Genomic DNA, 57,671 nt, shown 5'->3' on the forward strand with positions numbered 1-57,671 from the left:
CAGCGGACGTGGTGGCGCCGATGCCGGTCAGGCGCGGTAGACCTCCAACTCGTACACCCGGGTCGCGGTGTTGCCGTCGCTGGTCGGTGCGAGCACGTTCAGCCGGACGTACCGGGCGGTGACCGGGGCGACCGTGTGGGTGCTGACGTCGGCGGTGTTGCCGCGTACGGCCGCCACCGTCGTCCAGGTGGTCCCGTCGGTGCTGGTCTGCAGGTCGAAGTCCCGGGTGTTCCAGGCCGGGTTCTCCCCGCCCGCACCGGAGTGCCGCAGGACGAACCGGCCGACCTGGGTGTTCGACTGGAGGTCGACCCGGAGCCAGCGGGTGTTGCCGAGCACGCACCACTTGTCGGACAGCCCACCCGACCAGGTGCCGTTGACCGCCTTGCCCGGCGCCTCGCTGGCGGCGCACTGGCCGCTGGCGGTCGCCGGGCGGTTCAGCGCCAGGTTGCCCTCCGGGACGCCGGTGCCCGGGTCGAACCGGTTCACCCAGTAGGCGGTCCGGTCGAGGTAGGCGGTCTCGGCGGCGGCACCGGTACGTCCGTAGGCGCCGTTGTAGGTCAGGTAGCCGTGCCCGGCCGGCGGGTTGGCCCTGGCCGGTTCGATGCTGGACCCCTCGTGCCACTCGTTGAACGAGGTGACCGAGACCCAGCTGGGCGGACCACCGGTGGCCGGGTTCAGGGCGTTGTTCCACTGCTGGTCGTACATCGCGCCGTTGGCGCGGTCCACCGTCGGCGTGGTGTTGCCCGGAACCGCACGGTCGTCCAGGTAGCCGGGCGCGACCGACGGAGCCCAGACCAGCCCGTTCGCCTTCGCGTACGCGGCGGCCTGCTGCCAGCCCGGTGCGGTGGCGCCGGCGATGCCGTCGTAGGTGTATATCCCGCCGAAGTCGCCGACCAGCGACGTGTTGGTGGTCTGCGCCAGGATGATGTTGTTCGCCTTCAACGGTGCGATCGGCGACCAGTCGGTGATCCGTACGCTCTCGAAGACGTAGAACGCCGGGCGGTTACCGTGCTCGGGGTCGCGAAAGAAGGCCGGACTGCTTCCGTACCGCTGGTTGATGTAGTTGACGTCGGCGACGGTCGAGGCGGCGGTACGCCCCTGGTAGGGCTCCAGATGCCAGGCGACCTTCACGCCCTGCCGGGCGGCGGCCTCGAGCACCCCGGCCGCGAGGTTGTCCTCGAAGGAACCCTGACCCCACCAGCTGTAGACGATGACGCCCGCGCCGGACTGCCGTACCCAGGCCATGTGCTGGGCCACGGCCCCGGCGTAGTCGCCGGAGTCGTACGCACCGAGCGAGGGGTAGAAGTCGGCGCCGATGTCGTCCGGCGGCGTGTGCCCGCCCTGCTGCCAGTGTCGCCACTGACCGTAGGTGGCCGGGTTGCCGTACCAGGAGTAGTAGAAGAGGTGGACCTTGTTCGACAGGCCGGCCGCCGCGACGGCCGGAGCCGACCCGGTGGCGCCGGTCGCCTCCGTCGTGCCGGACGATCCGGTCTCGGCGCTCGCCCGGCCGGGCGTCGGCCCGATGGCGGCGGCGAACAGGCCGAGCAGCAGCAGTGGTGTGGCGAGCAGGCGGATGGTGCGTGGGGACGGTGACATGCGTGCTCCTTCTTCCTGAGCTGGAGAGGGGCAGCCAGGCAAGGCGCGCGCCGCCGCGCTTGAGGCCGGTGTGCGGTGGTCACCGGGTGCCGTGCCCGGTGGCGTTCGGACGTCTCGGTGCTGGTACCGATGGCTACGAGCGGATTGTCCGACGTGCTAGAGAATTAACCACAGACCGCGACGCTAATCAATAGGAAACATCCGAGGTCATCGGTGGCCGTTAATCGACGGGCGGGTGTCAGGGGGTGCCGACCGGGGCGCAGTCGACGACATCAGCACTGTTCATGGCCGTGTCCTTGTCGTACCCGCGCGGAGCGCATCGCCGTCCACGTCCGAGGAAACATTGGACGTCATGGCACGGAGGGTCAGCCGGACAACACCGAGATCGCCGCGGCCAGGTAGAGGCAGCCACCGAGGCTGACCGCCACCCCGGCGATCGCCGGGGTCCAGGCTGTCGCGGTCGCCGCGATAGGCCAGCGTCGGGTGCCGCCGCTCAGCAGCGCGAATCCGCGGATGGCGACCAGACCGACGGCGGTGAGCGTGGCCGCCATGCCGACCCCGAAGGCGAGCACGAGGAGCAACGCGTCGATCGCGCGGCCGGTCAGTAGGCCGCTGACCAGCACCAGGAACGCGGATGGCGAGGGCAGCAGGCCACCGGAGACCGCGAGTACGGTCAGCCCGCGCCGGGACCACGGATCCGTCGGCGCCGCGACGTGATGCGTGTGTTCTGGTTCGGCGGCACCGACGTGGCCGTGTCCGTGCTCGTGGTGGTGGTCGTGCCCGTGTCCGTGGGTGTGTCCGTGTCCGTGGTCGTGGTCGTGGGCGTGTCCGTGACCGTGGTGGTGTCGATGGCCGCCCCGCAACTGCCGCCAGGTGAGCTGGGCACCCACACCGATGACGAGCAACCCGGCCGCCACCTGCATCCACGCGGTCACCGTCCTGGTGCCGAGGCTCGCCGCGCCGCTCAGTCCGACCCAGGCGAGCGCCAGCACCAGGACCGAGAAGGTGTGCATCACCGCCACGATCACCCCGAGTCGGATCGCGTCGCGGTACCGACCCCGGGTGCCGAGCAGGTAGGCCGCGGTGATGCTCTTGCCGTGGCCCGGCGCGACCGCATGCGCGGCCCCGACCCCCAGCGCCACCAGCAGGGCCAGCCAGAAGACCGCTCGGCCGTCGAAGAGCGACACCAGCCGGCCGTCGAGGCCGTTCACGACCGGCCCCGGGTGCGTCGACGCAGCCGTACCGCGACCAGCACGGCCACGGCCGCGACCACGGCCGTACCGGTGCCGATCGCAGTCCGGAGCGTCGTACCGGACAGGCCACCCGTACCCGGCGCGAACCGCACCCGATGGGTCGGCTCGGTGGCGGTGAACAGCGTCCGGTCCGGCGTGGCCGGGGTCTCGCTGGTGAGCATCGTCCGGTACGCCTCGTTCAGGTCGGTCAGCGCGCCCACGGTGACGTCGAGATCGACCACCTCGACCGGGCAGTCGAAGTCGAGCCGGGCGCCCCGGCTGAGCAGCCGGTCCAGGGCGGCGAGCCGTCCGGGACACGGGGAGCCGTCCTGCCGGACCGTGATCCGCTCCAGCAGGTAGTCGTGTACCCGGGTGGACCGCTGGAGCTTCTGCTCCCCGGTGAGTTCGGTCGCCACCGCGCCGGATGTCGGGTCCTCGAAGGCCCCGAGGGACTGGCCGAGGGCCACCCAGTCGTCCTCGGCGGCGAGCCAGGTGATCGCGACGCCGGAGCCGTCGACGCTGATCCGCGCGGTGGACGGTGGGCCGAACGGATGTGCGGCGGCCGGAGTCGCCGGGGCCGCGAGGGCCACCACGACGGCGGCCAGGGCGGCCGCGCCGGTGACGCGGGCCGCGACCAGCGGCGGGATGCGGAGGGGCACTGGGAAAGTCTCCTGAGGTACGGACCGGGCGCGGAGCATTCGCGGCCGCGAATGCTCCGCGCCCGGCGGGAACTACTTCGTCACGGTGATGACCGGACTGGTGATCTTCTGGTTCTCACTGGTCAGGTACACCACGTGGGTGGTGTTCTTCTTCGCCGACGGGGGCAGCGCGAAGGTGTATTCGAGCCGGCCCAGTTCGTCGGCCTTCTTGTAGCCGATGAAGACGCCGTTCTTGCCCGCGCCGTCCTTGGAGTTGCGCAGGTAGACCGTCACCTCCTCGCCCGGGTCGTAGCCGTACGCGGAGACCTTGACCTTGCCCTTGGCCTCGACGATGGTCTTGTTGACCTTGGCCTGCTCACCGACGGTGTTCTCCGGGGTACGGAGTTCGTTGACGGTGCGCTCGCCGTCCGCGTTCTTCCGGATGACGACGCCGTCGTGGTGCTGGCCGTTGGCGTAGCGGGCCTCGTACCGGATGCTGTCGGCGGTGACGTCGATCAGCTGGTAGAGCTGCTTGTCCTCGCCCTTGCTCATGATGTCCGCGCCGTTGTCGGTCCAGACCGAGCCGTCGACGTCGTACATCTTGCCGCCGGACACCGACACCGCGTAAACGGTGCTGTCGTGTACGGACAGCGACTGCCGGGACGAGCTGACGCTGCCCCGGCCGTAGGTGTGGTCGTGGCCCTGGAGGACGAGGTCCACGCCGTACTTCTCGAACAGCGGGCCCCACTGCGCCCGGACCACGGGGTTGTTGCGGCCCTCGGCGGTCGAGTAGACCGGGTGGTGGAAGGTCACCACGGTCCACTTGTTGGGGTTGTTCTTGAGCACACCCTCCAACCACGCGGTCTGCGCGGCCATGATGTCGGGGATGCCCTGCACGTTGGTGTTCAGGCCGATGAACCGCACGCCCTGGTAGTCCACCGTGTAGGCGGTCCGGTCCAGCTCCGCCGGCCAGTCGGCCGGACCGTTGTCCGGGAACGGGAACTGCGGCGCCCAGAACGAGGACAGCGCACTGCCGCTGTACTCGTGGTTACCGGGGATCGAGATGTTGTTGATCTGGCCGTCGATGAAGCCGCCAGCCTGGTACCACTGGCCCCACTGCTCCTCGCTGTTCGCGGAGTCGATGAGGTCACCGGCGTTGACGATCACCTTGGCCTGCGGCCGGTCCGCGAACGCCTGCCGGAACACCCGGGGCACCGCGGAGTCGATGTAGTTCTGGGCGTCGCCGTAGTAGATGAACGAGAACGGCTCGGCGTCGGCGGTGGCCGTGGTGAAGTCGGTCCAGGCGCTCCAGTTGGTGCCGTCGCCGACCCGGTAGGAGTAGCGGGTCCCCGGCTTGAGGCCGAGGAACTCCGCGGTGTGGTAGGTCGACGCGTACCCGAGGGAGGTGTTGACCGAGGTGGTCGACATCGCCTTGACCGCCGAGACGGCGCCCGCGGGGGGAGCCACTCCGCCGAGCGCGGCGGGGGCCTCGAGGATCTCGGCCTGGGCCCACTCCGGGGTGGCCTCGGCACGCCAGGTCACCCGCTGCGAGGTGGAGGGCGTGGTGGTGGGGGTGAGGATGATGCGGTCCGGCATCGGCGACGGCCGGTGGATCTCCGCCGCCGGGTACTTGCCCGGTGCGGCGTCACCGAACGCCACCGGGCTCAACGCGAAGCCACCGACGAGCATAGCCGCGGCACCGATCGCCGTCAGCTTCGCCCGCCGGGAACCCACGATCCAGGGTCTCTTGACGTTACTCAACGAGAGTCACCTTTCAGGTGAAAGTGAACTGCGCTCCCGGTCGTCGGCCGACCGGTGAGCAAGCGCATTCACCCAGAGATGATCAAAAAGTGATCGGCGGTTTCCTGACCAGAAGGTGAACTGCTGGTCGCTGCCCGGTCATCCGCGCAGGATTCACGGCGTGGCGGTCGACCAGCCATCCGGTGGTGCCCGGTCGTTCACCCCGGACCACCTAGCATGCCGACGTCGGGTCCCTCCACAGAGTTCGGAGCATGATGAACCTGCCGTCGCGCCGCTGGGCGGTGGCCGCCACCGTCGGCGCCCTCGCGGCGATATCCGCCATCGACCCGACGGTCTCGCCGCCGCAGGCCAAGGACGACACGTTCATCAGTGCGCAGACGAGCGGCATCCTCAACATCGAGGGTGGCGAGTGCTTCGCCGATCCGGCGTACTCGCGGCAGGCCGCCGAGGTGATCGTCCGGTACGAGCCCTGTGAGGAGGGTGCGGACAACCAGTCGTACGGCTTCCTGCGTGCCGCCGACGGGCCGTGGCAACGTCCGGAACTGGCGGCCTTCGCCTGGGAGGGTTGTGGAAACTTCTTCGAGCGGCGCTGGCCGGACCGGTCCGGCGGAAGACTGGACTTCTATCCGATCCTGCCGACCGAGCAGACCTGGGCCGACGGCGACCGGACGGTGATGTGCGTCGTCTACCGTCCACACGGCCGACTCACCGACTCGGTGCTACCGCAGATCCGGTGAGCACCCCCTCGTCAGGCGCGTAGGCCACCGTCGACCGGCAGGCAGACGCCGGTGACGAAGGAGGCACGGTCGCTGAGCAGCCAGGCGGCGGCCTCGGCGATCTCGTCCGGTTCGGCGGCCCGACGCAGCGGGGTGAGCGAGTTGAGCCGGTCGACGGCGGCGGGTTCCTCCTCCGCCCACCTGCGGATCACTCCGGTCATCGTGGTGCCGGGCGCGATCGCGTTCACCCGGATACCCTCCGGGCCGTGTTCGGCCGCCGCGGTCTCGGTGAGGCTGTTGACCGCCCGTTTCGTCGCGGCGTACGGCCCGAGTCCCGGCGAGCCCCGGAAACTGCCGACACTGCTGTTGTTGACGATCGCCCCGGTCCCGGCGGTCGCCCGGATCGCCCGGATCTCGGCGGTCATGGAGAGGAAGACACCCTTGTAGTTGACGGTGGTGACCAGGTCGAAGTTCTGCTCCGTGGCATTCACCATCGGGGTGTGCGGGACGGAAACGCCGGCGTTGTTGAAGGCCACGTCCAACCGGTTGTGCAGCCGGATGACGGTGTCGACGGCGGCCTGGATGCTGGCCGCGTCGGTCAGGTCGGTGAGTACGTAGTCGGCCGTGCCGCCGTCGTCCCGGATCTGGTCGACGACGTCGGCGAGTTGGGACTCCGTCCGTGCCGCCAGCACTACCGCGGCGCCCTCCCGGGCGAACAGCCGGGCCGCCGTCGCGCCGATGCCCCGGCCGGCGCCGGTGATGAACGCGACCTTGTCACTGAGCATGCCGGGCCGGGTGCCGAGGGCCTTCGTTCCTGTCATGAACTTCTTCCTCATCGCGCGATGACGATCCGCGGCTACGACGGGTATCCGCGGGTACCGGTCAGGTCGAGAGCCGTACGTGCCCCTGGGTGCCGGTTGCCTCCAGGTCCCAACGCTTGCCGAAGGCCTGCAACCGGAGGAGCTTGACCCGGCCGAAGTCCCGTGGCAGGCAGGGGTTCAGGGTGAGCTGACCGTTCCGGGCCTCCAGACCGAGCAGGGTCCGGAGGAAGAGCATCGGTGCGGCGCTCGCCCAGGCCTGTGGCGTACAGGCGGTCGGATACGGCACCGGCTTGCGTCCGTACGACCGGTCGTATCCGGCGAACGCCTCGGGCAACCGGTGTTCGGAGAAGTCGGCGGCCTCCAGCATCCCGACGATGATCCGGGTGGCTTCCGCCTGGAACCCGTAGCGGTTCAGCCCGTGCGCGATCAGCGAGTTGTCGTGCGGCCAGACCGTGCCGCTGTGGTACCCGATCGGGTTGTAGCAGGTGTTGCCGGTGGAGGTGGTCCGGACGCCCCAGCCGGAGAACATGTGATCGGCCAGGAGTTGGTCGGCGATGATTTTGGCGCGTTCCGGCGGGACGATGCCGCTCCAGAGGAGCTGCCCCATGTTGGAGGTCATCGAGTCGATCTGGCGCTTGTCGCCGTCGAGCCCCACGGCGTAGTAGCCGCCCCGCTTGTCGATCCAGAAGTCCTCGTTGAAGCGCTGCCGGAGCCGGTGCGCCTCGTCGCGCAGCCGCTCCGCGAGTTCCGGATCCCCCAGGGGCCCGTCGGCGAGTTCGGCGACCCGTAGCTTCGCGTCGTAGGTGTAGCCCTGGATCTCGCAGGTCGCGATCGGCAGCACCGGGATGGCTCCGTCGGAGTAGGCAATTCCGTCGGCCGAGTCCCGCCAGCAGTGGTTCCCGAGCCCCTGTGGAGAGCGGGTGGCGTACTCGACGTATCCGTCCTTGTCCAGGTCACCGTAGTTGTCGATCCAGCGCAGCGCGGCGTACACGTTGTCGCGGTACTGCCGGACGAGGCCGTCGTCGAGCGTCCAGCGCCAGTACTCGGAGAGGAGGATCAGCCAGAGCTGGGTCGCGTCGGAGGTGCCGTAGTACGGGTTGTGCGGCTTCTCACCGGTCCGGGTCAGCTCGCCGCTGCGTACCTCGTGGAGGATCTTGCCGGGTTCCTCGTCCCGGAAGTCGTCCAGTTTCGTGCCCTGGTAGTTCGCGAGCATCCGGATGGTGCCGTGGGCGAGGCGCGGTCCGAAGCAGACCGTCTGGTAAGCGGTGACCAACGAGTCCCGGCCGAAGATGGTGAGGAACCAGGGCAGCCCGGCGGCTGGCAGCACGATAGTCTCGTCGCCCACCTTCTGCGCGATCCGGAGTGCGACCAGGTCCAGTTTGGACTTTCGCAGCACCCGGTTGATCAGATCGGAGTCGAACTCCTGTACCGGACAGTCGTCGTGCCAGATCTCGGTGGGGTCCTCGCCGACCAGGTCGAATCCCTTGCCGAACTGGCGGTGCAGCGACGGCATCTCGCTGGGCCTGCGGGGCAGTGCGACGGTCAGTTCGGCCTCCCATTTGGTTCCGGGCTCCAGCCGGAGGTCCCAGATCAGGTCGTTCTCCTCCACCCGGTCCGCCGGGGGCGAGGACTTGAGGGCGGTGACGGCCTCGAAACCGGCGTTGCGGTAGGTGAAGCTGAGACCGGAGCCGTCGGTGGGGTGGTCCCGGGTGATGTTGGCCGAGCGGTCCCGTACGCATTGTTTGATCTCGAAAAGGTCCGCGAAGTCGGTGCCCACCCGCAGGCGTAGCTGCACCGACTGCACCTCGTTCGCGAAGCACTCCAGCTCGATGCGCTCCTGCATGGCCTCGCTGATGAAGCGCTGCCGGCGGACTCCGACGCTGTTCGTCGGAACGTGTGGCAGGTCCGCGTTGGTGAGGAAGAACGCCGCGGAGTCGTCGTCGATGGTGCCGGAGCTGAGCAGGAGCAACGATGCGCCGCCGAGGGTCAGTTCCCACTGGCTGAGCAGCCGGGTGTCGTCGTGCACCAGGCCGCCGATCGTGCCGACCGGTACGTCTCCGGTGGCGTTGCTCACCATGAACGAGCGGCCCTCCACCACCGCGACGGCGTCCGGTCCCAACTCGGGTGGCTGGGTACGTTGGACCGAACTCGGCGTTTCGGCGCCGGCCGCCAGACCCGGAGTCGGGTCGGCCGGCGTGGGACGTCGGACAACATTCGTCACGGCAGCCTCTTTACCGGACGAGAAGCATGGCCATCCTGTCGTTCGTCAGCCTAGGCAGGTCCGGACCGGCGGCGGTGCCGAACGCGAGAACCGGCCCCGAAAGCGGGCCTGGCAGGCGGCGGGTCGGCACGGGACCGGGGTTCCTCGGCCGGGGCAGGCATGGGCAGGGCGACGGCGGGCAGGAGAGAGCACGGAGGGTGCGGAGGACCCGAGGGTGAGGAGGACCGGATGCGGGACGTCGAACTGGCGGGCGATGGCCGGCGGGTCGTGGTGATCGCGGTGGAGCGGGGCGAGGAGGCGGTGGCCACCGTCAACGAGGTGGCCCGACGCCGGGGGATCCGCGCGGCACAGGTCACCGCCGTGGGCGGCTTCGAGAACGCCGAGGTCGGCTACTTCGACCGGGAGGCCCGGGACTACCTCCCGATCCCGGTGTCGGAACAGGTCGAGGTCCTCTCCCTGCTCGGCGACATCGCCGAGGTGGACGGGGAGCCAGCGCTGCACGTGCACGCCGTACTAGGTCGCCGGGACGGCAGCACGGTCGGCGGCCACCTACGCCGTGGCCAGGTGTGGCCCACCCTGGAGGTGGTCGTCACCGAGGTCGCGGCGGAGCTGGCCAAACGGGTCGATCCGGAGACCGGGGTGGCGCTGTTGACCGGATCCGCCCGGACCTGACCGCCGGTCGCTCCCGGGCGCCGTCCCCGGTGGACGCCATACGTCGATGATCCACGATATGGTTGCCGGCTCGAACGCTGGAGCCACATGTCATCGACGGAGGGATGTCCGTGCGACAGTCCGAAGTAGAACCCGTACCGGTCCGCAGGGCCGGCAGTGGAGCCCTGTCCCGGCGGAACATGCTGCGTACCGGGGCGGTGGCCACCGGTGGTGCGCTGCTGGTCGGCGCGGCCGGCACGGGGGCGGAGGCGGCGCCGCGGCGCGGCGTGACGCCGCTGCGCGCCCGGGCGCTGGTGCCCGGCGACCGGGTCCGGGTCGTGTCGCCGGGCGGCACCCCGGACCCGGTCCTGATGAACCGGGGGATGGAGATCCTGCGGAGCTGGGGCCTGGAGGTGGAACTCGGCCAGCACGTCTTCGCCAGGTACGGCTACCTGGCGGGCACCGACGCCCAGCGGCTGGCCGACCTGAACGACGCGCTGAACGACCCCGATGTCCGTGCCGTCTTCGCGGCCCGGGGCGGCTACGGCACCCAGCGGATCGTCGACCAGATCAAGGTCGCCGGTGTCCGCCGCCACCCGAAGGTGGTCGTCGGGTTCAGCGACATCACCAGCATCCACGGCAAGCTGTGGCGGGACACCGGCCTGGTGACGTTCTACGGCCCGATGGTCAACTGGAACGACAGCCGGACCGGGCCGGACTCGGCCGAGGCGCTGCGCCGGGCGGTGATGACCACCGCCCCGGTCGTGGTCAACCGGGATCCGGCCGAGACCGCCGCTCCGGTCATGGTGCCGGGCCGGGCCTCCGGTCGGCTGCTGGGCGGCTGCCTGACGCTGCTCTCCACGTCGTACGGCGCGGGGGACTCGCCGGACTTCGACGACGCCATCCTGTTCTTCGAGGACGTGGACGAGGCGCCGTACAGCCTCGACAGGATGCTGACGGAGTTGCGTCGGGTGGGCGTACTGCGCCGGGTCGCCGGAGTGGTGGTCGGGCAGATCACCAACAGCGTCGGCGGGCCCGGCGAGTGGGACGCGGTGGCGATGCTCAGGGACCGGCTCTACGACCTCGGGGTGCCGGTGCTGGGCGGGCTCCGCCTCGGGCACGGCAACGGGCAGCTCACCATCCCGCTCGGAGCCCGGGCCACCATCGATGCCCAGGCCGGGACCCTGACGGTGGAGCCCGGCGTCAGGTAACCGGCGGCGCCGCGCCGACTAGAGCCGGCCGTCGGGGTAGCGGGTCAGGTAACCCCCCATGGTCCGGAAGTAGTCGGTCGCGGCGTGGTCCTGGCCGTCGTCGGTACGTACCCGGGTGATGGCCAGGCCGTGCTCGCGGCCGGAGCGCGCCTCGGGCCCGGCCACGATCACCACGCCGTCGCCCTCCCGGTAGAAGATCCGGCCCGGGGTGCCGCCGTACCGGCCCTGCGAGACCCGGGCGGAGAGGATCCGCACCCGCTGGCCGTCGTGGTGGGTGAAGGCGTTCGGGTACGGGTCGGACTGCGCCCGGACCAGTCGCTCGATCTCGTCCACCGGCCGGGTCCAGTCGATCCGGATGTCCTCCTCCGACCGCTTGTGGAAGAAGCTGGCCCTGGAACGGTCCTGCTTGCGCCAGTCGGTCCGGCCGGAGGCGATCAGGGCCAGCCCGTCCACGGTGATCGGGCCGAACAGTTCCAGCGTGCGGTGGAACAGGTCGGTGGCGGTGTCGGTGGGGCCGACTGGTACGGCGCGTTGCAGCACGATGTCGCCCGCGTCGAGGGTGTCGTCCATCAGATGGGCGGTGACCCCGACCTCGCGCTCGCCGTTGAGCAGCGCCCAGATCAGCGGCGAGAAGCCGGCGTACGCGGGGAGCAGCGAGTCGTGCACGTTCAGCGTGCCGTGCGGCGGCAGGTTGAAGATCTCCGGCGGGATCCAGGTACGCCAGTTGGTGGCCACGATGACGTCGGGCTCGGCCTGCCGGAGTCGGTCCATCAGCTCGGCGTCACCGGGACGCTTGCGGATCAGCACGGGTACGTCGTGCTTCTCGGCCAGCTCGGCCACCGAGTCGTCCCAGATCTTCTCGTACGCGTGTTCGCTCCTGGGATGCGTGACGACGAGGCTGACCTCGTGCTCGGAGTTCAGCAGCGCCTCCAGGGTGCGGTGCCCCCAGGTCTGATAGCCGAACATGACAACCCGCATCGACGCTCTCCTCTTCGCCTCGCCCTCGGTCGTTCCCGCTTGCCGCGAGAGCAACTGCCAGGCGGTCCATATTGTCCTTGACCAGGGTGTAGGTTAGCCTAACCTAAATGCCACGGATGGTCGACCGTCCGCGCCAGCCGCACCGGGTCCGTACGGATCCAGTCCTCCACCAAGCCGGCCGACCGGCCCGGCAGACTGATGGGACAGGTATGTCACCAAGCAATCGCAGCGACGACGATCCCCAGGTCCACGACCTCGTCGGCATCGGATTCGGCCCGTCGAACCTCGCCCTGGCCATCGCCATCCGCGAGGCCAACGCGGAGTCCCGCGCGGGACACGCCGGCAGCGCGGTCTTCCTGGAACGCCAGCCCCGGTTCGGGTGGCACCGGGGGATGCTGCTCGACGACACCACCATGCAGGTGTCGTTCCTGAAGGATCTGGTGACGCTGCGCAATCCGGCCAGCGAGTTCAGTTTTCTCTGCTACCTGCAGAGCCGGGGGCGCTTGATCGACTTCATCAACCACAAGAACCTGTTCCCGTCCCGGGTCGAGTTCCACGACTACCTGGAGTGGGCGGCGGCGCAGGTCGACGGCCTGGTCCGGTACGGCCACGAGGTCGTCGACGTGCGGCCGGTGTGGCGGGACGGCGAACTGACCCACTTCGACGTGGCCGCCCGGACCGGCGCGTGTTCCACCCCGCCGGTCGTGCACCGGGCCCGCAACCTGGTGCTGGGCGCCGGTCTGCGGCCCCATCTGCCCGAGGGCGTCACCCTCGACACCCGGATCTGGCACAACCGTGACCTGCTGCCGAACCTCCGAAGCCTGGTGCCGTCGGCGCCGGCCCGCTTCGTCGTGGTCGGCGCCGGGCAGAGCGCGGCCGAGGCCGTCGACCACCTGCACCGCGAATTCCCCCGGGCCGAGGTCTGCGCCGTCTTCTCCCGGTACGGCTACAGCCCCGCCGACGACAGCTCGTTCGCCAACCGGATCTTCGACCCGGCGGCCGTGGAGGAGTACTTCGAGGCGCCGCGAGGGGTCAAGGAGATGATGCTCGCCTACCACGGCAACACCAACTACTCCGTGGTCGACCAGGAACTGATCGACGCGCTGTACCGGCGCGTGTACCAGGAGAAGGTACGCGGAGTCGAGCGACTGCGGATGTTCAACCTGTCCCGGGTGGTGGAGACGGTCCGTACCCCCGAAGGGGTCCGGACGGTGGTCGAGTCGCTGGTGACCAACGAGAAGACGGTGCTCGACGCCGACGTGGTGGTCTTCGCCACCGGCTACCGGCCGGTCGACCCCTTCGACCTGCTCGGCGAGGCGGCGCAGGTGTGCCAGCGGGACGAGTCCGGACGGGCGCTGGTGGAGCGCGACTACCGGCTGCGTACCGGGCCGGAGGTCCGGGCCGGGATCTACCTCCAGGGCGGCACCGAACACACCCACGGGATCTCCTCGTCGCTGCTGTCCAACACCGCCGTCCGGGCCGCCGAGATCCTCGCCTCGATCTCCGCCCGGGCTGTCGTGCCGGACCCGGCGCCCGACCGGCAGCCCGAGTACGCCTGCGCCCCGGGCACGGCGTAACGGCTATCCGCGCGGCGTGTGCCGAGGCCGGAACCGGTACCGGCGGCTTCGCCAACCAACCGGCGTCGCCCGGACTCTCGGACGGTTCGACGATGTTCGTCCGCAGGTAGCGCGGAGCGGGGGCGGCATTCACCTGTGCTGGCCACGATGCGCGCATGCAGGGCTCGTACTCGCCGAATCGGCTGCGGTGGCTGGGCCTGGCCTGCTCGGTGGCCATGGCCGCGAGCGCCTACCTCGCCGGGGCGCCAGCGCAGCATGGCCCCGGGTGGGGCGTCGGCGTCGCACTCTGGGCGGTCGGCGCCGCCGGACTCGTGGCCGTCTGGTGGCGGCTGCGCACCGTCGCCGCGCCGGGATGGCTGCTGGCCACCGGGGCGCTCTGGGCCCTGCCGCTGCTGCTGGCACCACCGCTGGGCAGCCACGACGTCTACGCGTACGCCTGTCAGGGCGAACTCGTCGCGGCCGGACTCGACCCGTACGTCGCCGGGCCGGACGCGTTGCCGTGTCGATGGCTCGACTGGGTCTCGCCGACCTGGCGGGGCACCCCGGCGCCGTACGGTGCGCTCTGGCTGCTGGTCGAACGGTTCGCCGCCGTCGTCGCGGCCGGGAGCCTGCCGGTCGCAGTGACGCTGCTCCGGCTGGCGGCGATCGGCGGCGTCCTGCTGGCCACCGTCGCCGGTGCCCGGCTGGCCCGCCGCTGCGGCGCGGAACCGGCCCGGGTGGTCTGGCTCGGGGCGCTCGGCCCGCTGACCCTGGTGCACGCCGTGTCCGGCGCGCACAACGACGCGCTGCTCGCCGGACTGGTCGTGGCCGGACTGCTGGCCGCCGCGGGGCCGCTGGCCGTCGCCGGATCGTTCGCCGCCACGGCACCGCTGGCCGGCACCGACCGGCGAACCGTGGTCGCCCGGCTCGTCCTCGCCGGGGTCGCGTTCGGGGCCGCCGCCTCGATCAAGGCCACCGCCCTGGTGGTCGTGCCGTTCGCGCTCGCCGTCGTGCCGTGGGCCCGGACCGGTCGCCGCCGGATCGGGGCCGGCGGGGTCCTGGCCGGCGCGACCGTCGGCACCATCGTGCTGCTCGCCGGCCTGACCGGGCACGGCTTCGGCTTCGTGCAGAGTTGGCCGGCGACCGCCGGTAACGTCCAGTGGTCGTCGATCCCGACCGGCGTCGGCATGGCGGTCGGGTACGGGCTGCGGATGGCGGGCCGGCCGGAGGCGTTCGCCAACGCGGTCGAGGTGGCCCGGCTGGCCGGACTGTGCGGACTGGCCGTCGTCCTGGTGGTGCTGTGGCGCCGGGCGGTACGCGGGCCGGTGGCCGAGGCGGTCTCCGCCGCCGGGCTGGCCCTGCTCGCCACCGCCCTGCTCGGGCCGGTGTTCTACGCCTGGTACGCCCTCGCCGGAGTCGCCGTGCTGGCGGCCACCGCACCCCGGGGACGGGCGGCGACGCTGCTGTACGCCGGAGCCGCCGCGCTGATCTTCCTCACCCTGCCGGACAGCCTCGGCCTGGTGACGAAGACCAAGGTCCCGGGAGCGCTGCTCGACCTGCTCCTGGTCTGCTGGGGGCTCGCCCGGTGGGCGGGCGGGGTCCGTCGGGTCAACCCGCACCGGTCACCGACGCCCGGTCCGGCGCGGCCCTCGGCGCTGGCCGGCGCGCGGATGCTGCCGGGGCGGCCCCGGTTCCGGCGGGCGCGGCGAGGACACGCCGAGGCGTTCCGTCCGGAGCGGTCGCCGGGGTAGCGGTGGCCCGGCGGGGCCGTTCGGCTCGGTCGGATGCGGCACGATGGGCCGGTGCACGTCGACGTGGCCAACCGCGCCGCCCGGATCGCCGGAGCGGTCCTGCTCGTCACGGTGCTCGCCGGCTGCCCGGGACGGCCGGGGGAGAGCAAGGTCGACCAGGAACGGGTCGACCTGCTGCGCAGTGATCCGGTCCTCGCCGGCGCTCTCGAACCGCCCGACGCGTACCCCGGCTGGGAGATCAACGACGGGAGCTGGAACCGTTCCGAGGTGAGCGCGCCGCTGGGGCTGTGGCGCTCCCCGGCGCCGGGCGGTATCGCGGTCACCGAAGCCGAGGGCCGGATCGCCGAGATCCTGGCGACGGTACGGGACACCGGTTGGACCGTGCTGCACACCCGTTGCGTGAGCGGGTCGGACGGTTGGCGGTGGGCCGTCGTCGGCTACAAGGTGGTGTCCGGGGTGGGGGTCTGGTTCCATCTCGTCGCCGAGATCTGGCCCGACGGCAAGGGCAGTTCCTCCATCCTCTTGCGGGCGCCGAACCGGCGTGACGACGCCAATCCGTTCGCCGACGCCCCGGCCGGGCTGGCGGCCGGACAATCCTGCATCGAACGCCCCGGTGCTCCGGCACCGTCCGAGGAGGACGGCGTCTACCTGGAGTTGGCGTCGTCGTACACCGAGGGCGCGAGCCCCGATCCGTCGCACCGCTGAGGTCGGCGGCGGAGCACGGTCATCCGGGCAGGGCCACCCCGTTGGCGTGGGCGAAGCCGGCCGCCGATCCCAGGTTGCCGTTGCGGAAGTCGTTCTCGTCGACTCGGCCCACGACACCGCTCCCCGGGTTGTAGATGACCAGGTCCGACCCATCGTGCCCGACCAGCAGCACATAGTGGGCCGGGTACGAGTCGCCGGCCAGCACCGGCACGGTGTGCCCGGCGTCGACGGCGGCCACGGCATCGCGCAGGGCCGGGTTGACGCTGCCGGCGTCGGTGTCGTCGACGAGCCGGAACTCGTACCCGGTGCCGAGGGTGCCGGCGTGGTTGTTGAGTTCGCCGACCAGCCCCCAGGGCGGGGTGCCGAGCTGGTCCGGCCAGTTGCGGCTGGACCGCTCGTAGATGGCCTGTTGTTCGTCGGCGAGCCGTTGCAGCACCGCGTCGCGATCGACGGCCTTCGGGTCGTCCGGGTTGCCGCCGGTGGTCAGGTGGAGCGCGTACAGCGGGTCGGCGATCGAGCGCAGCATGATCGTGGTCATCGACCCGCAGGTCACGTCGTTGTACTGACGCAGCCGTCCACCGTCGTACGTCGCCGAACCGGTCTGGCCCGGGTTGACCAGGCTGAGGTGCCTGTGCAGCCAGGCTTCTTCCCGGCCGTTGATCGTCCGGCCGAATGCCACCACGTTGTCGAGCGGATGTCCGGCGGCCAGCGCCTTGAGCAGGTACGCCCGGTGAGCCTGGCTCGGCGCCTGGGCGAGCAGTTCGTCGAAGCGTCGGCGGTCCTGCGGACCGAGTTGGTCGTACCGGTCGGCGGCCCGGCTGGACTGGGCACCGGCGAGGATGGCGTTGTCGCCGGTCAGGTTCCCGTCGATGCCGACGCCGGTGGTGAGCACGATTCCGGCCGGCGGGAGGGTCGAGTCGGCCATCGCGCCGGCCCGGGCCTTTCCGGTGACGTCACCCAGCACGATGGCGAGGGCGTCGGCGGCGACGATGCTGCGGTCGTACACCTCGATGCATCCGGTGACGAGCCGGGTCAGGCCGCGGACCAGGTCGTCCAGGGCCGTCGGGTCGGGGAAGGGGAGCCCGGCGACGTGTGTCGCGTCGTGCCAGGCGTCGCGGAGTGCCCCGTGCAACTCCTCGTGCCGGCTGCGTAGCGCCCGAACCTCGGCCGCGTACGTGTCGAGGGCGCCGCGTACCCGGGTGAACTGCGGGCCGGTCGCCTCGATCAGGCCACCGGTCGCGGTGACCAGTTCGGCGGCGGTCGCTCCGGCGACCCCCTGCCAGATCTCTGGCAACTGCCCGGTGCCGAGCCGTCGGACGTCGGCGGCGATCGGCCCGACGTCGCCGGCCGCCACCCCGAACGCCACGGCCAGTTCCTCGATCCGGTCGGGGTCGCCGGGCGGCGGTTCGGAGATCATCCCCAGCACCGTGCTGACGGTGCTGACCGCGTTGGCCGGGTTGACCGCCGACAGCAGCTGCCGCAGCCGATTGATCAGCGTGCTGAGCTGGGCGTAGTCGGTGGAGGTCATGAGTGGTCAGCCCGCTTTCACCGGGCCGTCACCGCCGAGCCGGGTCGCCGCCGTCGCGTCGCTGGTCGCGTACCCGTCGGCGGACAGCACCACTCCCCGGCACAGTTCCGCCAGCAGTCGGACATGGACGGAGAGCTCGCCGTGCCACCGGTCCTGGAGCTTGGCGAAGGCGGCCGTGACCTCGGCGACGCCGAGCGCGTCACCCGGGTCGGCGGTGACTCCGTCCCACCGGTCACGCAGGCCACGCAGTTCGGTGGCGAGTTCACACGGCACCTGACCGGCCTGCCGTAGTGCATCGGGTTCGACTCGTAGCGACTCCGTCATCGCGACCCCCAGCGTCCGAGTGCCTGCACGGTAACAATGTGTTGCCAGCGGCGAGGTACCCGAAGGAGGAGTTTTCGCGGTCCCGTACGGTGGCGGAGCCGCTCGGGTCGGCTGTGGACGGCCGGGCTACCGGGGATGCCGGTCGCCCAGGCCGAACCGCTCGGCGAAGGCGGACATCTCGTCGCGTTGCTCGTCGGGCTCGCTGGCGCTGGTGCTCACGACGATCCGGGTCACCCCCTCCGCGGCGAGTGCCTCGACCCGTTCGCCGGTCATGTCGATCGATCCCCAGCGGGTGTATTCGAGGACTTCGGGACTGCGACCGGCCGCGACGGCGGTCGACCTGGCCAGGTCGAGCTGGGCGGCGCGTTCGGCGGGACCGAGGGCACCGCCGGGAAAGTACCCGTCGCCGCGCCGTCCGGCGCGGCGCGCGGCAGCCCGACTCGATCCGCCGACGTGGATCGGCAGGTGGGTGCTTTCGTAGGGCTTCGGGAAGCTGCACAGGTTGTCGAAGCTGAAGAACTCCCCGCCGAAGCTGACCCCTTCCTCGCCGCCGCTCCAGAGCAGCCGCAGGACGTCGATCGCCTCGTCGGTACGCCGGCCACGGGTGCTGAAGTCCACCCCGACCGCGCGCGCCTCGCCCGGCAGGGTGCCGAGCCCCACGGTCAGCAGCCGCATCCGGCCCTTGGACAGCACGTCGATGGTGGCCAGTCGCTTCGCGAGGACCACCGGATGGTGGTACGGCAGCAGCAGAACGCCCGTGCCGAGCAGGATCCGGCGGGTGGCCGCGGCGACGAAGCTCAGGGTGTCGAGCGGATCGGCGTAGGGCAGCGACGGTGGGATCTCCCAACTTCCGAGCGTCGCACCCGGATACAGCGCGATGTGCTCCGGCAGGTACAGCGCCTCGAAGCCGTGGTCCTCGGCGTGTCGGGCATAGGCGATTATCTTGTCCGGGTCGACGCCGTAGTAGGGGGTGCTGTAGCTGATCGCGAACTTCATGTCATTCTCTCGGTCGGCCCGGCGGGGTCGCGCTGGCTGGTCAGCGAGGTGACCGTTGCGCGATCGCCTGGGTGAGCTGGTTCTGCAACTGCCGCCGTACCGCGCCGAGCCGGTCGATCCCGGCGTCGACCTCGGCGAGCTTGCGGCGCAGTACGGTCACGGAGTCCGGGCAGACCTCTCCGGACGTGTTGCCCGCGCGTAGGCAGGCGACGAACGGGCGGATGTCGTCGAGGTTGAATCCCACGGCGAGCCGGGCCCGGATCTCGTGGACGACCCGCAGCTCCGCCTCGTTGTACTGGCGGTAGCCGTTCGCGGAACGCTCGGCGCGTACCAGGCCGTTCGCCTCGTAGTACCGCAGCGTGCGGGTGGTCGTGGCGGCGCGTTCCGCCAGTTCTCCGATCAGCATTCGTCCTCCCCGCACCGCGTCCGTTCGTGGCAAACGTAAACCTTGTCGCCAGCGTCAAGGCAACGTGCGCCCGGTCACGCGTGCCGGCCGGGGGCGGTGGCGATGGGGTCGGGCCGGTGCGCGTCCGGACCGGATCTTGTCGGGCGTCGATACCATCGGGCTCCACCTCGGGACGGGAGGATCGGCCGATGTCCAACCTGACTCCGTCGGACGTGCGGAACATCGCCTTCAAGAAGCCGGCGCTCGGCCGGCGCGGGTACGACGAGCAGGAGGTCGACGAGTTCCTGGAGGAGGTCGAGAGCACCATCGCCGCCCTGACCGAGGAGGTCGCGACGCTGCGGGCGCAGGCCGGCGCCACCGGCACTCCACGGTCGGCGGTCACCGCGTCACTCGACCCGCAGGGCGTGGTGCTCGCCCACCTGGAGGAGATCAAGGCCCGGCTCGGACGGATCGAGTCCGCCGTCGGGGGTGGCGGCCCGAGGTATCCGTTCGGCGATCCGATGTTCCGGAGCTGACCGACGGCGCCGGGGCGGCCGGGCGGGAAGTGTCGCACCCGACGGTCACACTGGGGCTACCCCTCGTAACAGGAGTGTCGATGCCGCGAGTCAGTTCGTACCGACGCCGGGACGGCACCCGGGTCAGGGGCCATTACCGGTCCCGGCGTCCAGGCGGTGGCCGGTCCCGGCGGCCGTACGCCCGACGGCGCTCGTCCCGGCCGGCCGCGCCGGACCGGTCCGGTTGGTGGTTCGCCGGAATCGTCGGTGCCCTGGCCGCCGCCTGGATGATCACCGAGTTCGTCCAGCGGCACCCGGTCTGGGCGACCCTCATCGCGGTCGGGCTGGTGGCCGTCGGGATCGGCGTGCTGACCGTGCTGTTCAAGGCACGCGCCCGGCGGGCGGCACAGGACCGCGAACGGGCCCGACACGTCGAGGCCACGGACACGATGACCGGGCCGGAGTTCGAGGACTGGGTGGCCGGCGTGCTCCGCCGGTCCGGGTTCACCGGCGTCCAGGTGTGCGGAGGCGCGGCGGACCGCGGGGCGGACATCATGGCGACCGCACCGGACGGCCGGCACGTCGTCGTGCAGTGCAAGCGGCACGGCCCGACGAACCGGGTCGGCAGCGCGGCGATCCAGAAGTTCGCCGGGACCTGCCGCAGCATCCACGGTGGCGAGATCTGCGTGATCGTGACCAACGGGCTCTTCGCGGCCGGTGACGGGCTCCGACTCGCCCACGAGCTGGGTATCGGGCTGGTCGACCGCTCGGCGCTGGCGACCTGGGCGTACACCGGCTCGGTCCCGGCGACGATCATTCGGTACTGACGATCAGCCCCGATACCGACGATCGGCCGATACCGAGATAGAGCTCTCGGGTTCGCGAATTCTGAAGCCCCGATGGGCGGGAACTGACGTGTCCACCTTCAGTATGGCCACCGTTGAGCGCTCGGGTTCGCGAACTGGCGTGTCGGTTTGGGTTGCGCGGCGAGCCTGGAGGGGTTCCGTCAGTTTGCTGTCTGCTCGAGGCGAGGACCGAGCGCGGATCGGGAGTCGATCCGAGTCACGGCGTCTTGTGCGCGATTGCGAGCCGGGTCCTGTATTGCCTGGTGATTTCTCCGTTGTAGACGTTTTCGATCAGGTGGCTGATGCACGCAAACAGGTCTCTGCGTGCCTGGGCTGCCATGGCTCGGTGGCCGGAGTAGGTCATGAGCAGGTTCAGGTACTCGTGGGCCGTGTAGCTCTGTTGCCACTCGTAGCGGCGGAACTCGACTGGCCCAAAGCGTGCCGATCGCTCGAACTCTGCTGTCTCTTCGGGGGTCTCGTCATCGTTAGTCAGGCGTATGCCGGGCGGTGTTGTGGGGTCGAAGCGTTCGTAGCATCGTTGTGCGTCGGCGAAGAAGGCGTTCGTCCCGCCGGCGATGTGGTGGGTCGAGACGATGCCGAGGGCTCCGCCGGGACGCAACAGGTCGGCCGCCTTGATCATCCGCACGTCGGGGTCAAGCCAGTGGAACGCGGTCGCGGAGAGAACCGCGTCGAAAGTTCCGTTCGAAGGCTGCCAGTCCTCGAACGCCGACGCGACGACGGTGACGTTCGGGAACTGTGCGAGATTGCGTCGGGCGATGGCGGCCATGTCGGGGCTGAGGTCCATCGCGACGACGGTGCATCCGAGTTGTGCCAGCGGCAGTGTCGCTTGGCCGGTGCCGCATCCGATCTCCAGCACCCGAGCGTGTGGGCCGAGACCGGCGAGCGTGGCGAGGTCGGTGAACAGCGGGGGTGGATAGCTGGGACGGCATTGGTCGTAGAGTTCGGCGTCCTGGCCGAACGTGGTGCGCAGCATTTCTCGCTTGGTGTCGGTCATGGTGCATGGTTATCCCTTCAAGTCGCGCAGGCCGTTCGACCGCCGCCTTGTCGAAGTACTCGCCCCGGGTGGTCCCCGGATACTCGCTGCCGGCGGCGATCCCGGGCAGCGCGTAGTCGTGCGCGGTGTAGACCGTGTCGGGGAAGGGCTCGGTGAACATCGAAAAGTCGGTCGAGTAGCGGTTGCCGTCCAGGAACCAGCACGTGCCGGGAATCGACCTCACGGATCGCCCCGACGAGGCGTTCGTAGAAGGGCCCGATAACCTCGCCGGACGGATCGGCGGGCTCGTTGACCGGGTTGTATCCGGCCACGGCGGGGTTGTCCCGGTACCGCTGCGCAATCGCCTCCCAGAGGTGGACCACCCGATCCTGGAAGTGCCGGTGGGTCCAGAAGTGCGCCCAGTGGGTGGGGTTGTCGCTGTGCCAGTTCTGGTTCTGGTGTCCGGGCACGGCGTGCAGGTCGAGGATGGTGTAGAGGCCGGCGTCGGCGCACTGCTCGACGACCCGGTCCAGCCAGTGGAACCCCTCGGGCTTGAGTACGAACGGACGGTCGTCGTCCTCGAAGTGCCGGTAGCTGAAGGGCACGCGTACCGAGTTGAAGCCCAGCGAGGCGAGGTAGCCGGCGTCCTCGGCGGCGAAGAAGTCGGTCAGAAACCGGGTGAAGAACCTCTGGTAGCCCTCGTCGCCGAGCGCCGCGTGCAGGGCCCGGCGCTGCTGGGACTCGGTACCCGGATAGCCGGTGATGAAGTTCTCCATGTTCAGCCAGCCGCCGAGCCCGACCCCGGCGAGGGTCACGACCGTTCCGGTGGCGTCGACGAGCCGGTCACCGTCGACCCGGATCCAGGGCAGCTTCTCCATGGCTCCTCCTAACTGCGTTCCGCCGGATCCGGGCCGTCCGCCGGAACCGGGCCGGTGCTCTCCCGGACCAGCAGGCGGGGCTGGAACGCGACGTTGTGCCCGGCCGACCCGCCGTTCATCAGCGTCCAGAGCCGGTCCCAGGCCTGCCGCCCCAACTCGTTGCGGGGGATCGACGCCGTGGTCAGCGGCGGGGTGGTGTAGCGGGCGAAGGGGATGTCGTCGAAGCCGGTGACGGAGACGTCCCTCGGCACGACGACGCCCAGCTCGTGCAGCCCGCTCAGCGCGCCGAAGGCCACCATGTCGTTGAACGCCACCACCGCGGTCGCGTCGGTGTCGCGTACCGTGCGGGCGGCCGCGTGCCCGTCCTCGAAGGTGGCGCCGCAGGCGAGTTCGGCGAGCGTACAGACTGGTTCCGTGGCGCAGGCCGCGTGCAGTGCGGCCCGGCGGTCCCGGTTCGACGTGCTGGCCGCCGGGCCGGCGAGGTAGAGCAGCCGCCGGTGGCCGAGGGACCGCAGATGGGCCACGATCGCGGCGATCCCGGCGGAGTAGTCGACCGACAGCGACGGCACGGTGCTGCCCGGCAGGTCCCGGTTGAGCAGTACGAGCGGCGCGAGCCGTTCGCTGAGGGCCCGAAGTTCGGCCTCGGGCACCCGGGGGGAGGCGAGTACCAGGCCGTCGGAGCGGCGCCGGGCCTCCACCGCCAGGATCGCCTCCTCGGCGACGTTCTCGTTGGACTCGGCGACCAGCAGCCGGTGCCCGTGCGTGGCGGCGGCGTTACTGAGTCCCCGGAGCACGTCCTGGAACATCGGATTGGCCAGGTCCGGCACGATCAGCGACACCGTGCTGGTACGGCCGAGGGCGAGACTGCGGGCGACCAGGCTGGGCTCGTACTGCAACGCCTCGGCGGCGGCGCGGACCCGGGCGGCGAGTTCGGGGGCGACGGTCGGACTGCCGTTCATCACCCGCGACACGGTCGCCCGGGACACTCCGGCAGCCTCGGCGACCCGGCCGATGGTGGCGGCGGGACGGTCCGAGCGGCCACCGCCGCGTCGACCGCGCCGGACGGGCGGCGCGACCGGCTCCGCCCCGGTCCCGCGTTCTGCGGGTCGTGCCGGCTCGGTGCGGTGGTCTCCGGTCAGGCTCATCTCGACTCTCCCTGCGCGGCCGACCGTGCTTGCCCGTCCGATCAGGACGATCCAGCTCGCGGGTGGGCCGGACGCGTCCGCCGGGACCCGATCGGCGCCCATCGGGTGGCGCCGGCCGTCGCGGACGCCCGGGACCGCACCGTAACCGCTCGTTGACGTCCTGCTGACCGCCTTCGCGGGCCTCGAAGATACCGGTTACCCGATCTTGATAGCAACCGGTTTCTTCGATCTTCCCCTCGACCTGCGCCGGAACGTTTCCACAGGTAGTCGGCGTACGTTCGACTCGTTGACAGTTGATGTTGGCTTTGTTAGAAACTGGTTACTCAGCCCCGATCCGGGCCCTGCGGGCATGATGGGCATGACGGGCATGGCCGACGCTCCACTCGCGACGTTTCCGGCGAAGGGTGCTCCGATGAGCGATCGAACGGGCACACGTCCACGACGGTCAGGTCGCCGCCGTCGTGACAACCGGGTGGCGTACGGCTTCCTGGCGCCGTGGATCGTCGGGATGCTGGTCTTCACCGTCGGGCCGATCCTGGCGTCGCTGTATCTCTCCTTCACCGACTACACACTGCTCAGTCCGCCGGAGTGGTTGGGGATGGAGAACTACCAGCGGATGCTGGAGGACTCCCGGCTGCACAAGTCGCTGCTGGTCACCTTCCAGTACGTCTTCGTGTCGGTGCCTCTCCAACTGGTCCTGGCCCTCGCGCTGGCGCTGTTGCTCAATCGTGGGGTGCGCGGGCTGGCCATCTACCGGTCGGTGTACTACCTGCCGTCACTGCTGGCCGGAAGCGTCTCCATCGCGATCCTGTGGCGGCAGATCTTCGGCAGCGAGGGACTGATCAACCAGTTGCTCGCCCGGGTCGGCATCGAGGGCGTGAGCTGGGTGTCCCATCCCGACTTCGCGCTCGGCACGCTGGTCGTGCTGAACGCCTGGACGTTCGGGGCACCGATGGTCATCTTCCTGGCCGGGCTGCGCCAGATACCCGTCACCTACTACGAGGCGGCCTCGGTCGACGGAGCCGGTCGGGTGTCGCAGTTCTTCCGGATCACGATCCCGCTGCTGACCCCGATCATCTTCTTCAACCTGATCCTCCAGATGATCGGTGCCTTCCAGAGCTTCACCCAGGCCTTCGTGGTCAGCGGCGGATCGGGTGGCCCGGCCGACTCCACCCTGCTGTACACGCTCTACCTCTACGAGCGGGGCTTCGGGTCGTTCGAGATGGGGTACGCGTCCGCGATGGCCTGGACGCTGCTGGTCATCATCGCCGTGCTGACCGGCGTCAACTTCCTCTTCGCCAAGCGATGGGTGTTCTACGGTGACTGATCCGACGACCACGGCCGGGGTCCGTCCGGCGTCCCGGGCCGATCCGCCGGCCCGACGGATCTCCAAACACGCCCTGCTGATCATCTTCGGCGTGGTGATGATCTACCCACTGCTCTGGATGGTGTCGAGTTCGGTCAAGCCGACCGAGGTCATCTTCCGGGACCCGTCGATCTGGCCCCGGCAGTTCGATCTGGGCAACTACACCGACGGCTGGACGGCGCTGGCCCAGCCGTTCCACCACTACCTGTGGAACTCCGCGGTGATCGCGGTCGCCTCGATCGTCGGCAACCTGCTCTCCTGCTCACTGGCGGCGTACGCGTTCGCCCGGCTGGAGTTCCGGGGGCGTCGGACCCTCTTCGCCGCGATGCTCGCCACGATGATGCTGCCGATCCACGTGCTGATCGTGCCGCAGTACGTACTCTTCTCACAGCTCGACTGGATCAACACCAGCCTGCCGCTGATCGTCCCGAAGTTCCTCGCCACGGACGCCTTCTTCATCTTTCTGATGGTGCAGTTCATCCGGTCCCTGCCCCGGGAACTGGACGAGGCGGCCCGGATGGACGGCTGCGGACACGTCCGGATCTACTGGCGGATCATCATGCCGCTGTCCGTACCGGCGCTCGCGACCTCGGCACTGTTCACCTTCATCTGGACCTGGAACGATTTCTTCAGCCAGCTCATCTTCCTGACCAACCCCGACCTCTACACCGTGCCGGTGGCCCTGCGGTCGTTCATGGACGGCCAGGGTGAAACGGCCTGGGGCCAACTGTTCGCGATGTCCATCGTCGGGTTGGCGCCGATCTTCGGCTTCTTCCTGGCCGGGCAGCGCTACCTGACCCAGGGGCTCGCCACCACCGGCCTCAAGTGATCTCCGTTGGCCGTCCGTCGACATCGGCAACCGTAAGTGAACCGTTTCAAAACCTCCTTCCGACAACCCACCGTCTGACAAGGAGTTCCGATGCGAGCCAGATCTTCCCGACACCGCCTAACGGCGGTCGCTGTCTCGGCCGTCGCGCTGCTGGCCGTCTCCGCCTGCGGAGACTCCGGTGGCGACGACGGTCCCGTCCAGTTGCGTTTCTCCTGGTGGGGAAATAACGACCGGGCGGCGGCCACCCAGCGGGTCATCGACGCGTTCCAGACGCAGAACCCGGACATCAAGGTCACCGGTTCGTCGGCCGACTTCAACGCCTACTTCGACCGGCTCGCCACCGAGGTCGCGGCCGGCGACGCGCCGGACGTCATCACCCTGGGCGGGGCCTACCCCCGGGAGTACGGCGACCGGGGCGCACTGCTCGACCTGGCCCGGGTCTCCGCCGAGCTGAAGACCGACAAGATCGACCCGGCGGCCCTGGGCAACGGGCGCTTCGAGGACAAGCAGTTCGGGGTGCCGACCGGGGTCAACACCTTCGCGATGGTGGTCAACCCGACGGTGTTCCAGAAGGCCGGTGTGCCGCTGCCCGACGACAGCAAGTGGACCTGGGACGACTTCAGCCGGATCGCCCGGGAGATCTCGGCGAAGTCCCCGAAGGGCACCTACGGGGTGGCCGACCCGACCAGCGCCGACATGTTCGACCTCTACTCGCGGCAGCGCGGCGAGGGGCTCTACACCCCCGACGGCAAGGTGGCGATCAGCCGGCAGACCGTCACGGACTGGTGGACGATGACCACCGCGCTGCGGGACTCCGGTGCCACCCCGCCCGCCTCGGTGACCACGGAACTGGAGGGCCAGCCGGCGCCGGAGCAGACCCTGATGGGTCGCGGCCTGGCCGGAATGCAGTTCGACTGGAGCAACCAGCTCGGCGCGCTGCGCAAGGCGTCCGGGCAGCCGCTGGAACTGCTGCGCGCACCGGGGGAGAGCACCCAGAAGCCCGGCATGTGGCTCCAGGCCTCGCAGATCTACACCATCAACGCCCGGAGCGAGCACCCCAAGGAGGCGGCCAAGTTCGTCGCCTTCCTGGTGAACAGCCCGGAGGCGGGGAAGATCATCCTGACCGACCGGGGCATCCCGGCGAACTCCGAGGTCCTGAGCGCCATCCTGCCGGGACTGAACCCGGACCAGTCCGCCCAGGCGAAGTTCATCGAGGGGGTGACGCCGCAGGCCGGGCCGCCGCTGGTGATCGGGCCGACCGGCTCCACCGACACCCGGCTCATCGTGCAGCGGCTCAACGCCGAGGTGCTGTTCAACCGCAAGTCCCCGGCCGATGGCGCGGACGAGTTCGTCAAGCAGGTCGAGGCGGCGATCGGGAAGTGACGGTTGCGGGCGGCGGTCCGGTCCCGGGTCGGAACGGAAACGGATCCGGGATCGACCGCCGCGGGCTCGTCGACCGGCACGCGGTCGAACTCACCGGGATCCTGCCGACGTCTCCGCTGTCGGTGGGCAACGGCGAGTTCTGCTACACCGTCGACGTCACCGGGTTGCAGACCTTTCCGGACCGCTACCCGGTCGAGAACCCGGGAGGTGGCGGAACGCCAGGAACGCTGCTGGGCACCCAGTCCCAGTGGGGCTGGCACAGTGTGCCGGCCGAGCGGCCGTACGACCTGGCCGCCACGAGCCGGACGTACCGGACCCCACGGGGCCCGGTCGAGTACGTCGACATGCGCGGGGAACTCTCCGGCACCGGGGAGACACCGGAGTCGGCCGCCGAATCCTGGCTGCGGAACAATCCGCACCGGCTCGACCTCGGCCGGATCGGTCTGGTGCGCTCGGCTCGGTCGGCCACGGCCGGAATCGTCGCCCGGCCGCCCGACCCGGCGGAGCTGGGCGACCCGCACCAGCGGCTCGACCTGTGGACCGGGACCATCGCCAGCCGGTTCCGGCTCTCCGGTACGCCCGTGCGGGTCAGCACCGTGTGCCATCCCGAGCGCGACGTCCTGGCCGTACGGGTCGAGTCGACGCTGCTGACCGAGGGGCTCGCCGTACGGCTCGCGTTTCCGTACGGGTCGGAGGCGTGGAGCAACGCGGCGGACTGGTCCCGGCCGGAGGCCCACTCGTCGAGCGTACGGCCGGCCGCCCACGGCGCCACGGTGCTCCGGGTGCTCGACGACACGACGTACTCGGTCGGGATCGGGGTGACCGACGGCGCCCGGATCCTCCACATCGGACGGCACGAGATCCTCGTCACCAGCGAGCGGGCCGTTGTCGAGGTGGTCGTCGGGTTCGCGCCCGGTGCCGTGCCGCTCGGCCGGTCCGGCGGGCTCGGGCTGCCCGCCGCCGGCCGGACCGACCCGCCGAGCGTGGCCGACCTGCCGAGCGTGGCCGACCCGCCGAGCGTGGCCGACCTGCCGTCGTTCGCCGAGGTCGCGGCAGCCTCCGGCCGGCACTGGCCCCGGTTCTGGGAGAGCGGCGCCGCGGTGGAACTGGCCGACAGCCGTGACGACCGGGCGATGGAGCTGGAACGGCGGATCGTGCTGTCCCAGTACCTCACCGCGGTGCACTGCGCCGGTTCACTTCCGCCGCAGGAGACCGGCCTGATGGCGAACAGTTGGCGGGGCCGGTTCCATCTGGAGATGCACTGGTGGCACGGGGCGCACTTCCCGCTCTGGGGTCGGGCCGGACTGCTGGAACGGAGCCTCGGCTGGTACGCCGGCATCCTGCCGAGGGCACGGGAGACCGCCCGGCGCCAGGGCTGTGCCGGCGCCCGGTGGCCGAAGCAGGTCGGCCCGGACGGTCGGGAGAGTCCCAGCCCGATCGGGCCGTTCCTGGTCTGGCAGCAGCCGCATCCGATCTTCCTCGCCGAACTGGTCCGCCGGACCACCGACTCCGACGCCGCGCTGCACCGGTACGCGGACGTGGTGCTCTCCTCGGCCGCGTTCATGGCAGACTTCGTGTCCGGCGGCGACGGTGGCTACCAGCTCGGACCGCCGCTGGTGCCGGCGCAGGAGTCGTACGCGTCGGTGCGGGCGACGGTCACCAACCCCACCTTCGAACTGGCCTACTGGTCCTGGGGACTGCGCATCGCGCAACGCTGGCGGGCCCTGCTCGGACTGGCCCCCGAACCGTCCTGGGCGAAGGTGGCCGCCAACCTGATCCGCCCGCCGGTCCGGGACGGGGTCTACCCGGCGATCGACGTCCCGCCGTACACCTTGGCGGAGGACCATCCGTCGATGCTGTACGCGTGGGGATTCGTCCCGCCCACCGACCTGATCGATCCGGACGTGATGCGGGCAACCCTGCGCGAGGTGCTGGAAACCTGGGACTGGGCCTCCACCTGGGGCTGGGACTACCCGGCCATCGCGATGACCGCGACCCGGCTGGGGGAGCGGCAGACCGCCGTCGACGCGCTGCTGTTGCCCTCCCCGAAGAACGGGTACCTGCCGAACGGGCACAACTGGCAGACCCCGTCGCTGCCGGTCTACCTGCCCGGCAACGGTGGGTTGCTGGCCGCCGTCGCGCTGATGGCCCGGGGCTCGGACGCCGACGCCGACGCCGGCCGCCCGACACCGGGCTTCCCCGACGACGGGACCTGGACGGTGCGCCACGAGGGCCTGCACCCGATGCCGTGACGGTCCGGCGGAGGGACCATCCCGGGAAACCGGGCGCCGGACGCCGTCAACCGAGCCGGTGCCGCGTCGCGTAACCGGCCGCCTCGGTGCGGTTGCGGGCGCCGATCTTGGCGAACACGTTGTTGACGTGGGTCTTGACGGTCGTCTCGGCGACGAACAGGGCGGCCGCGATCTCGGCGTTGGTCCGCCCCTGGGCTATCTGGCCGAGCACCTCGGCCTCACGCTGGGTCAGCCCGTCCGGCAGGCGGTCCCGAGTCGGCGTCCGCGCCGGCCGGTTCATCGCCTCGGCGAGCCGGGCGGAAACCACCGGGTCGAACAGGGAGTGGCCGGTGACCGCCGCCCGCAGCGCCATGCCGATCTCGGCACGCCCGGCGTCCTTGGTCAGGTAGCCGCGGGCTCCGGCCGCGAGCGCACCCGCGATCGACTCCTCGTCGGCGTACGTGGTCAGCACCACCACCGCGACGTCCGGGAACCGGTCCCGGACCTGACCGGTCGCGGTGACCCCGTCGAGCACGGGCATCCGCAGGTCCATCAGGACCACGTCCGGCTTCCGGTCGGCGATCAGGTCGAGCGCCTGCGCGCCGTCGCCGGCCGCCCCGACGACGGTGACCCCGTCGGTGAGTTCCAGCAGGGCGGTCAGCCCCTCCCGGACGAGTTGCTGGTCGTCGACGACCAGCACCCGCAGCGGCTGGTCGGTCATCGCGGCACCTCCGCGGTGAAGGTCATCATCCCGGCACCTCCGCAGTGACTCGCCACGCGCCGTCGACGACACCCGCCTCCAGTGTGCCGGCGACGAGCGCGATCCGCTCCCGGGCCCCCGTCAGCCCGTGCCCACCCACGCCGTCGCCGACCTGCGACCCGTTCCCGGCCGGGGCCGGTGCCGGGTTGTCCACGGTGAGCCGGACCACCGGTCCGCGATAGTCGAGGGTGACCGCGACCGGAGCACCCGGGGCGTGCTTGGCCGCGTTGGTCAGCGCCTCGCGGGCGGTACGCAGCAGTGACACCTCGGGTCCGGACGGCAGGCCGCGAGGTCTGCCCTCGGTGCGCAGGGTGACCGTGGCCGCGTGGTCTGCCCGGTGGCCGGCGACGAGGTCGCCGAGCGCGCGGGACAGCGGCGGTACGTCGGCGCGCAGGGCCGCGACCGCGGAGCGGGCCTCGGTCAGGCCGTCGCTGGCCAGCCGGCGGGCCCGCCGGATCCGGGCGGCGGCGGCCGCGACGTCGCCCTGCTCGGTCAGTTGGACCTCGGCGACCTCCAACTGCACGCCGAGCGCGCCCAGCGAGTGGGCCAGCACGTCGTGCAGTTCCCGGGCGATCCGGGCCCGCTCGTCCAGTGCCGCCGCCCGGGCCTGGGCCCGTTGCGTACGCGAGGTCTGCTCCAGCAGCAGCGCGGTCTGCTCGGCCCGCAGCCGGTACTCGCGCCGGTGCAGGCTGAACAGCACCAGGATGACGATCAGCGCGGGCTGGGCCAGTATCGCCGTCGGCCCGCGACCGGCGAGCCAGAGGCTGGTCAGCAGGACCCCGATGACCGCGGCGGTGAGGGCCAGGATGGCCCACATCGGGGTCCGCGGCAGCAGCACGAAGGTGAACAGCGCGGCGTAGAGGTACAGCAGTGCCGAGGAGTTGTCCGGCACGGCCACGACGGTGGCCGGCAACAGTGTCGCGAGGGCCAGGCCCGCGCGGGCGAGCCGGGGCCACCGGCTGTCGGCGACCACGAAGAAACCCCAGCCGACGAGGCTGGCGGCGAGCACCGGCCACACGCCGGGGCCCATCGGAGTCAGGTACAGCAGCGCCCAGACCAGCAGCGCGCTGAGCACGATCCGAACCAGCCAGCCGGTCTCCGGATCGTCGGCCTTCAACAGCCGTACGCCCCTGCGGGTGAGCCGGAGCAGCCCCGTGACCACGGTCAACCGCGTTCCCGTACCAGGGTCAGGATCAGGTCCAGCACCAGCAGACGGTAGCCGACGAAGGCGAGCCCTGCCACGCCGAGCACCACCAGGATCGCGACAACCACCCGGCCGGTCATCCTGCCACCCTCCCGATCGAGTACCCGGTCGATGACGGCGCCGGCCAGCCGGGTGCTCCGGCTGCCGTCGCGGTCGCCGGTCAGCAGATAGTTAGCGGCACGTACGACGGGGACGCGACGATCTGTCCGGGGTCCGCTCTTCGGGCTGTGGTTCCGCTCGTTCATGACATGCACGCTATGAGCGGGGCCGGGTGGACCGGCACCATCGGAGGGTGGAGATCAGGGTGGAGCCCCGTACGTCCGGCTGTTCCCGGCAGGCGTTCAGGCCGGCTTCCACCCGGTACGGCCGTTTCCCGAGTGTGGTGCGGTCATTGGTCGAAGGACTGTTGGCCGAGCACCCGGAGGAAGTCGAAGCTGTCGGCGGTGGTGGAGCCGGGTTGGGGCCGGAAGATGACCAGACGCTGACCGGTGGTGGAGCTCAGGACGATGTCGCACTGTACGTCGAGTCGTCCGGCCTGGGGGTGGACCAGGCTCTTGCGGGTGGCCTGCAAGGGGCTGACCTGCATCTCGGCCCAGTAGTGGCGGAATTCGGCGCTGGCGGCCCGAAGGTCGGCGACCAGTCGCTCGGCAGCCGGGTCGCGGCCGCGCCGGGCGGCCGCGGCGCGCAGGTCGGCGGCGTAGCCGCGGCCGATCGCCTCGTGCTCCTCCGTCACGTTGAGCGCCCGGGATTCCGGGTCGGTGAACCAGCGCCAGGTGACGTTCGCGTCCCGTTCGTCGCCGTCGGTCCAGGGGCCGACGAGCGCGCGGCTCAGGGTGTTCTGGGCGAGGATCGTGGTGAGGTCGTCGATGACGTGTGCGGGCACGCTGGTGAGCGCGTCGAGGAGGAACATCAGCGCGGGTTCGACGTAGCTGCTGGCCACGTGGGTCGGGGGCGGGGGGTACCCGGCGAGACGGTAGAGGTAGTCGCGTTCGTCGACGGAGAGCCGTAGCGCGCGGGCCAGACCGGCGAGGAGGCCCTCCGAGGGGTTGGCGCCGCGGGACTGCTCGAGCCGTTCGTAGTAGTCCACCGAAACGTTGGCCAGCAACGCGACCTCCTCGCGGCGCAGCCCAGGGGTACGCCGCCGGCCGCCCGGCGCCAGCCCGACGTCGGCCGGTCGTAACGCCTGACGGCGGGTTCGCAGGAAGTTGCCGAGTTCGCTGTGTGCCACGAGGTGCCTTTCGCTGATGGCGGCGCCGTCAGCACACCTGGGATCGGTGCGCTGACGGCGCCGTGGTAGATCCGCCGAACGTCTGTGGTTATTGCTCGATCGCGCCCATCGCCACCGGGGTGTAGCGGGCTCCGACGGCGGCGCCGACCGGTACGGTCGCGCTGAGCTCCTCGAACACGGCGGCGCCCAGGTCGAGTTGGGCGGCGGCGACGTTCTCCTCAAGGTAGCTCCGGCGCTTGGTGCCCGGGATCGCGGTGACGTGATCACCCTGCGCCAGAACCCAGGCCAGCGCGAGCTGGCCCGCGGTAACACCCTGCTGCTCCGCGATGCCCCGGATGCGGTCCACCAGGAGCAGGTTCTGCCGCAGGTTCTCCTCGGCGAACCGTGGCCAGGTGCGACGCCAGTCGTTCTCGGGCAGGTCCTCGAGGGCGCGGACGCCGCCGGTGAGGAAACCACGACCCAGCGGCGCGTACGCCACGAATCCGATCCCCAGCTCGCGCACCGTGTCCAGCACGCCGTTGGCCTCGACATCCCGGGTGAACAGCGAGTACTCGGTCTGCACCGCAGTCAGCGGTGCGGCGGCGTGCGCGGCGCGGATGCTCGCCGGCGACGCCTCACTGATTCCGAGGTAGCGGATTTTGCCTTCGGAGACGAGCTGGCCGAGGGCGGCGAACGTCTCCTGGACCGGTACGGTCGGGTCGACCCGGTGCTGGTAGTACAGGTCGATGTGGTCGGTGCCGAGCCGGCGCAGCGATCCTTCGACCGCCCTGCGCAGGTAGTCAGGCTGCCCGTTCGGGCCGCCGACGATCCTGCCGGAGTCGTCGAGCGTCACGCCGCCGAACTTCGTGGCGATGACCGCCTCGTCGCGGCGTCCCCTCAGAGCCCGGCCGAGCAACTCCTCCCCGGTGAACGGGCCGTACATGTCGGCCGTGTCGAACATCGTCACGCCCAGTTCGAGGGCGCGGTGCACGGTAGCCACGGATTCCGCGTCGTCGGGTGTGCCGTACAACGCGGTCATGCCCATGGTGCCGAGTCCTTCGACGGAGGCCACCAGACCCTGGCTGCCGACTGCGTGCTTCAAGATCATTGTGTTCCTGTTCCCCGATGTCGCCGAGGGGCACCGAATGTGGTCGCCCGAAGACCAGTCTGCGGCGCATCCGGTCCGTTGCGGGCGTCCTGCCTATCCCCGACCCGGCAGGGCGACGATACGTGCGTCCTGGCCGCCCCGGCTGTGCACGAAGGCGAGCGGCCGGCGAGCGGCCACACCCAACCCTAGGTCGGCTCGACGGGCCTGACCTGCGGTTCGGTGGAACGGACCGGCGATGACGGCGCACCGCACGGCGGCGCGAACGGCTCGACCCCGGTGGTCGGGGTCGGGGCGGTCACTCGGGCCGGGGGTGGTGCCGACTGGTCGGGATGACCAGTGGGGTGCCGGTCAGCGGGTCGACGGTCACCTCGCACCGGACGTCGAAGACCTCGTCGACGAGGTCGGCGGTGATCACGCTCGCCGGCTCGCCCTGGGCGACGATCCGGCCGGCCTTCAGCGCGATCACGTGGTCGGCGTACCGGCACGCCTGGTTGAGGTCGTGCAGCACCATCACCACGGTCCGGCCGTCCCGGCGGTTCAGGTCGACCACCAGGTCCAGCACGTCGATCTGGTGGGACAGGTCGAGGAAGGTGGTGGGCTCGTCCAGCAGCAGCACCGGGGTCTGCTGGGCGACCGCCATCGCGATCCAGGCCCGCTGCCGCTGCCCGCCGGAAAGTTCGTCGACCGGGCGGTCGGCCAGGTCCGTGACGCCGGTCGCGGCGAGCGCCTCGGCCACCGCCCGTTCGTCGGCCGGCGACCACTGCCGCCACCAGGTCTGGTGCGGGGATCGACCCCGGCCGACCAGGTCGATCACGGTCAGCCCCTCGGGCGCGACCGGCGCCTGCGGCAGGATGCCGACCTGCCGGGCGACCTGCCGGGTGGGCAGGGAGTGGATCGCCCGGCCGTCGAGCTGGACGCTGCCCGCCTCCGGGTTGAGCAGCCGGGCCAGCGCCCGGAGCAGTGTGGACTTGCCGCAGGCGTTCGCGCCGACGATCACGCTGATCCGCCCCGGCGGAACCACCAGGTCCAGGTCGTCGACGACGACCCGGTCGCCGTACGCCAGCCGGAGACGTTCGGCCCGCAGTTCCGGGTGGACGGCGTCCGGAGTCGGGGTGGGCGGCGGGACTCCGATCTCGGAATCGGCGATGGTCAGGGTCGGATTCGCGGTCATGTCAGCCTCCAGAACCGGCGCGGTTGGCCCGGACGAGTAGCCAGAGCAGGAACGCCGCGCCGAGTGCCCCGGTGACCACTCCGACCGGCAGGTCGACATCCGGGATGAGCCAGCGCGCCACCAGGTCGCTGGCCGAGACCATCAGCGCCCCGGTCAGCGCGGAGGCCAGTATCGGCGGCGCGGGCAGCCCGGCCAGCCGCTGGGCGATCTGTGGTGCGGCGAGCGCCACGAAGAGGATCGGTCCGGTGCCCGCGGTGGCGAACGCGACGAACGCGACGCCCACCACCACCAGGCAGAGCCGGGCCGCCTGGACCGGAGTGCCGAGGCCACGGGCCACCTCGTCGCCGAGTTGCAGGGTACGGGTCCAGCGCCCGAGCAGCAGGGTCACCGGAAGCAGTACGGCGACCGCGACGGCCAACGGCCCCACCGTCTCCCAGCCGCGCCCGTTGAGGTTGCCGACCAGCCAGCCGACCGCCGCCTGCGCCTCGGCCAGTTGGGCCTGGGTCAGCAGGTAGTCGGTGGCGCTGGAGCACATCCAGGAGACCGCGATACCGACCAGCACGATCCGGTATCCGGTCGCGCCCCGGCGCCAGGCCAGCAGGTAGATGACCGCGGCGGTGGCGAGCCCGCCGGCCAGCCCGAGCGTCGGCAGGCTGAGCCCACTGCCGCCGATCACGATCCCGGCGACCACGGCGGTGGTGGCGCCGGCGTTGATGCCGATCATGTCGGGGCTGGCCAGCGGGTTGCGGGTGATGGTCTGGAACACCGCTCCGGAGACGGCGAACGCCGCACCGGCCAGTACGGCGGTCAGCGCCCGGGGCAGCCGGAGTTCCCGCACGATGAAGACCTGGCCGGCGTCCCCGGAGCTCCAGAGCGCCGGCACCACCCGCAGCGGGTTCATCGGGTAGTCCCCGGTCGCGATGCCGATGCAGAAGACCACGAACAGCGCGACGGTGAGCCCGAGGCAGCAGAGCAGCAGCCGGGGCCGCAGCACGCCGGAGACCGGTGTCCTGGTGATCCGGAAGGCGGTCCGTCGGCCGGTCCGGTTCAGTTCGACGAGAGACACCGGATCAGAGCTCCGCGAGCCGGCGTCGGCGTACCAGCGCGATGAAGAACGGGCCGCCGATGAAGGCGGAGATGATGCCGACCCCGACCTCGCTGGGCCGGGCGATGACCCGGCCGACGACGTCGGCCAGCAGCAGCAGGCTCGGCGCGAGGACCATGGTGAACGGCAGCAGCCAGCGGTGGTTCGGGCCGGCGATCAGGCGGGCCACGTGCGGGACCACGAGGCCGACGAAGACGATGGAGCCGGCGACCGCGACCGCCGCGCCGGCGAGCAGGGTCACCGCCAGGGTGCCCTGTAGGCGTACCAGTCCGACCCGGCGGCCCAGGGCGGCGGCGACGTCGTCACCGAGGGCGAGGCTGTTCAGCGCCGGTGCGGTGGCGAGTGCCAGTACGACGCCGACGGCCAGGAACGGCAGCAACTGCGTCACGGTGTCGATGCCGGGTCCGGAGAGCGAGCCGGCCGCCCAGAACCGGTAGCGGTTCAGCGCCTCCGGGTCACGCAGCACGATGGCGCTGGTCACCGAGTTGAGCAGGAAGGTGATCGCCACTCCGGCGAGCGCGACCTTGACCGGGGTGGAGCCACCTCTGCCGAGACCGCCCAGCAGGTACACGACGATGCTGGCGACGAGTGCGCCGACGAAGGCGAACCAGATGTAGCCGTAGAGCGTGGCGATGCCGAACCAGGCGATGGCGACGACGATCCCGAGCGCGGCTCCGGCGCTGACGCCGAGCAGGCCCGGGTCGGCGAGGGGATTGCGGGTCAGCCCCTGCATCAGCGCGCCGGAGAGGCCCAGCGCCATTCCGACGAGCAGTCCGAGGATCGTTCGGGGCAGGCGTACGCCCCAGACGATCGCCTCGACCTGCGGATCGGTTCCGCGCATACCGGACCGGTCGAGTAGGGCCTGCACCACCTGGTCGAGCGGGATCTGCCGGCTACCGACCGCGATCGACACCAGCGACAGAACGATCAGGACGGTCGTGGCGACCAGGAACAGCCCGACCGGCCTGCTGGTTCGGAACCGCGTTGCCCGGCCCGGTCGGGGCTGGGCGCCGCGCGCCGGGGATGCCTGGTCCGTCGTCACGCGTCCTCACGTTCTCCTGCTCTGGGCGGTAAGGGCAGCTCCCGGCGCTGGTACCGAGGAAGCGAAGATTTTTCTTAGGATAGGTATACCTTAGTTCAGATCTTCGATGGTGTGGACCCTCAGACCCGGTAATGGTTGAGGTTAGGTAAGGATTACCTTACTATCACCGCACGGGACCGAACCCAGCCGACAGCCCGGAATCCGCAGCCCGGACCCGGAAAGCATCTCGAAGAGGAGCCGATGTCCACCACACCTGCCCGCGCGACCCGCTTCCGGCCCGTCGCCCGAATGGCGGCGGCCCTGGTCGTCCTCGTGCTCGGCCTCGCCGCGTGCGGCGACACCGGCAGCGACGACCCGGCACCCGCGGCCACCTCCGGTGCCTTCCCAGTCCGGGTCGACCACAAGTACGGCACCACCGAGATCACGAAGCAGCCGACCCGGGTCGTCACGCTCGGGCTCAGCGACCAGGATCCGGTGCTCGCGCTCGGGACCGTGCCGGTGGGTGCCATCGACTGGTTCCTGGAGCGGCCGTACGGCAAGTGGCCCTGGGCCCAGCCGCTGTGGGGCAGCACCCCGCCCGAGATCGTCGGTGAGCGCGACGACTACAACATGGAGAAGATCGCCGCGCTCAAGCCGGACCTGATCATCGGCCTCTACTCCGGGATGACCCAGGAGCAGTACGGGCAGTTGTCCAAGCTCGCGCCGACCGTCGCCCAGCCCAAGGGCTTCGAGGACTACGCCGCCCCCTGGCAGGACATGACCCGGCTGGCCGGTCAGGCGCTCGGCAGGCCCGAGCAGGCCGACAAGCTGATCGCCGACGTCGACGCCCGGTTCGCCAAGGCCCGGCAGGAGCACCCCGGGTTCGCCGGCAGGACCGTGGCGGTGGTCGACCCGTACGAGGCCGGCAAGTATGCGGTGTTCGCGCCGAGCGACCCGAAGGTCGTCTTCATGACCCAGCTCGGCTTCAAGGTGCCGGACACCATCGTGCAGGCGGTCGGCAAGGAGTACGCCGCCGAGATCGGCTCCGAACGGCTCGACCTGGTCAACGTCGACAAGCTGCTGTTCCTGACCTCGGACGCCAGCGCCGAGCCCCGGGTGAAGGCGGACAAGGTCTACGCCACCCTCGACGTGGCCAAGCAGAACCGGGCGGTCTTCCTGCCGTACGAGAACCCGCCGCTCGGCGGTGCGCTCTCGTTCAGCACGGTGCTGAGCGTCCCGTACGCGCTGGACCAGATCCTGCCGCTGCTCGGCGACGGCTGACCGTCCGCCACCGGTAACTCCCGACTCCGACCGCCCCCGCGCCACCGCTCCTTCCACCCGCTTCGAGAGGCGGTATTTCGTCGTGCCCAAAAGTGACCTGAACAGCGCGGACGGCGAGCTGAACACGGTGGAGCGGCAACGGATCCTCGTCGAGTGGAACGAGACCGTCCGCCCGGCGGCCCCGGCGACCTGGCCGGACCTATTCGCGCAGCAGGTCCGGCGGGCGCCCGGAGCGGTGGCGGTGGTCTGCGAGGACGTCGAGCTGACGTACGCCGAGTTGGACGCCCGGGCCAACCGGCTGGCGTACGCGCTGCTCGCCTGGGGAGTCGGGCCGGAGCGGGTCGTCGCGCTCTGCCTGCCCCGCTCGGTGGAGATGATCGTGGCCGAGGTGGCGGTCCTCAAGGCCGGCGGCGCCTACCTGCCGGTGGACCAGGACTACCCGGCCGAGCGGATCGGCTTCATGCTGGCCGACGCCCGGCCGGTCTGCCTGGTCACCACCGCCGCGCTGGCCGGAAGCCTGCCGGACACCCCGGACCTGCCCCGGCTGCTGCTCGACGAGATGTCCGACAACGATCGGCCCGACGAGACGTCCGACAATGCTCGGCCCGGCGAGACGTCCGACAATGCTCGGCTCGACCGTGATCCGACCGACGCCGACCGGGGCACCCCGCTCACGCCGGAGAACGCGGCATACGTCATCTACACCTCTGGGTCGACCGGCCGCCCGAAGGGCGTGGTCGTCTCGCACGCCGGGGTGGCCAAACTGGTGGCCACCCAGGTGGCCCGGCTCGGCGTGGGGCCGGACAGCCGGGTCCTCCAGTTCGCCTCGCCCAGCTTCGACGTGGCGTTCTGGGACCTCTGCCTCGGCCTGCTCTCCGGGGGCCGGCTGGTGGTCGTGCCGGCCGACCACCGGGTGCCCGGCCCGGCGCTGACCGAGTATGCCCATCGGCACGCCGTGACCTTCATGATCCTGCCGCCTGCGCTGCTGGCCGCGATACCGAGGGAGCTGACCCTGCCGGCCGGCGCGACCCTGCTGGCCGGCACCGAGCGGGTCTCCCCGGAACTGGTCGCCCGGTGGGCCCGGGACCGGCCGATGTTCAACGCGTACGGGCCGACCGAGGCGACGGTGAACTCGACCCTCGGCGAGTGCGACCCCGACACGCCGCCCGGGGGCGTGGTGCCGATCGGCCGCCCCGATCCGGGTACCCGCTGCTACGTGCTCGACGCCACCCTGCGACCGGTGCCGGTGGGCGCGACCGGCGAGCTGTATCTCGGCGGGCCCGGCCTGGCCCGGGGCTATCTCGGTCAGCCGGGACTGACCGCCCAGCGGTTCGTCGCCGACCCGTACGGCCCGGCCGGTGGGCGGCTCTACCGGACCGGTGACCTGGTGCGCTGGCTGCCCGACGGGCGACTGGAGTTCCTGGGCCGGGCGGACGACCAGGTGAAGATCCGTGGTTACCGGATCGAACCGGGTGAGATCGAGTCCGTGCTGGCCCAGCATCCGGCGGTCGGCCAGGTCGCCGTACTGGCCCGGGAGGGGCGGTCGGGTGACCAGCGGCTCGCCGCGTACGTCGTACCGGCGCTGGACGGGGAGCGGACGCCGAGCCGGGACGCCGACGCCGAGTCCGACCGGGTGGGGGACTGGGAGCGGCTGCACGAACTGCTCTACACGGCCGGGCGCACCGAGCGGTTCGGGGAGAACTTCACCGGCTGGAACAGCAGCTACGACGGCCAGCCGATTCCGCTCGACCAGATGCGTGACTGGCGCGACCAGACGGTACGGCGGATCCTCGCGCTGCGCCCGCGCCGGGTGCTGGAGATCGGTGTCGGCAGCGGACTGCTGCTGGCCCGGGTGGCGCCGGAGGTGGAGTCGTACTGGGGAACCGACCTGTCCCGGGCGGCGGTCGACGCGCTGCGCGGCCAGGTGACCGAGGTCCCCGAACTGGCCGGCCGGATCGAGTTGCGGGCCCAACCCGCCGACGTGACCGACGGGCTGCCCACCGGCTACTTCGACACCATCGTGCTGAACTCGGTGGCCCAGTACTTTCCCAGCGTCGACTACCTGGTCGACGTGCTGCGCGGGGCGGTCGGCCTGCTGGCGCCCGGCGGCACCGTCTTCGTCGGCGACGTACGCAACCTGCGGCTGCACCGCCCGCTGCGCGGGGCGATCGAGGCAGCGCGCCGCCGGCCCGGGGACGACGGTACGGACGCCGCGCTGGCCGCCGTCGAGCAGAGCCTGCACTGGGAGGGCGAACTGCTGCTCGACCCCGACTTCTTCCCGGCCCTGGCCGGGGTGGTGCCGGCGATCGGCGACGTGGACCTGTGGGTGAAGCGGGGTCGGGACCACAACGAGCTGACCCGCTACCGGTACGACGTCGTGTTGCGGACCGGCACCGCCCCGGAGCCCCGCGCCCTCGGCCGGACCACTGTGGACCGGATCGGTGGCGATGGCGTCGCCGAGCTGTCCTGGACCTGGAACGCCGAGCCGGCCGGGCTGACCGGGCTGACCGGACTGGCCGAGCGGCTGGAGCGGGAGCGGCCGGTGGCGGTGCGCGTCACCGGGGTACCGAACGCGCGGCTGGACGCCGACCTCGCCGCGTACCGGGAGTTGACCGGCGGTGCGATGGCGCCGGATCGGTCGCCCGTCGACCCGGAAGCGCTGTACGAGCTGGCCGGGCGGCTCGGCTACGACGTCGCCGTCACCTGGTCCGGCACGGCCGACGACGGCAGCCTCGACCTGATCCTCACCCGCCCCGGAGCGGCAGCGTCCGGCCCGGCCTACCGGCCCGGCACCCTGCCCCCGTCCGGCTCGGCGATCGGATCGGACCCGACCGGCCCGGCGGATCCGACGGAGTTGGCCCGGTACGCCAACCGGCCGGCGCCGTTCCGGGACGTCGCGGCGCTGATGGCGGCGCTGCGGACGTACGCCCGGAGTTGGTTGCCCGACCACATGGTGCCGGCCGCGTTCGTGCCGCTGCACCGGCTGCCGGTCACCCCGAGCGGCAAGCTGGACCGGGCCGCCCTGCCCGCCCCCGGCTTCGCGGCCCTGACCACCGGCACCCGACCCCGGGACGCCCGCGAGGAGGTGCTCTGCGCGCTCTACGCCGAGGTGCTCGGGTTGCCCGAGGTCGGTGTCGACGACGACTTCTTCGCCCTCGGCGGCGACAGCATCGTCTCGATCCAACTGGTGATCCGGGCCCGGCAGGCCGGCCTGGTGATCACCCCGCGTCAGGTCTTCCAGCGGCGTACCGTCGCCGAGTTGGCTCCGGCGGCCGAGCCGCTGCCCCGGGCGATCGAGGACGACCCCCGGGCCGGGGTCGGCGAGTTCGGGCTGACCCCGATCATGCGCTGGCTGGACGAGTGCGGTGGGCCGATCGACGCGTTCAGCCAGTGGCTGGCGGTCCGGGTGCCCGCCGAGGCGACCGCCGAGCGGCTGACCGCCGCCCTGCAAACGGTGATCGACCGGCACGACGTGCTGCGGTCCCGGCTGGTCCGGGCCACGCCGAACGCGCCCGGCCGGCTCGTGGTGTCGGCGCCGGGGACGGTGCCGGCGGCGGACCGGCTGCACCGGCTCGACGCCCGAGGGCTGACCGACGAGGCGCTGCGGGACCGGATCGAGGCTGCCGCCGAGTCCGCCGGTGCCGGGCTGGCGCCCGAGGCCGGGGTCATGGTCCGGGCGGTCTGGCTCGACGCGGGCCGGGAGCGGACCGGCCGACTGGTCGTGGTCGTGCAGCACGCGGTGGTCGACGGGGTGTCCTGGCGGATCCTGCTGCCGGACCTGGCGGCGGCCTGGGACGACGTCGCCGCCGGCCGACCGCCCCGGCTCGATCCGGTCGGCACGCCGCTGCGGCGCTGGTCCGAACTGGTCCACGCCGACGCGGCCTCGTCGGAGCGGCTGGCCGAACTTCCACTGTGGATGGAGATGCTGCGCGGCCCCGATCCCGCGCTGGCGGACCGCCCGCTGGATCCGGTCGGCGACCTCGGCACCGTCCGGCGGCTGACCCTGCGGCTGCCGGTCGAGCGGACCGCGCCGCTGCTCACCACGATCCCCTCGGCGTTCCATGCCGGGGTGAACGACGTGCTGCTCACCGCGCTGGCGCTGGCGCTGGCCGACTGGCGGCGCCGCCGGGGGACCGGAGAACCGGTACCCGCGCTGGTGGCGCTGGAGGGACACGGCCGGGAGGAACAGGTCGCCGACCGGGTCGACCTGTCCCGTACGGTCGGCTGGTTCACCAGCATCTTCCCGGTCCGGCTGGACCCCGGACCGATCGACCTGGACCGGGCACTGGCCGGTGGCCCGGACGCCGGCCGGGCCCTGAAGCGGATCAAGGAGCGGCTGCGGGCCATCCCCGACCACGGTCTCGGGTACGGGCTGCTCCGGCACCTCAACCCCGACACCGCCGCCGTACTCGCCGAGCTGCCCGGACCGCAACTCAGCTTCAACTACCTCGGCCGGTTCGGGGTGGATTCCTCGGCGGACGGCTGCTGGACCGCGCTGCCCGGGATCGGGCTGCTCGCCGGAGGTTTCGACGCGGGAATGCCGGTGGCGCCGTACACCCTGGAGGTCAACGCCTTCACCGAGGACCATCCGGACGGGCCGGGGCTGGGCGTGACCTGGGCCTGGCCGGACGCGCTGCTCCAGGAGGCCGACGTACGCGAGCTGGCCCAGGGCTGGTTCGCCGCGCTCGACGCACTCGTCCGGCACACCGCGCAGCCCGGTGCCGGCGGGCCGACGCCGTCGGACTTCCCGCTGCTGAACCTGCACCAGGACGATGTCGACGAGTTGGCCGTGAACGGGCCGGTGATCGCCGACCTGCTGCCGCTGACCCCGCTCCAGGAGGGCCTGTTCTTCCACGCCGTCGCCGCCGGACCGGACCGGGATCCGTACCGGGTCCAGCAGGTGATCGAGTTGCGTGGCCCGCTCGACGCCGCCGCGCTGCGCCGGGCCGGACAGGACGTGCTGGACCGGCACGCACCGCTGCGGACCGGTTTCCCGCAGCTCACCGACGGGCGGCCGATCCAACTCGTCGCCGACCGGATCACCCTGCCGTGGCGCGAGGTCGACCTGACCGGGTACGCCGACGAGGCACGGATGGCCGAGTTCGAGGCGCTCGCCGAGGCCGAACGGGCCACTCCGTTCGACCTCACCCGCCCGCCGCTGCTGCGCTGCGTACTGGTTCGCCGCGAGCGGGACCGGCACACGCTACTGCTCACCCACCACCACATCGTCACCGACGGCTGGTCGGCCGGGGTGACCCTGCGGGACCTGCTCGCCCGGTACGCCCCGGCGGGCGAGCCGGCCCGACTCGCCCCGGTCACCCCGTACCGGCGCTATCTCGAATGGCTCGCCGGCCGCGACCGGGCGGCGGCCCAGGACGCCTGGCGTACCGCGCTGGCCGGGCTGGACGGCCCGACCCGGCTCGGTGGCGAGTCCACGACCGGAGTCGGTGCCACCACCGGAGCCGAGGGCCCGTTCCGACCCGAGCGGACCGAGGTGATCCTGCCGCCGGCCGTGGCCACCGGTCTCGCCGGCCGGGCCCGGGCCGCCGGGCTGACCGTGGGCAGCATCGTGCACGCCGCCTGGGCGGTCGTGCTGGGCCGGCGCACCGGTCGGCGGGACGTCGTGTTCGGCAGCACCGTCTCCGGCCGACCGGCCGAGCTGGACGGGGTCGAGTCGATGGTCGGGCTGTTCATCAACACCCTGCCGGTCCGGCTGCGCTGGACCCCGTCCGAACCCCTGGTCGACCTGGTCGCCCGGCTCCAGCGGGAGCAGTCCGAACTGCTCGACCACCAGCACCTCGGGCTGCCCGCGATCCAGCGGCTGGCCGGCGGCGGTGAGCTGTTCGACACCCTGGTCGTGGTGGACAACTACCCGGTCGACGCCGCCGGGCGGAACCGGGCCGACGGCCTGGAGCTGGCCGGGGTCGAATTCCGGGAGTCCACCCACTATCCCGTCACCCTGCTGGTGTCGCCGACTGGTCGACTCGACCTCACCATCGAGTACGACCCGGACCGGATCGACCCCGGGACGGTCCACCAACTCCGGGCCGGGCTCACCGAGATCCTCGGCACCGTCGTCACCGAGCCGACCCGTCCGGTCGGGCGGATCGACCTGCTGCCGGCCGCCGAGCGCGCCTCGGCGCTGGCCCGGCTGACCGGCCCGACCGCCACGGTGCCGTCGCTGACCCTCGGCGGTGCGGTGGCCGCGCAGGCCGCCCGTACCCCGGACGCGATCGCGCTGATCGACGGCGACCGCCAGATCTCCTACGCCGAGCTGGACCAGCGGGCCGCCGCGGTCGCCCGACGCCTGACCGAGCGCGGAATACGACCCGGCGACATCGTCGCGGTGGCGGTCCCCCGGTCGGCGGAACTGGTGGTGGCGCTCCTCGGCGTGCTCCGCGCCGGTGCGGCGTACCTCCCCCTGGACCTCGGACACCCCCGGGACCGGCTCTCCGCCGTACTGGCCGACTCCGGCGCCCGGGCGATCGTCTCCACAGCGGACGCCATTCCCCAACTCCCGCACCCATCCGCCGCCCCCCTGCTACTGCTCCCGCCGGTAAGGAAGGGCCCCTCCTTATCGGATTCTGTAGAAGAAGGGCCCCTTCTTAACACGTTGCCCCCCACCCCCGTCGATCCCGAGCAGGGCGCGTATCTGATCTACACGTCGGGGTCGACCGGGCGGCCGAAGGGAGTGCTGGTCAGCCATCGGGCGATCGTCAACCAGTTGGCGTGGTCGCAGCGGCGGTTCGGGCTCGGTACCGAGGACCGGATGCTGCAACTCGCGCCGGCCGCCTTCGACACCTCGGTGTGGGAGATCTTCTGGCCGCTGTACGCCGGAGCCGCGGTTGTCCTGCCCGAGGCGGACGCCGCCGGGGACCCGACCCGGCTCGCCGAACTGATCCGCCGGCACCGGGTCACCACGGTGACGTTCGTGCCGTCGATGGTCGAGGCGTTCCTGCTCGCCGACGAGGTCATCCCCGATCCGGGCTGGGCGGCCAGCCTGCGCTGGGTGTCCAGCGGCGGCGAGGCGCTGACCCCGGAACTCGCCCGGCGTTGGCATGCCCTGACCGGCACCTCGCTGGACAACTTCTACGGGCCGACCGAGGCGGCGGTGCAGGTCACCTGGTGGGCGAACGACGGCGGAGCCGACCGCACCGTGCCGATCGGCCGACCGGTGGCGAACACCAGGCTGTACGTCCTCGACGACTGCCTCCGCCCGGTCCCGGCCGGAGTACCCGGCGAGTTGTACGTCGCCGGAGCGCAGCTCGGGCACGGGTACCACCACCGCCCGGGACTGACCGCCGAGCGCTTCGTCGCGAATCCGTACGGTGCGGCGGGGCAGCGGATGTACCGCACCGGTGACGTCGCGCGGTGGCGTGCCGACGGCGTACTCGAGTATGTCGGCCGGACCGATCACCAGGTCAAGATCCGTGGCCACCGGGTCGACCTCGGCGAGGTCGAGGCCGTGCTGCGGGACGTAGCCGGTGTCGCCCAGGCTGCCGTGCTCGCCCGCACGGACGGACCGGGCCGGTCCCGCCTGGTCGGCTACCTGGTGCCGGCCGCAGGGACCCGGTTGGACGTTCAGGCGGTCCGGGCAGCGGCATCCGCCGCGCTGCCCGAGCCCATGGTGCCGAGCGGTTTCGTGGTGCTCGACGCGTTTCCGCTGACCCCCAGCGGCAAACTCGACCGTGCCGCCCTGCCTGCGCCGGACGGTCCGTTTGCCGGTTCGGCCGATGGAGCCGGAGTGGGCGGTGGAGCCGGAGTGGACGGTGCGAACGGTGCGGTCTCCGGGCGGTCAATCGACCCGGGCGCGGACCCCGCCGGACAGGGCGACGGTGCGGCCGTGTCGGGCGGTGTCGTGTCGGGCGGTGCTGCGCCAGGCGGTGTTGTGCCGGGGCCACGGGCTGCTGCCGAGCGGGTGCTGCACGAGGTCTTCGCGGCGGTGCTCGGGGTGGCCGAGGTCGGCGTCGACCAGGACTTCTTCGCGCTCGGTGGTGACAGCATCCTCTCCATCGCGGTGTCCAGCCGGGCCCGCCGGCAGGGACTCGAGGTCGCACCCGGGGACGTACTGCGGCACCGGACGCCACGGGCGCTCGCCGAGGCGGCCATCGCCGCCGGCCAATCGCGTGCCGCGACCGCGCCGCCGTCGGCGGGCGCCGTAGCTGGCGCTGTCGCCGCGCGGCCCACATGTGCCGGCACCGGCGCGGGGCCTGCCGTCGCCGGGCCCGCGGGGCCTGCCGTGGCCTCCGGCCCGGTGCCGGCGCCGCCCGCCGTTCCCGGCGAGGTGGTGACCGCCGCTGACGGGGTGGGGAACGTGCCACTGCTGCCCATCGTGCACTGGCTGCGGGAGACCGGTCTGCCGATCGACCGGTTCACGCTGGCCACCCTGCTCGTCGTACCGGCGGGAGCGGACTTCGGCACGCTGACCGAGGCGTTGCAGGCGGTGCTCGACCACCACGACGGGCTCCGGCTCCGGCTGCGGCGGATCGCATCGGTGCTCTGGTCACTGGAGACGACTCCGGCCGGCACGGTCCGCGCCGCCGACCTGGTACGCCGGGTCGAGGTGACCGGACTGTCGGATGCGGACGTACGCACACTGCTGACCGCCGAGTCCACCGCCGCCACCGACCGGCTCGCCCCCGACGGTGGAACGATGCTCCAGGCGGTGTGGTTCGACGCCGGTGACCGGCCCGGCCGGCTGCTGCTCGCCGCCCATCATCTCGTGGTCGACGGTGTCTCCTGGCGGATCCTCTTCGAGGACCTGGCCGCAGCCTGGGCAGCCGTGACGACTGACAGTGCCCCGCGACTCGCCCCGGTGGGTACCTCGCTGCGTCGGTTCGCCCGGGTGCTCGGCGAGCAGGCGCACCAGCCGGAACGGTTGGCCGAACTGGCGCACTGGGCCGAAACCCTGGCCCCGGGGGCGGAACTGCTGCCGGCGGACACATTGCCGGTCGGGTCGCCGCGCACCTTGCCGGTCGGGTCGCCGCGCAGCGTAGCAGCGGCCCGGCAGCACGTCGTACGACTCGACCCGGCGGAGACGGCGCCGCTGCTCACCGACGTACCGGCGGCGGTCGACGGTGACGTGACCGCAGTGCTGCTCGCCGCCTTCCGTCTCGCCGTGACCCGGTGGCAGCGGCGGCACGGCCGGGACGGCGACGCAGAACTCCTCGTCGACCTCGAACGGCACGGCCGGGAAGACATCCGTCCCGACCTCGACCTGTCCCGTACGGTCGGCTGGTTCACCAGCGTGCAGCCGGTACGACTGGCCGCCGGGACCGACCCGGTCGACGTGCTGCGGACGGTCGGGGCACGGTTGCGGGCCGTACCGGACCGTGGGATCGGGTACGGCATGCTGCGGCACCTCAACGCCCAGGCGGCGCCGTTCCTCGCCGGTCTCGCCTCGGCCCAGGTGCTGTTCCACTACTACGGCCGGTTCCCGGGTGGATCGGGTGCGGACTGGACGCCCGCCCCGGAGTCCGACGCCATCGCCACCGTCAACGGTGGGCTGGACCTGGCCCACCTGCTCCAGGTCGACGCGGTCAGCACGGAGACCCCGGCCGGACCGGAGTTGACCGCCACCTGGACCTGGCCCGACGGGCTGCTCGCCGAGCGGGATGTCACCGAACTCAGCGCCGAGTGGATCGCGGCGCTGCGCCAGCTCACCGCCGCGACCGCCGGCCCGAGCGCCGCGACCGCCGGCCCGAGCGGCACGACCGCCGGCCCGAGCGGCACGACCGCCGGCCCGAGCGGCACGACCGCCGGCCCGAGCGGCACGACCGCCAGGCTGAGTCTGAGTCGGGACGAGATCGACAGGATCACGCGGACCAGCCCGGTTCCGGTGGCGGAGATCTGGCCGCTCTCGCCGTTGCAGGAGGGGCTGTACTTCCACGCCAGCTATGACACCGCCGCGGTCGACGTCTACACCGCGCAGGACGCCTTCGACCTCGACCACCGGCTCGATCTGGACCGGCTGCGCCGGGCCGGCGTCGCGCTGCTGGCCCGGAACCCGAGCATGAGGGCCGGATTCACCAGCGAGGGACTGTCCCAGCCGGTGCAGTTCATCGGGGTGGCCCCGGAGCTGCCGGTGACCGAGGTGGACCTCTCCGGGCTCGACCCGGAGCGCCAGCGGACCCGGATGACCGAGCTGATGGCCGCCGACCGCCGCCGCCGGTTCGACCTGACCAGGCCGCCGCTGTGCCGGCTGACGCTCGTCCGGCTCGGCGACGACCGCGACCGGCTGATCGTCAGCCATCACCTGGTGCTCTGGGACGGCTGGTCCGAGGAACTGTTCGTCGAGCAGTTGTTCACGCTCTACGAGCGCGACGGCGACGACCGGGATCTGCCGCCGGCCGGGTCGTACCGGGACCACCTCGACTGGATCGCCGCCCAGGACGCCGAGCGTGCCGGCCGGGCCTGGCGGGACGCTCTCGCCGGGCTCGCCGAACCGACCCTGGTCGCCCCCGAGGCGACCCTGGCACCGGTGGTTCCAGAACGCCGCCGTACCCAGCTACCGGCGGTGCTGGGGGAACGACTGCGCAGCCTGGCCCGCCGGCACGGGCTCACCCTCAACACGGTGCTCAGCGCGGCCTGGGGGCTGGTGCTGGGTGGACACCTCGGCCGGACCGACGTGGTCTACGGGATGACGGTCGCCGGACGGCACGGCGACATCCCGCACGTGGAGAACATCATCGGCCTGTTCCTCAACACCGTTCCGGTACGCGTCACCGCCGACCCCATCGAGTCGGTGCTCGGCCTGCTGCGCCGGCTACAGGAGCGGCGGATCGAGTTGATGCCGCACGATCACCTCGGGCTCGGCGCGGTGCAGCGGGCGACCGGACACGCCCGGCTCTTCGACACGCTCTACGTGCTGCAGAACTTCGTCGACGAGGGGGAGTCGGCCCGGCTCCGGGACCGGCACGGGATCGCCGCGGTGGACGGCGTGGACGCCACCCACTATCCGCTGACCCTGGTGGTCACCCCGGCGGAACGGATCCGGGTCGCGCTCGACCACCGTCCCGACGTGGTCCCCGGCCCGGTGGCGCAGGCCCTGCTCGACCGGTTCGTCAGCCTGCTGGTGCGGCTGGTCGCCGATCCGGAGACGCCGGTCGGACGGCTCGACCTGCTCACCGAGGCCGAACGTGGCGAGCTGACGCAGGAGTGGGACCGTACCCGGCACGAGGTCGGCCTCGAATCGGTCGCGGACCTGCTGGCCACCCAGGCGGCGCGTACCCCGGACGAGGTCGCGTTGGTCTTTGCCGGCCGGACCCTGACGTACGCCGAGTTCGACGACCGGATCAACCGGCTGGCCCGGCTGCTGGTCGCCCGGGGCGCCGGCCCGGAGCGGGTGGTGGCGCTCGCGTTGCCGCGGTCGATCGAGATGGTCGTGGCGCTCTTCGCCGTGTTGCGGACCGGGGCCGCGTACCTGCCGCTGGAGCTGGACCATCCCGCCGAGCGGCTGGCGTTCGTGCTCGACGACACCGAGCCGATGTGCCTGCTGTCGGTGGCATCGGTGCTGCCCACGCTGCCGGAGACGGCCGCTCCGGTGGTGTCGCTGGACGAACCGGCGGTGCTCGCCGAGCTGGCCGGGCTGTCCGGAGCCGAACTCGGCGACGCCGAACTGCCGGCCGGATTCGTCCGGACCGACCCGGAGCGGCTGTCCCACCCCGCCTACCTGATCTACACCTCGGGCTCCACGGGCCGGCCTAAGGGCGTGGTGACGCCGTACCGGGGGCTGACGAACATGCAGCTCAACCACCGGGAGGCCATCTTCGACCCGACGGTGGCGGCGGCCGGTGGGCGACGGCTGCGGATCGCGCACACCGTCTCGTTCGCCTTCGACATGTCCTGGGAGGAACTGCTCTGGCTGGTCGAGGGGCACGAGGTGCACGTCTGCGACGAGGAGCTGCGCCGGGACGCGCCGGCCCTGGTCGCCTACTGTGACCGGCATCGGATCGACGTCGTCAACGTCACCCCCAGCTACGCCCACCACCTGATCGAGGAGGGCCTGCTCGACCGGGACGACGACACCGGCGAAACGGCGGCCACCGGCGGAACGGCGGGACCCGGCGAAACGGCGGCCATCGGCGAGACCGGGGGCGCCGACGAGACCGGGTCCGTCGGGGACGCCGGATCGACCGGCCGGCACCGGCCGGTGCTGGTGCTGCTCGGCGGCGAGGCGGTCTCCGAAACGGTCTGGACCCGGCTTCGGGACACCGACGGAACGCTCGGGTACAACCTGTACGGACCGACCGAGTACACCATCAACACGCTCGGCGGCGGCACCACGGACAGCGCCACCCCGACCGTCGGCCGGGCGATCTGGAACACCCGGGCCTACGTGCTGGACGCGCACCTGCGGCCGACGCCGCCCGGTGCGCCGGGTGAGCTGTACATCGGCGGCATCGGGCTGGCCCGTGGCTACCACCGCCGGTACGCGCTGACCGCGCAGCGCTTCGTCGCCGACCCGTACGGTGCGCCGGGGGAGCGGATGTACCGCACCGGTGACCTGGTCCGGCGCCGGCCGGACGGGAACCTGGACTTCCTCGGGCGCACCGACGACCAAGTGAAGATCCGGGGCTACCGGATCGAGTTGGGCGAGATCGAGGCGGCGCTGGCCGAGCACCCCCGGGTGGCGCATGCCGCCGTGCTGGTGGACTCGTCGGCCGGCAACGGGGTACGTCGGCTCGCCGGCTACGTCGTACGCGGTGCACAGTGGACGGAATCGGACGACGACGACGTACTGGTCGCGCTGCGGGCACACCTGAAGCGGCGACTGCCCGACTACATGGTGCCGGCGGCGCTGGTGCCACTGGGCCGGCTGCCGCTGACCGTCAACGGCAAGCTCGACGTGGCGGCGCTGCCGACCCCGACCGTGCGGACCGGCACGACCCGTCGGCCACCGCGGTCGCACCGGGAGGAGGTGCTGTGCGCCCTCTTCGCCGAGCTGCTCGGCGCGCCGGAGGTCGGTGTCGACGACAACTTCTTCGACCTCGGCGGTCACTCCCTGCTGGCCATCCGGCTGATCAGCCGGGCCCGGGTGGCGCTCGGGGCCGAGCTGGCGATCCGGGACCTGTTCGAGGCCCCGACCGTCGCCGAGCTGGCCGAGCGGCTCCCCGAGCCACCGGGCGCGGGCGGATCGACCGGGACCGGACCGGGTAGCGCCGGGCCGGGCGTCGGTACCGAGCCCGTCCGGGCCGAACTGGTGCCGACCGAGCGTCCCGCCGAGTTGCCGCTCTCCTTCGCCCAGCAGCGGCTCTGGATGATCCAGCAGCTGGCCGCCGAGTCGCCGGCCTACAACTTCCCGATCACGGTACGGCTGCGCGGGGCGCTGGACGTCCCGGCGCTGCGTGCCGCCCTGGCCGACCTGACGGGCCGGCACGAAACCCTGCGAACGGTCTTCGGGGAACGCGACGGTCGCCCGTTCCAGCGGGTGGTTCCGGTCGCCGACGCCCGGCCGGTGCTGAAGACCGTTTCCGCCACTCCGGCCGAGCTGGCCGGGATCGTCCGGAACGCCGTACGCCGCCCGTTCGACCTGACCACCGAGCTGCCGCTGCGGGCCACGCTCATCGCGATCGACTCCACCGGCTCGACCGATCGGCCCCGAGCCCAGGCGAAGATCGACGAGCACGTGCTGGTGCTGCTGCTGCACCACATCGCCACCGACGAGTGGTCGGACCGGCCGTTCCTGCGCGACCTCGGCACGGCGTACGCGGCCCGGTCGGCGGGACGGGCGCCGGACTGGCCGCCCCTGCCGGTCCAGTACGCGGACTACACGCTCTGGCAGCGTCGACTGCTCGGCGATCCGGCGGAACCGGGCAGCCTGGCCGCCCGGCAGCTCGACTACTGGCGTACGGCGCTGAGCGGGGCACCGGAGGAGCTGGTTCTGCCGATGGACCGGGCCCGCTCGGGCCAGCCGGATCCGTCCGGTGCGGAACTCTCCGTCGAGCTGCCCGCCGAGGTCGGCGCGGCGCTGCGCCGGCTCGGCCGGAGCACCGGCACCAGCCTGTTCATGGTGGTACACGCGCTGGTGGTGGCGCTGCTGCACCGCCTCGGCGCCGGTACGGACATTCCGCTCGGTGCGCCGATCGCCGGTCGTGGTGACGCGGCCCTCGACGACCTGGTCGGGTTCTTCGTCAACACGCTCGTGCTCCGGGCGGACGTGTCCGGGGATCCGACCTTCACCGAACTGCTCTCCCGGATCCGGGAGACCGACCTGGCCGCGTTCTCCCATCAGGAGGTGCCGTTCGAGGCCGTGGTGGAGGCGGTGAACCCGGCCCGTTCGGTGTCCCGCAACCCGCTTTTCCAGGTGATGGTGGTGCACCGGAACCGGGCCGCCGACTGGTCCGGCCTGACCGGCCTGACCGTCGTCGACGAGCCGGTCGAGACGCCGGCCGCGAAGTTCGACCTGGTCTTCGACATCGCGGAGGGCGCGGAGGGTGCCGGGCACCCCGACGCCGGCCCGGCCGACGACGACCGGCTGACCTGCCTGGTCAAGTACCGCACCGACCTGTTCGACCGGAGCACGGTCGAGCTGCTCGGTGCCCGGTTCCGCCGGCTCGCCACTGCCGTCGCCGCCGATCCGGGACTCCCGCTGAGCCGGGTCGACGTCTTCGTCGACGACGAACGGACCCGGGTGCTGCGGGACTTCAACGCGACCGGGCGGGAGGTGCCGGAGGAGACCCTGGCGGCCCTGTTCGCCCGCCGGGTCGCACTGACCCCGGACGCGGTCGCGCTGGTCGACCGCGAGCGGACGATGTCGTACGTCCAGTTGGACGCCGAGGCGGCCCGGATGGCGCGGCTGCTGACGACGTACGGGATCGGGCCGGAGACCGTGGTCGGGGTGGCGGTGCCGCGCTCCGTCGAGACGGTGGTCGTGGTGCTCGGCGTGCTGCGGCTGGGTGCCGCGTTCCTGCCGCTGGATCTCAACCACCCGGCCGACCGGTTGGCGTTCATGGTCGCCGACTCCGGCGCCCGGATGGTGGTGAGCACCCCGGAGGCGGTCGAGCGGCTGCCGGAGCTGGCCGGCGTGTCCCGGCTGCTGGTGCACCTGATCCGGCCCGAGCCGGTACCGGTCGGAGGACCGGCGACGGACGGACCGGCGCTGCCGGCGGTGCCGTTCGGGCTGGACCACGCGGCCTACGTCATCTACACCTCCGGCTCCACGGGCCGCCCGAAGGGCGTGGTGGTGCCGCACGAGGGGATCGCCAGCCTGGTCGCCACCGCCGAGGACCGGATGAGGGTGGACCCGACCTCCCGGGTCCTGCAGTTCGCCTCGACCGGGTTCGACGTCTTCGTGTTCGAACTGGCCATGGCGCTGTGTGTCGGCGGCCGGCTGGTGATCGCGCCGGACGAGACCCGCTCGCCCGGCCGTCCGCTGATCGACCTGCTGGAGCGGGAACGGGTCAGCCACGCCATCCTGCCCCCGTCACTGGTCTCGGCGCTGCCGGCGGACTGTCCGCTGCCGGCCGGGCTGACCGTGCTGGTCGGCACCGAGACCGTGCCGCCGGACGTGATCGGCCGGTGGGCCGAGCGGCTGCGGCTGTTCGCCGCCTACGGGTTGACCGAGGCCACGGTGAACTCCACGCTCTGGCATGCCGAGCCGAACTGGAGCGGCCCGGTGCCGATCGGCCGCCCGGATCCGAACACCCGGGCGTACGTCCTGGACGAGCGGCTGCGTCCGGTGCCGCCCGGTGTGGTGGGGGAGTTGTACGTCGCCGGCCGGGGACTGGCCCGGGGGTATCTGGGCCGGTCCGGGCTGACCGCGCAGCGCTTCGTCGCCGACCCGTACGGCCCGACCGGCGGTCGGATGTACCGCACCGGTGACCGGGCCCGCTGGCGTGCCGACGGCATCCTCGACTTCCTCGGCCGGGTCGACGACCAGGTGAAGATCCGGGGGTTCCGGATCGAACTGGGCGAGGTCGAGGCCGTGCTGGCCCGGCATCCCGCGGTCCGCCAGGCGGCGGTGGTGGTGCACCGGAACGCCGACCTGACCCGTCTCGTCGGGTACGTCGTGCCGTCCGATGCCCCGGTCGACCCCGCCGAGGTACGCGCACACGCGGCCGGACTGCTGCCGGACTACATGGTCCCGGCCGTGGTGCTGGCGTTGCCCGGACCGCTGCCGCTGACCGCGAACGGCAAACTGGACCGGCGGGCGCTGCCGGCCCCGGACTGGTCAACACTGGCCGGCGAGGAGCGTCCGGTAACCCCGACCCAACGGGCTCTCGCCGGACTCGTCGCCGAGGTTCTCCGACTGCCCGAGGTGGGGATCTCGGACGACTTCTTCGCCCTCGGCGGCCACTCGATGGCGGCGATGCGGCTGCTCGGCCGGATCCGGGCGGCGCTCGGGGTCGACCTGGCCGTCCGGGACATCTTCGACGCGCCGACGGTGGCCGCGCTGGCGGACCGGGTCGCCGGAGCCGGAGCGGACCGCCCGGCGCTGCGGCCGGCGGTGCCGGGCACGGCCCCGCTGGCCGCGCCGGTACAACGCGGCTGGTGGGAGCAGCATCGGATGTCGGCGCACCCGGCCCGGTGGGACCTCGCGCTGGTGATCACCGCCGACGGGCACCTGACGTTGGACGTGGCGGCGCTGACGGCGGCGCTGCGGGACGTGGTGGGGCGGCACGAGCCGCTGCGTACCGCCCTGGGGGTCGGCGGTGCCGGTGAGCCGGTGCCGGTGTCGGCCGCCGACCGACCGGTCCTGGAGGTGCTGCCGGGCAGCGCCGAACCACGCGACGTCCGGATCGGCGAACTGGTCCGGACCAGTGTCGACCTGACCCGGGAGCCGCCGCTGCGGGCCCGGCTGCTGACCGGTCCGGCCGGCGACGCCGAGGCGCTGCTGCTGACGATGCACTATCTGGGCGTGGACGAGTGGTCCGTGGTGCCACTGGTCCGGGATCTCGGCACCGCGTACGCGGCCCGGCTGGCGGGACACGTCCCGGACTGGCTTCCGCTGCCGGTCGGCTATCCGGACTACGCGCACTGGTCGCGGGAACTGCTCGGCGACCCGGGCGACCCCGGCAGCCGGCACGCCCGGCAGCTCGACTACTGGCGGGCGGCGCTGTCCGGCGTACCGGATCGGTTGGCCCTGCCCACCGACCGGCCGCGACCGGCGCTGCCGAATGGGCGGGGTGACCGGGTCGAGTTCGTACTGGACGCCCCGTCGCACCGGGCCGTCGACGAACTGGCGCGGCAGACCGGCACCAGCATGTTCATGGTCTTCCACGCCGCGCTCGCGGCGCTGTTGCACCGGCTGGGCGCGGGCCCGGACATCCCGGTCGGCACGCTGGTGGCGGGCCGGACCGAGGAGGACCTGAGCGACCTGGTCGGCTGCTTCGTCAACCCGGTCGTGCTCCGGACCGACACCGGTGGGGATCCGACCTTCGCCGAGTTGCTGGGCCGGATCCGGGAGGCGGACCTGAGCGCGTTCGACCGCCAGGACGTGCCGTTCGACGCGGTGCGCCAGGTGTTGCCGCCCGGTTGGACCCTGCCGCAGGTGATGCTGGTGCACCACGAGGAGGCGCGGCTGGCCGGCCCGGACGGGTTGGCGGCCCTGCGGATCGAGCCGGTGCCGACCGGGGCGACCCGGGCCGAGTTGACGGTCAGCTTCTACGAACCGCTCGGCGACGGCCCGGTGCACGGCGAACTGGACTACGCCACCGACCTGTTCGACCCGGCGACCGCGCGCCGGCTCACCGACGGACTCCTCGACCTGCTCGCGGCGGCGGTGGCCCGGCCCGACACGCCTCTGTCGGCGCTCGGACCGGAGGACCGGCGCCGGCGCCGACGAGGCGTCCGACCACCCCACCCCTGACCTGACCTGACCACCACAGCGGCACTCCGCCGACCGAGGAGAGGAACGAGACAGATCATGACCACCAACCCGTTCGAGGACCCCGAGGGGCAGTACCTGGTGCTCGTCAACGACGAGGCGCAGCACTCCCTCTGGCCGTCCTTCGTGGAGATCCCGGCCGGTTGGTCGGTGGCGTTCGGCGCCGACGGGCCGCAGTCCCGGGACGCCTGCCTGGCGTACGTGGAAGCGAACTGGACCGACCTGCGGCCGCGCAGCCTGCGGGAGCGGATGGCGGGCGTGACCGTGTGACGACGCGGTGTCGCGCCGCGCTCAGTCGTGGTCGTAGACGGTGACGCTCACGTCGCGGTGACCGAGGGTGGCGACGACGATCGGCTCGATCCGTTCCCAGCGCCCGCCGGCCAGGCCGCAACCGATCCGGGGCATGTGGACGGAGGCGCCGAGTTCCCGGGCGTGCCCGGCCAGGGTGCTCAGGCACCGTTCGACCGCGTCGTACCGGATCGGGGGCCCGGCCGAGCCGTGCCGGGTGCCGCGCTGGCCGACCATGTTCGCCACCCAGATGTCGGGACGGACCCGGACCAGGCGGACGGCGCCGAGCCCGAAGTCGTTCTCGGCACGGTGCCGGTGCCACTGCCGGTAGTCGCGTTCCGGCTCCGGCCACCGCCGGGACAGCGCCAGCACGAAACCCTTGCCCCAGCCGCCGAGGTCGTTGCAGAGGTGGGCGATTATCTTCGGCCCCTTGGCCTGCGGGTTGGTCGCGTCACCTCGGATGATCTGTGGCGGTATCACCGGTGCAGCATGCCAGCCGGGTACGACAGGCGCGGATGAGAGTCGGGTCACTGCGCGGCTTCGACGAACCTCGATAGCGTTCCGGAATGGACCCGACGCCCCGCTCCCTCGACACCGCCTCCGGTTCCGGTCCAGCCTCGCTCGACCTGCCGGCGCTCCGGGCGGTGGTCGCCCGGCACGGCCGGCGGGTCACGCCCGGCATCGAGGACCTGCCCGGCTACCTGTCGCGGCAGAACGACGACGTCTCACACCAGGACGTGCTCGGGCCGCTGCTGCCGGCGTCCGGTGCGAGCGGCGTCGTCGTGCACGGTGGCGTGACGGTTGCGCGGTGGGGTGACCCCACGGTGCCCGAGATGCTGTTCAGCGGCACCAAGAGCCTCCTGTCCACGGTCGCCGGCCTCGCGTACGACGACGGTCTGCTCGATCCGGCCGCTCCGGTCCGGGAAAGCGTCGGGCATCCGCTGTTCCACAGCCCGTCGGCCCGGGACATCGCCTGGGAGCACCTGTTGCAGCAGACCAGCCAGTGGCAGGGGGAGCTGTGGGGGAAGCCCACCTCGGTGGACGCGCAGAGCCGGCGGGAGGGAACCGAACCGGAGGGCGGACCGCCGGGATCCGGCTGGGCGTACAACGACGTCCGGGTGAACCTGCTCGCCCTCGGCCTGACGGTACTGCTCGGCAGGTCGGTGCCGGACGTGTTGCGGGACCGGGTGTTCGGACCGCTCGGCGCCTCGTCGTCCTGGTCGTGGCACGGTTACGCCAACTCGTACGTCGAGATCGACGGCCGACCGGTGCCGGTGGTCAGCGGTGGGGCGCACTGGGGCGGTGGCGTCTGGATATCCGCCGCCGACCTGGCCCTGCTCGGCGACCTGTACCGGTGTCGCGGCCGGTGGGCCGGCCGACAACTGATCAGCGCGGAGTGGATCGACCGGGCTTGGCAGCCGTGCCCGCGCAATCCCGACTACG

The 57,671-nt window shown here is 71.8% G+C and carries 39 protein-coding genes (1 of these 39 cut by a window edge); 16 read left to right on the forward strand and 23 right to left on the reverse strand.

The window, feature by feature from the left end; translation table 11 throughout:
- Positions 1 to 27: 27 nt before the first annotated feature.
- The 4 genes from ACFP2T_RS11055 to ACFP2T_RS11070 form a co-directional block, all read right to left on the reverse strand.
- Positions 28 to 1,596 carry a discoidin domain-containing protein gene (locus ACFP2T_RS11055; RefSeq protein ID WP_377420407.1) on the reverse strand — a complete coding sequence of 523 codons (1,569 nt, stop codon included), beginning with the start codon at positions 1,594 to 1,596 and terminating at the stop codon, positions 28 to 30.
- A 365-nt stretch (positions 1,597 to 1,961) separates the two neighbouring features.
- Positions 1,962 to 2,807, reverse strand: a complete 846-nt coding sequence (locus tag ACFP2T_RS11060; protein WP_377420409.1) for a nickel/cobalt transporter — start codon at positions 2,805 to 2,807, stop codon at positions 1,962 to 1,964.
- The gene (locus tag ACFP2T_RS11065) at positions 2,804 to 3,487 is read right to left on the reverse strand and encodes a hypothetical protein (RefSeq protein WP_377420411.1); all 684 of its coding nucleotides are present in this window, start codon (positions 3,485 to 3,487) and stop codon (positions 2,804 to 2,806) included. Before ACFP2T_RS11065 ends, ACFP2T_RS11060 begins: the two co-directional genes overlap by 4 nt.
- A gap of 72 nt (positions 3,488 to 3,559) precedes the next feature.
- Positions 3,560 to 5,227, reverse strand: coding sequence for a purple acid phosphatase family protein (locus ACFP2T_RS11070; RefSeq protein WP_377420414.1), 1,668 nt, complete (start codon positions 5,225 to 5,227; stop codon positions 3,560 to 3,562).
- Between the two features lie 251 nt (positions 5,228 to 5,478).
- On the opposite strand from ACFP2T_RS11070, the gene ACFP2T_RS11075 reads away from it, so the two are divergent.
- Positions 5,479 to 5,964 (forward strand): hypothetical protein, encoded by a 486-nt coding sequence (locus tag ACFP2T_RS11075; protein ID WP_377420416.1) that lies wholly within the window; start codon positions 5,479 to 5,481, stop codon positions 5,962 to 5,964.
- Positions 5,965 to 5,975: 11 nt separating this feature from the next.
- Here ACFP2T_RS11075 and ACFP2T_RS11080 read toward each other — a convergent pair whose 3' ends face one another.
- Together ACFP2T_RS11080 and ACFP2T_RS11085 are read right to left on the reverse strand one after the other, a co-directional pair.
- Positions 5,976 to 6,764 carry an SDR family NAD(P)-dependent oxidoreductase gene (locus ACFP2T_RS11080; protein ID WP_377420418.1) on the reverse strand — a complete coding sequence of 263 codons (789 nt, stop codon included), beginning with the start codon at positions 6,762 to 6,764 and terminating at the stop codon, positions 5,976 to 5,978.
- A gap of 61 nt (positions 6,765 to 6,825) precedes the next feature.
- Positions 6,826 to 8,985, reverse strand: coding sequence for an amylo-alpha-1,6-glucosidase (locus ACFP2T_RS11085; RefSeq protein ID WP_377420420.1), 2,160 nt, complete (start codon positions 8,983 to 8,985; stop codon positions 6,826 to 6,828).
- A 228-nt stretch (positions 8,986 to 9,213) separates the two neighbouring features.
- On the opposite strand from ACFP2T_RS11085, the gene ACFP2T_RS11090 reads away from it, so the two are divergent.
- Both ACFP2T_RS11090 and ACFP2T_RS11095 read left to right on the forward strand, forming a co-directional pair.
- Positions 9,214 to 9,657 (forward strand): PPC domain-containing DNA-binding protein, encoded by a 444-nt coding sequence (locus tag ACFP2T_RS11090; protein WP_377420422.1) that lies wholly within the window; start codon positions 9,214 to 9,216, stop codon positions 9,655 to 9,657.
- A 110-nt stretch (positions 9,658 to 9,767) separates the two neighbouring features.
- A complete protein-coding gene (locus ACFP2T_RS11095) occupies positions 9,768 to 10,847 on the forward strand; it encodes a S66 peptidase family protein (protein ID WP_377420424.1) in 1,080 nt (359 codons plus the stop codon).
- 18 nt (positions 10,848 to 10,865) lie between these two features.
- Here the strand turns inward: ACFP2T_RS11095 and ACFP2T_RS11100 are convergent, their stop codons facing one another.
- Positions 10,866 to 11,825: a methionyl-tRNA formyltransferase gene (locus ACFP2T_RS11100; RefSeq protein WP_377420426.1), complete on the reverse strand. Its 960-nt coding sequence runs from the start codon at positions 11,823 to 11,825 to the stop codon at positions 10,866 to 10,868.
- Positions 11,826 to 12,034: 209 nt separating this feature from the next.
- Here ACFP2T_RS11100 and ACFP2T_RS11105 point away from each other — a divergent pair, with 209 nt between their 5' ends.
- The 3 genes from ACFP2T_RS11105 to ACFP2T_RS11115 all read left to right on the forward strand — a co-directional run bounded on the left by ACFP2T_RS11105 (position 12,035) and on the right by ACFP2T_RS11115 (position 15,837).
- On the forward strand, positions 12,035 to 13,402 hold the full coding sequence (locus ACFP2T_RS11105; RefSeq protein ID WP_377420428.1) for a lysine N(6)-hydroxylase/L-ornithine N(5)-oxygenase family protein: 1,368 nt from the start codon (positions 12,035 to 12,037) through the stop codon (positions 13,400 to 13,402).
- Between the two features lie 155 nt (positions 13,403 to 13,557).
- Positions 13,558 to 15,132 (forward strand): polyprenol phosphomannose-dependent alpha 1,6 mannosyltransferase MptB, encoded by a 1,575-nt coding sequence (gene mptB, locus ACFP2T_RS11110; protein WP_377420430.1) that lies wholly within the window; start codon positions 13,558 to 13,560, stop codon positions 15,130 to 15,132.
- 51 nt (positions 15,133 to 15,183) lie between these two features.
- Positions 15,184 to 15,837: a hypothetical protein gene (locus ACFP2T_RS11115; protein WP_377420432.1), complete on the forward strand. Its 654-nt coding sequence runs from the start codon at positions 15,184 to 15,186 to the stop codon at positions 15,835 to 15,837.
- Between the two features lie 19 nt (positions 15,838 to 15,856).
- Here the strand turns inward: ACFP2T_RS11115 and ACFP2T_RS11120 are convergent, their stop codons facing one another.
- From ACFP2T_RS11120 to ACFP2T_RS11135, 4 genes are all read right to left on the reverse strand, one after another.
- Positions 15,857 to 17,365 carry a hypothetical protein gene (locus ACFP2T_RS11120; protein ID WP_377420434.1) on the reverse strand — a complete coding sequence of 503 codons (1,509 nt, stop codon included), beginning with the start codon at positions 17,363 to 17,365 and terminating at the stop codon, positions 15,857 to 15,859.
- A 6-nt stretch (positions 17,366 to 17,371) separates the two neighbouring features.
- Positions 17,372 to 17,689 carry a type VII secretion target gene (locus ACFP2T_RS11125; RefSeq protein ID WP_377420435.1) on the reverse strand — a complete coding sequence of 106 codons (318 nt, stop codon included), beginning with the start codon at positions 17,687 to 17,689 and terminating at the stop codon, positions 17,372 to 17,374.
- Positions 17,690 to 17,815: 126 nt separating this feature from the next.
- Entirely contained in the window at positions 17,816 to 18,685 is an 870-nt protein-coding gene (locus tag ACFP2T_RS11130; protein ID WP_377420437.1) for a TIGR03619 family F420-dependent LLM class oxidoreductase, read from the reverse strand.
- Positions 18,686 to 18,725: 40 nt separating this feature from the next.
- Positions 18,726 to 19,091, reverse strand: coding sequence for a MerR family transcriptional regulator (locus tag ACFP2T_RS11135; RefSeq protein WP_377420439.1), 366 nt, complete (start codon positions 19,089 to 19,091; stop codon positions 18,726 to 18,728).
- A 188-nt stretch (positions 19,092 to 19,279) separates the two neighbouring features.
- Between ACFP2T_RS11135 and ACFP2T_RS11140 the strand changes: the two genes are divergently transcribed.
- Together ACFP2T_RS11140 and ACFP2T_RS11145 are read left to right on the forward strand one after the other, a co-directional pair.
- Entirely contained in the window at positions 19,280 to 19,606 is a 327-nt protein-coding gene (locus ACFP2T_RS11140) for a DivIVA domain-containing protein (protein ID WP_377420441.1), read from the forward strand.
- 80 nt (positions 19,607 to 19,686) lie between these two features.
- On the forward strand, positions 19,687 to 20,412 hold the full coding sequence (locus ACFP2T_RS11145; RefSeq protein WP_377420443.1) for a restriction endonuclease: 726 nt from the start codon (positions 19,687 to 19,689) through the stop codon (positions 20,410 to 20,412).
- A 235-nt stretch (positions 20,413 to 20,647) separates the two neighbouring features.
- Here ACFP2T_RS11145 and ACFP2T_RS11150 read toward each other — a convergent pair whose 3' ends face one another.
- Genes ACFP2T_RS11150 through ACFP2T_RS11160 form a run of 3 tightly spaced genes read right to left on the reverse strand, consistent with a single transcriptional unit; the run spans position 20,648 to position 23,447 of the window.
- On the reverse strand, positions 20,648 to 21,445 hold the full coding sequence (locus ACFP2T_RS11150; protein ID WP_377420445.1) for a class I SAM-dependent methyltransferase: 798 nt from the start codon (positions 21,443 to 21,445) through the stop codon (positions 20,648 to 20,650).
- Between the two features lie 17 nt (positions 21,446 to 21,462).
- On the reverse strand, positions 21,463 to 22,302 hold the full coding sequence (locus tag ACFP2T_RS11155) for a glycoside hydrolase family 5 protein (protein ID WP_377420447.1): 840 nt from the start codon (positions 22,300 to 22,302) through the stop codon (positions 21,463 to 21,465).
- A gap of 8 nt (positions 22,303 to 22,310) precedes the next feature.
- Complete coding sequence (locus tag ACFP2T_RS11160; protein ID WP_377420449.1) at positions 22,311 to 23,447, reverse strand: LacI family DNA-binding transcriptional regulator; 1,137 nt, start codon at positions 23,445 to 23,447, stop codon at positions 22,311 to 22,313.
- 412 nt (positions 23,448 to 23,859) lie between these two features.
- Between ACFP2T_RS11160 and ACFP2T_RS11165 the strand changes: the two genes are divergently transcribed.
- The 4 genes from ACFP2T_RS11165 (at position 23,860) to ACFP2T_RS11180 (ending at position 29,277) form a co-directional block, all read left to right on the forward strand.
- The gene (locus tag ACFP2T_RS11165; RefSeq protein WP_377420451.1) at positions 23,860 to 24,774 is read left to right on the forward strand and encodes a carbohydrate ABC transporter permease; all 915 of its coding nucleotides are present in this window, start codon (positions 23,860 to 23,862) and stop codon (positions 24,772 to 24,774) included.
- Positions 24,767 to 25,642 (forward strand): carbohydrate ABC transporter permease, encoded by an 876-nt coding sequence (locus tag ACFP2T_RS11170; protein ID WP_377420453.1) that lies wholly within the window; start codon positions 24,767 to 24,769, stop codon positions 25,640 to 25,642. The genes ACFP2T_RS11165 and ACFP2T_RS11170 overlap by 8 nt, the downstream gene beginning before the upstream one ends.
- A 90-nt stretch (positions 25,643 to 25,732) precedes the next feature.
- On the forward strand, positions 25,733 to 27,025 hold the full coding sequence (locus ACFP2T_RS11175) for an ABC transporter substrate-binding protein (protein WP_377420455.1): 1,293 nt from the start codon (positions 25,733 to 25,735) through the stop codon (positions 27,023 to 27,025).
- The gene (locus ACFP2T_RS11180) at positions 27,022 to 29,277 is read left to right on the forward strand and encodes a hypothetical protein (protein WP_377420456.1); all 2,256 of its coding nucleotides are present in this window, start codon (positions 27,022 to 27,024) and stop codon (positions 29,275 to 29,277) included. The genes ACFP2T_RS11175 and ACFP2T_RS11180 overlap by 4 nt, the downstream gene beginning before the upstream one ends.
- Before the next feature lie 46 nt (positions 29,278 to 29,323).
- Here ACFP2T_RS11180 and ACFP2T_RS11185 read toward each other — a convergent pair whose 3' ends face one another.
- The 8 genes from ACFP2T_RS11185 to ACFP2T_RS11220 all read right to left on the reverse strand — a co-directional run bounded on the left by ACFP2T_RS11185 (position 29,324) and on the right by ACFP2T_RS11220 (position 36,853).
- The gene (locus ACFP2T_RS11185; RefSeq protein ID WP_377420458.1) at positions 29,324 to 29,977 is read right to left on the reverse strand and encodes a response regulator; all 654 of its coding nucleotides are present in this window, start codon (positions 29,975 to 29,977) and stop codon (positions 29,324 to 29,326) included.
- 25 nt (positions 29,978 to 30,002) lie between these two features.
- Entirely contained in the window at positions 30,003 to 31,178 is a 1,176-nt protein-coding gene (locus ACFP2T_RS11190) for a sensor histidine kinase (RefSeq protein WP_377420920.1), read from the reverse strand.
- Positions 31,179 to 31,180: 2 nt separating this feature from the next.
- Complete coding sequence (locus tag ACFP2T_RS11195) at positions 31,181 to 31,465, reverse strand: hypothetical protein (RefSeq protein ID WP_377420460.1); 285 nt, start codon at positions 31,463 to 31,465, stop codon at positions 31,181 to 31,183.
- A 143-nt stretch (positions 31,466 to 31,608) separates the two neighbouring features.
- A complete protein-coding gene (locus tag ACFP2T_RS11200) occupies positions 31,609 to 32,448 on the reverse strand; it encodes a helix-turn-helix transcriptional regulator (RefSeq protein ID WP_377420462.1) in 840 nt (279 codons plus the stop codon).
- Positions 32,449 to 32,536: 88 nt separating this feature from the next.
- Positions 32,537 to 33,535, reverse strand: coding sequence for an aldo/keto reductase (locus ACFP2T_RS11205; RefSeq protein ID WP_377420464.1), 999 nt, complete (start codon positions 33,533 to 33,535; stop codon positions 32,537 to 32,539).
- Between the two features lie 295 nt (positions 33,536 to 33,830).
- On the reverse strand, positions 33,831 to 34,706 hold the full coding sequence (locus ACFP2T_RS11210; protein WP_377420466.1) for an ABC transporter ATP-binding protein: 876 nt from the start codon (positions 34,704 to 34,706) through the stop codon (positions 33,831 to 33,833).
- Between the two features lies 1 nt (position 34,707).
- Positions 34,708 to 35,772, reverse strand: a complete 1,065-nt coding sequence (locus tag ACFP2T_RS11215) for a FecCD family ABC transporter permease (protein ID WP_377420467.1) — start codon at positions 35,770 to 35,772, stop codon at positions 34,708 to 34,710.
- A 4-nt stretch (positions 35,773 to 35,776) separates the two neighbouring features.
- Positions 35,777 to 36,853: a FecCD family ABC transporter permease gene (locus ACFP2T_RS11220; protein WP_377420469.1), complete on the reverse strand. Its 1,077-nt coding sequence runs from the start codon at positions 36,851 to 36,853 to the stop codon at positions 35,777 to 35,779.
- A gap of 240 nt (positions 36,854 to 37,093) precedes the next feature.
- Here ACFP2T_RS11220 and ACFP2T_RS11225 point away from each other — a divergent pair, with 240 nt between their 5' ends.
- The 3 genes from ACFP2T_RS11225 (at position 37,094) to ACFP2T_RS11235 (ending at position 56,210) form a co-directional block, all read left to right on the forward strand.
- On the forward strand, positions 37,094 to 38,113 hold the full coding sequence (locus tag ACFP2T_RS11225; RefSeq protein ID WP_377420471.1) for an iron-siderophore ABC transporter substrate-binding protein: 1,020 nt from the start codon (positions 37,094 to 37,096) through the stop codon (positions 38,111 to 38,113).
- Between the two features lie 82 nt (positions 38,114 to 38,195).
- Positions 38,196 to 55,922, forward strand: a complete 17,727-nt coding sequence (locus ACFP2T_RS11230; protein WP_377420473.1) for an amino acid adenylation domain-containing protein — start codon at positions 38,196 to 38,198, stop codon at positions 55,920 to 55,922.
- 57 nt (positions 55,923 to 55,979) lie between these two features.
- A complete protein-coding gene (locus ACFP2T_RS11235) occupies positions 55,980 to 56,210 on the forward strand; it encodes an MbtH family protein (RefSeq protein ID WP_377420475.1) in 231 nt (76 codons plus the stop codon).
- 21 nt (positions 56,211 to 56,231) lie between these two features.
- On the opposite strand, the gene ACFP2T_RS11240 is transcribed toward ACFP2T_RS11235, so the two are convergent.
- Positions 56,232 to 56,708 (reverse strand): macro domain-containing protein, encoded by a 477-nt coding sequence (locus ACFP2T_RS11240; protein WP_377420477.1) that lies wholly within the window; start codon positions 56,706 to 56,708, stop codon positions 56,232 to 56,234.
- 86 nt (positions 56,709 to 56,794) lie between these two features.
- On the opposite strand from ACFP2T_RS11240, the gene ACFP2T_RS11245 reads away from it, so the two are divergent.
- A protein-coding gene (locus tag ACFP2T_RS11245) for a serine hydrolase domain-containing protein (RefSeq protein WP_377420479.1) crosses the window boundary here: on the forward strand, positions 56,795 to 57,671 show its 5' portion. 209 nt of this gene lie beyond the right edge of the window; 877 of the gene's 1,086 nt are visible here — the first part of the coding sequence; the start codon lies at positions 56,795 to 56,797; its stop codon lies beyond the right edge, outside the window.

Origin of the sequence: Plantactinospora solaniradicis, from assembly GCF_042658085.1 — a bacterium.
GTDB classification, from domain to species: Bacteria; Actinomycetota; Actinomycetes; order Mycobacteriales; family Micromonosporaceae; genus Plantactinospora; species Plantactinospora solaniradicis.

Excerpts from the sequence above, each read along its gene's own strand:
- ACFP2T_RS11125 (WP_377420435.1), bottom strand. The coding sequence starts at position 17,689 with ATGACGGAGTCGCTACGAGTCGAACCCGATGCACTACGGCAGGCCGGT.
- ACFP2T_RS11140 (WP_377420441.1), top strand. The coding sequence starts at position 19,280 with ATGTCCAACCTGACTCCGTCGGACGTGCGGAACATCGCCTTCAAGAAG.
- mptB (WP_377420430.1), top strand. The coding sequence starts at position 13,558 with ATGCAGGGCTCGTACTCGCCGAATCGGCTGCGGTGGCTGGGCCTGGCC.
- ACFP2T_RS11235 (WP_377420475.1), top strand. The coding sequence starts at position 55,980 with ATGACCACCAACCCGTTCGAGGACCCCGAGGGGCAGTACCTGGTGCTC.
- ACFP2T_RS11160 (WP_377420449.1), bottom strand. The coding sequence starts at position 23,447 with ATGAGCCTGACCGGAGACCACCGCACCGAGCCGGCACGACCCGCAGAA.
- ACFP2T_RS11055 (WP_377420407.1), bottom strand. The coding sequence starts at position 1,596 with ATGTCACCGTCCCCACGCACCATCCGCCTGCTCGCCACACCACTGCTG.
- ACFP2T_RS11090 (WP_377420422.1), top strand. The coding sequence starts at position 9,214 with ATGCGGGACGTCGAACTGGCGGGCGATGGCCGGCGGGTCGTGGTGATC.
- ACFP2T_RS11165 (WP_377420451.1), top strand. The coding sequence starts at position 23,860 with ATGAGCGATCGAACGGGCACACGTCCACGACGGTCAGGTCGCCGCCGT.
- ACFP2T_RS11120 (WP_377420434.1), bottom strand. The coding sequence starts at position 17,365 with ATGACCTCCACCGACTACGCCCAGCTCAGCACGCTGATCAATCGGCTG.
- ACFP2T_RS11225 (WP_377420471.1), top strand. The coding sequence starts at position 37,094 with ATGTCCACCACACCTGCCCGCGCGACCCGCTTCCGGCCCGTCGCCCGA.
- ACFP2T_RS11075 (WP_377420416.1), top strand. The coding sequence starts at position 5,479 with ATGATGAACCTGCCGTCGCGCCGCTGGGCGGTGGCCGCCACCGTCGGC.
- ACFP2T_RS11135 (WP_377420439.1), bottom strand. The coding sequence starts at position 19,091 with ATGCTGATCGGAGAACTGGCGGAACGCGCCGCCACGACCACCCGCACG.
- ACFP2T_RS11080 (WP_377420418.1), bottom strand. The coding sequence starts at position 6,764 with ATGACAGGAACGAAGGCCCTCGGCACCCGGCCCGGCATGCTCAGTGAC.
- ACFP2T_RS11205 (WP_377420464.1), bottom strand. The coding sequence starts at position 33,535 with ATGATCTTGAAGCACGCAGTCGGCAGCCAGGGTCTGGTGGCCTCCGTC.
- ACFP2T_RS11155 (WP_377420447.1), bottom strand. The coding sequence starts at position 22,302 with ATGGAGAAGCTGCCCTGGATCCGGGTCGACGGTGACCGGCTCGTCGAC.
- ACFP2T_RS11210 (WP_377420466.1), bottom strand. The coding sequence starts at position 34,706 with ATGACCGCGAATCCGACCCTGACCATCGCCGATTCCGAGATCGGAGTC.
- ACFP2T_RS11100 (WP_377420426.1), bottom strand. The coding sequence starts at position 11,825 with ATGCGGGTTGTCATGTTCGGCTATCAGACCTGGGGGCACCGCACCCTG.
- ACFP2T_RS11105 (WP_377420428.1), top strand. The coding sequence starts at position 12,035 with ATGTCACCAAGCAATCGCAGCGACGACGATCCCCAGGTCCACGACCTC.
- ACFP2T_RS11145 (WP_377420443.1), top strand. The coding sequence starts at position 19,687 with ATGCCGCGAGTCAGTTCGTACCGACGCCGGGACGGCACCCGGGTCAGG.
- ACFP2T_RS11195 (WP_377420460.1), bottom strand. The coding sequence starts at position 31,465 with ATGAACGAGCGGAACCACAGCCCGAAGAGCGGACCCCGGACAGATCGT.
- ACFP2T_RS11185 (WP_377420458.1), bottom strand. The coding sequence starts at position 29,977 with ATGACCGACCAGCCGCTGCGGGTGCTGGTCGTCGACGACCAGCAACTC.
- ACFP2T_RS11150 (WP_377420445.1), bottom strand. The coding sequence starts at position 21,445 with ATGACCGACACCAAGCGAGAAATGCTGCGCACCACGTTCGGCCAGGAC.
- ACFP2T_RS11175 (WP_377420455.1), top strand. The coding sequence starts at position 25,733 with ATGCGAGCCAGATCTTCCCGACACCGCCTAACGGCGGTCGCTGTCTCG.
- ACFP2T_RS11130 (WP_377420437.1), bottom strand. The coding sequence starts at position 18,685 with ATGAAGTTCGCGATCAGCTACAGCACCCCCTACTACGGCGTCGACCCG.